48 protein-coding genes (2 of these 48 only partly in view) are annotated in these 57,671 nt (G+C 49.8%); 38 read left to right on the top strand and 10 right to left on the bottom strand.

Annotated features, from left to right (window positions below; all coding sequences use genetic code 11):
- The 5 genes from pknB to spoVM all read left to right on the top strand — a co-directional run.
- On the top strand, positions 1-1,718 hold the 3' portion of the coding sequence (gene pknB / locus ACFSUC_RS01080) for a Stk1 family PASTA domain-containing Ser/Thr kinase (protein ID WP_379927533.1). 478 nt of this gene lie to the left of the window's left edge; the window shows 1,718 of its 2,196 coding nt (coding positions 479-2,196); its start codon lies off the left edge, out of view; its stop codon occupies positions 1,716-1,718.
- A 64-nt stretch (positions 1,719-1,782) separates the two neighbouring features.
- Positions 1,783-2,682, top strand: coding sequence for a ribosome small subunit-dependent GTPase A (rsgA, locus tag ACFSUC_RS01075; RefSeq protein ID WP_379927532.1), 900 nt, complete (start codon positions 1,783-1,785; stop codon positions 2,680-2,682).
- 3 nt (positions 2,683-2,685) lie between these two features.
- A complete protein-coding gene (rpe, locus tag ACFSUC_RS01070) occupies positions 2,686-3,357 on the top strand; it encodes a ribulose-phosphate 3-epimerase (RefSeq protein WP_379927531.1) in 672 nt (223 codons plus the stop codon).
- On the top strand, positions 3,350-3,634 hold the full coding sequence (locus ACFSUC_RS01065) for a hypothetical protein (RefSeq protein ID WP_379927530.1): 285 nt from the start codon (positions 3,350-3,352) through the stop codon (positions 3,632-3,634). Before rpe ends, ACFSUC_RS01065 begins: the two co-directional genes overlap by 8 nt.
- Before the next feature lie 288 nt (positions 3,635-3,922).
- On the top strand, positions 3,923-4,006 hold the full coding sequence (spoVM, locus tag ACFSUC_RS01060) for a stage V sporulation protein SpoVM (protein WP_379927651.1): 84 nt from the start codon (positions 3,923-3,925) through the stop codon (positions 4,004-4,006).
- Between the two features lie 109 nt (positions 4,007-4,115).
- Here the strand turns inward: spoVM and rpmB are convergent, their stop codons facing one another.
- On the bottom strand, positions 4,116-4,304 hold the full coding sequence (gene rpmB, locus ACFSUC_RS01055; protein WP_379927529.1) for a 50S ribosomal protein L28: 189 nt from the start codon (positions 4,302-4,304) through the stop codon (positions 4,116-4,118).
- 239 nt (positions 4,305-4,543) lie between these two features.
- Here rpmB and ACFSUC_RS01050 point away from each other — a divergent pair, with 239 nt between their 5' ends.
- The 6 genes from ACFSUC_RS01050 (at position 4,544) to ACFSUC_RS01025 (ending at position 10,786) form a co-directional block, all read left to right on the top strand.
- On the top strand, positions 4,544-4,903 hold the full coding sequence (locus ACFSUC_RS01050; RefSeq protein ID WP_379927528.1) for an Asp23/Gls24 family envelope stress response protein: 360 nt from the start codon (positions 4,544-4,546) through the stop codon (positions 4,901-4,903).
- Between the two features lie 14 nt (positions 4,904-4,917).
- Positions 4,918-6,663 carry a DAK2 domain-containing protein gene (locus ACFSUC_RS01045; protein ID WP_379927527.1) on the top strand — a complete coding sequence of 582 codons (1,746 nt, stop codon included), beginning with the start codon at positions 4,918-4,920 and terminating at the stop codon, positions 6,661-6,663.
- 17 nt (positions 6,664-6,680) lie between these two features.
- Positions 6,681-7,556 (top strand): DegV family protein, encoded by an 876-nt coding sequence (locus ACFSUC_RS01040; RefSeq protein WP_379927526.1) that lies wholly within the window; start codon positions 6,681-6,683, stop codon positions 7,554-7,556.
- Complete coding sequence (recG, locus tag ACFSUC_RS01035) at positions 7,495-9,591, top strand: ATP-dependent DNA helicase RecG (RefSeq protein WP_379927525.1); 2,097 nt, start codon at positions 7,495-7,497, stop codon at positions 9,589-9,591. Before ACFSUC_RS01040 ends, recG begins: the two co-directional genes overlap by 62 nt.
- 63 nt (positions 9,592-9,654) lie before the next feature.
- A complete protein-coding gene (locus tag ACFSUC_RS01030) occupies positions 9,655-9,948 on the top strand; it encodes a stage VI sporulation protein F (RefSeq protein ID WP_379927524.1) in 294 nt (97 codons plus the stop codon).
- 163 nt (positions 9,949-10,111) lie between these two features.
- Positions 10,112-10,786: a GNAT family N-acetyltransferase gene (locus tag ACFSUC_RS01025; RefSeq protein ID WP_379927523.1), complete on the top strand. Its 675-nt coding sequence runs from the start codon at positions 10,112-10,114 to the stop codon at positions 10,784-10,786.
- Between the two features lie 22 nt (positions 10,787-10,808).
- On the opposite strand, the gene ACFSUC_RS01020 is transcribed toward ACFSUC_RS01025, so the two are convergent.
- Positions 10,809-11,024, bottom strand: a complete 216-nt coding sequence (locus ACFSUC_RS01020; RefSeq protein ID WP_379927522.1) for a helix-turn-helix domain-containing protein — start codon at positions 11,022-11,024, stop codon at positions 10,809-10,811.
- 107 nt (positions 11,025-11,131) lie between these two features.
- Between ACFSUC_RS01020 and ACFSUC_RS01015 the strand changes: the two genes are divergently transcribed.
- The 9 genes from ACFSUC_RS01015 (at position 11,132) to ilvD (ending at position 25,208) form a co-directional block, all read left to right on the top strand.
- Positions 11,132-11,380, top strand: coding sequence for a hypothetical protein (locus ACFSUC_RS01015; protein WP_379927521.1), 249 nt, complete (start codon positions 11,132-11,134; stop codon positions 11,378-11,380).
- Positions 11,381-11,739: 359 nt separating this feature from the next.
- On the top strand, positions 11,740-13,017 hold the full coding sequence (dcm, locus tag ACFSUC_RS01010) for a DNA (cytosine-5-)-methyltransferase (RefSeq protein WP_379927520.1): 1,278 nt from the start codon (positions 11,740-11,742) through the stop codon (positions 13,015-13,017).
- The gene (locus ACFSUC_RS01005) at positions 13,010-13,468 is read left to right on the top strand and encodes a very short patch repair endonuclease (RefSeq protein ID WP_379927519.1); all 459 of its coding nucleotides are present in this window, start codon (positions 13,010-13,012) and stop codon (positions 13,466-13,468) included. Before dcm ends, ACFSUC_RS01005 begins: the two co-directional genes overlap by 8 nt.
- A gap of 27 nt (positions 13,469-13,495) precedes the next feature.
- Complete coding sequence (locus ACFSUC_RS01000; RefSeq protein WP_379927518.1) at positions 13,496-14,719, top strand: type II restriction endonuclease; 1,224 nt, start codon at positions 13,496-13,498, stop codon at positions 14,717-14,719.
- A gap of 257 nt (positions 14,720-14,976) precedes the next feature.
- Complete coding sequence (locus ACFSUC_RS00995; protein WP_379927517.1) at positions 14,977-15,231, top strand: hypothetical protein; 255 nt, start codon at positions 14,977-14,979, stop codon at positions 15,229-15,231.
- A gap of 362 nt (positions 15,232-15,593) precedes the next feature.
- A complete protein-coding gene (locus ACFSUC_RS00990; protein WP_379927516.1) occupies positions 15,594-20,684 on the top strand; it encodes an AMP-binding protein in 5,091 nt (1,696 codons plus the stop codon).
- Between the two features lie 353 nt (positions 20,685-21,037).
- A complete protein-coding gene (locus ACFSUC_RS00985; RefSeq protein WP_379927515.1) occupies positions 21,038-21,712 on the top strand; it encodes a FadR/GntR family transcriptional regulator in 675 nt (224 codons plus the stop codon).
- A gap of 64 nt (positions 21,713-21,776) precedes the next feature.
- A complete protein-coding gene (locus ACFSUC_RS00980; RefSeq protein WP_379927514.1) occupies positions 21,777-23,483 on the top strand; it encodes a glycoside hydrolase family 13 protein in 1,707 nt (568 codons plus the stop codon).
- Between the two features lie 12 nt (positions 23,484-23,495).
- Positions 23,496-25,208 carry a dihydroxy-acid dehydratase gene (ilvD, locus tag ACFSUC_RS00975; RefSeq protein ID WP_379927513.1) on the top strand — a complete coding sequence of 571 codons (1,713 nt, stop codon included), beginning with the start codon at positions 23,496-23,498 and terminating at the stop codon, positions 25,206-25,208.
- Positions 25,209-25,320: 112 nt separating this feature from the next.
- On the opposite strand, the gene ACFSUC_RS00970 is transcribed toward ilvD, so the two are convergent.
- Positions 25,321-26,160 carry a DUF1259 domain-containing protein gene (locus ACFSUC_RS00970; RefSeq protein WP_379927512.1) on the bottom strand — a complete coding sequence of 280 codons (840 nt, stop codon included), beginning with the start codon at positions 26,158-26,160 and terminating at the stop codon, positions 25,321-25,323.
- A gap of 585 nt (positions 26,161-26,745) precedes the next feature.
- Between ACFSUC_RS00970 and ACFSUC_RS00965 the strand changes: the two genes are divergently transcribed.
- The 5 genes from ACFSUC_RS00965 to ACFSUC_RS00945 all read left to right on the top strand — a co-directional run bounded on the left by ACFSUC_RS00965 (position 26,746) and on the right by ACFSUC_RS00945 (position 39,449).
- Positions 26,746-27,708 (top strand): carbohydrate kinase family protein, encoded by a 963-nt coding sequence (locus ACFSUC_RS00965; RefSeq protein ID WP_379927511.1) that lies wholly within the window; start codon positions 26,746-26,748, stop codon positions 27,706-27,708.
- A 17-nt stretch (positions 27,709-27,725) separates the two neighbouring features.
- Entirely contained in the window at positions 27,726-29,195 is a 1,470-nt protein-coding gene (gene gtfA / locus ACFSUC_RS00960) for a sucrose phosphorylase (protein WP_379927510.1), read from the top strand.
- A 210-nt stretch (positions 29,196-29,405) separates the two neighbouring features.
- Positions 29,406-30,380, top strand: coding sequence for a LacI family DNA-binding transcriptional regulator (locus tag ACFSUC_RS00955; RefSeq protein ID WP_379927509.1), 975 nt, complete (start codon positions 29,406-29,408; stop codon positions 30,378-30,380).
- 237 nt (positions 30,381-30,617) lie between these two features.
- Positions 30,618-31,253, top strand: coding sequence for a nitroreductase family protein (locus ACFSUC_RS00950; protein WP_379927508.1), 636 nt, complete (start codon positions 30,618-30,620; stop codon positions 31,251-31,253).
- A 306-nt stretch (positions 31,254-31,559) separates the two neighbouring features.
- A complete protein-coding gene (locus ACFSUC_RS00945) occupies positions 31,560-39,449 on the top strand; it encodes an amino acid adenylation domain-containing protein (RefSeq protein WP_379927507.1) in 7,890 nt (2,629 codons plus the stop codon).
- A 134-nt stretch (positions 39,450-39,583) separates the two neighbouring features.
- Here ACFSUC_RS00945 and ACFSUC_RS00940 read toward each other — a convergent pair whose 3' ends face one another.
- The gene (locus ACFSUC_RS00940; protein ID WP_379927506.1) at positions 39,584-39,928 is read right to left on the bottom strand and encodes a VOC family protein; all 345 of its coding nucleotides are present in this window, start codon (positions 39,926-39,928) and stop codon (positions 39,584-39,586) included.
- 306 nt (positions 39,929-40,234) lie between these two features.
- On the opposite strand from ACFSUC_RS00940, the gene ACFSUC_RS00935 reads away from it, so the two are divergent.
- Positions 40,235-40,729, top strand: coding sequence for a hypothetical protein (locus tag ACFSUC_RS00935; RefSeq protein WP_379927505.1), 495 nt, complete (start codon positions 40,235-40,237; stop codon positions 40,727-40,729).
- Between the two features lie 172 nt (positions 40,730-40,901).
- Positions 40,902-41,258, top strand: coding sequence for a hypothetical protein (locus tag ACFSUC_RS00930; protein WP_379927504.1), 357 nt, complete (start codon positions 40,902-40,904; stop codon positions 41,256-41,258).
- A 152-nt stretch (positions 41,259-41,410) separates the two neighbouring features.
- On the opposite strand, the gene ACFSUC_RS00925 is transcribed toward ACFSUC_RS00930, so the two are convergent.
- From ACFSUC_RS00925 to ACFSUC_RS00910, 4 genes are all read right to left on the bottom strand, one after another.
- Positions 41,411-41,761, bottom strand: coding sequence for a YolD-like family protein (locus tag ACFSUC_RS00925; RefSeq protein ID WP_379927503.1), 351 nt, complete (start codon positions 41,759-41,761; stop codon positions 41,411-41,413).
- A complete protein-coding gene (locus tag ACFSUC_RS00920; protein ID WP_379927650.1) occupies positions 41,761-43,038 on the bottom strand; it encodes a DNA polymerase IV in 1,278 nt (425 codons plus the stop codon). The genes ACFSUC_RS00925 and ACFSUC_RS00920 overlap by 1 nt, the downstream gene beginning before the upstream one ends.
- Before the next feature lie 253 nt (positions 43,039-43,291).
- Complete coding sequence (locus ACFSUC_RS00915) at positions 43,292-44,341, bottom strand: sensor histidine kinase (RefSeq protein ID WP_379927502.1); 1,050 nt, start codon at positions 44,339-44,341, stop codon at positions 43,292-43,294.
- Positions 44,338-45,039 carry a response regulator transcription factor gene (locus ACFSUC_RS00910; RefSeq protein ID WP_379927501.1) on the bottom strand — a complete coding sequence of 234 codons (702 nt, stop codon included), beginning with the start codon at positions 45,037-45,039 and terminating at the stop codon, positions 44,338-44,340. Before ACFSUC_RS00910 ends, ACFSUC_RS00915 begins: the two co-directional genes overlap by 4 nt.
- A gap of 709 nt (positions 45,040-45,748) precedes the next feature.
- On the opposite strand from ACFSUC_RS00910, the gene abc-f reads away from it, so the two are divergent.
- The 4 genes from abc-f to coaD all read left to right on the top strand — a co-directional run bounded on the left by abc-f (position 45,749) and on the right by coaD (position 49,855).
- A complete protein-coding gene (gene abc-f / locus ACFSUC_RS00905) occupies positions 45,749-47,515 on the top strand; it encodes a ribosomal protection-like ABC-F family protein (RefSeq protein WP_379927500.1) in 1,767 nt (588 codons plus the stop codon).
- 115 nt (positions 47,516-47,630) lie between these two features.
- Positions 47,631-48,350: a thioesterase II family protein gene (locus ACFSUC_RS00900; RefSeq protein ID WP_379927499.1), complete on the top strand. Its 720-nt coding sequence runs from the start codon at positions 47,631-47,633 to the stop codon at positions 48,348-48,350.
- Between the two features lie 354 nt (positions 48,351-48,704).
- Positions 48,705-49,313, top strand: a complete 609-nt coding sequence (gene rsmD / locus ACFSUC_RS00895; protein ID WP_379927498.1) for a 16S rRNA (guanine(966)-N(2))-methyltransferase RsmD — start codon at positions 48,705-48,707, stop codon at positions 49,311-49,313.
- The gene (gene coaD / locus ACFSUC_RS00890) at positions 49,310-49,855 is read left to right on the top strand and encodes a pantetheine-phosphate adenylyltransferase (RefSeq protein WP_379927497.1); all 546 of its coding nucleotides are present in this window, start codon (positions 49,310-49,312) and stop codon (positions 49,853-49,855) included. The genes rsmD and coaD overlap by 4 nt, the downstream gene beginning before the upstream one ends.
- Here the strand turns inward: coaD and ACFSUC_RS00885 are convergent.
- Positions 49,852-51,117 (bottom strand): sporulation protein, encoded by a 1,266-nt coding sequence (locus tag ACFSUC_RS00885; protein ID WP_379927496.1) that lies wholly within the window; start codon positions 51,115-51,117, stop codon positions 49,852-49,854. The genes coaD and ACFSUC_RS00885 overlap by 4 nt on opposite strands.
- Before the next feature lie 93 nt (positions 51,118-51,210).
- On the opposite strand from ACFSUC_RS00885, the gene ACFSUC_RS00880 reads away from it, so the two are divergent.
- Positions 51,211-52,299 carry a SepM family pheromone-processing serine protease gene (locus ACFSUC_RS00880; protein WP_379927495.1) on the top strand — a complete coding sequence of 363 codons (1,089 nt, stop codon included), beginning with the start codon at positions 51,211-51,213 and terminating at the stop codon, positions 52,297-52,299.
- A gap of 36 nt (positions 52,300-52,335) precedes the next feature.
- On the opposite strand, the gene ACFSUC_RS00875 is transcribed toward ACFSUC_RS00880, so the two are convergent.
- Positions 52,336-53,607 (bottom strand): nucleotidyltransferase, encoded by a 1,272-nt coding sequence (locus ACFSUC_RS00875; protein WP_379927494.1) that lies wholly within the window; start codon positions 53,605-53,607, stop codon positions 52,336-52,338.
- Between the two features lie 153 nt (positions 53,608-53,760).
- On the opposite strand from ACFSUC_RS00875, the gene ACFSUC_RS00870 reads away from it, so the two are divergent.
- The 6 genes from ACFSUC_RS00870 to fabD form a co-directional block, all read left to right on the top strand.
- Positions 53,761-54,297, top strand: coding sequence for a YceD family protein (locus tag ACFSUC_RS00870; protein ID WP_379927493.1), 537 nt, complete (start codon positions 53,761-53,763; stop codon positions 54,295-54,297).
- 40 nt (positions 54,298-54,337) lie between these two features.
- Positions 54,338-54,508 carry a 50S ribosomal protein L32 gene (gene rpmF / locus ACFSUC_RS00865; RefSeq protein ID WP_379927492.1) on the top strand — a complete coding sequence of 57 codons (171 nt, stop codon included), beginning with the start codon at positions 54,338-54,340 and terminating at the stop codon, positions 54,506-54,508.
- 262 nt (positions 54,509-54,770) lie between these two features.
- On the top strand, positions 54,771-55,367 hold the full coding sequence (fapR, locus tag ACFSUC_RS00860) for a transcription factor FapR (protein WP_379927491.1): 597 nt from the start codon (positions 54,771-54,773) through the stop codon (positions 55,365-55,367).
- Entirely contained in the window at positions 55,364-56,353 is a 990-nt protein-coding gene (plsX, locus tag ACFSUC_RS00855; protein WP_379927490.1) for a phosphate acyltransferase PlsX, read from the top strand. The genes fapR and plsX overlap by 4 nt, the downstream gene beginning before the upstream one ends.
- Positions 56,354-56,363: 10 nt before the next feature.
- Positions 56,364-57,350 carry a beta-ketoacyl-ACP synthase III gene (locus tag ACFSUC_RS00850; RefSeq protein WP_379927489.1) on the top strand — a complete coding sequence of 329 codons (987 nt, stop codon included), beginning with the start codon at positions 56,364-56,366 and terminating at the stop codon, positions 57,348-57,350.
- A 32-nt stretch (positions 57,351-57,382) separates the two neighbouring features.
- Positions 57,383-57,671, top strand: the beginning of a protein-coding gene (gene fabD / locus ACFSUC_RS00845; RefSeq protein ID WP_379927488.1) for an ACP S-malonyltransferase. 659 nt of this gene lie beyond the right edge of the window; the window shows 289 of its 948 coding nt (coding positions 1-289); it begins with the start codon at positions 57,383-57,385; its stop codon lies beyond the right edge, outside the window.

The following is a 57,671-nucleotide window of genomic DNA, read 5'->3' as shown; positions in this document are numbered from 1 at the left end:
CTTCTGATCTGACGCAGACTGGCTCCGTGCTCGGTTCCGTCCATTATTTTTCTCCCGAACAGGCGAAGGGTGTTGCACAGGGGGAAAAATCGGATCTGTATTCGCTAGGTATTGTCCTCTACCAAATGCTGACTAATCAATTGCCATTTCTCGGGGAAAGTCCGATTAGTGTCGCCTTGAAGCATTTGCAGGAGCCATTTGAAGACCCGCGCAGCCTCAACCCGATGATCCCGCAAAGTGTGGAGAACATCATGCTGAAGGCGCTGCGCAAAACGCCAGAAGAGCGATATACGTCTGCCCGTGAAATGCTGGATGATCTCACCTCCTGCCTGCAGGGCGATCGCAGGAATGAACCCAAGCTCCTGTTCCATGATGTGCCGGATGAAGAACAAACCATCGTCATGCCGGCGATTCGCAACTGGTCTCCAGATTCGGAGAATGAAGGGGAGACGGTGATTGCTACGCCGGATTCTCCTCCTCGGCGGGGAAAATCCGCAGTTGCAGCGGAAACGGCTGCTGTCGGCAAGCAAGCTGGCGATGCTCAGTCTGCTGCGACCAAGAAGAAAGCCGCATGGGTAAAGCCTGTACTGATCTCTTTCCTTACCCTTATTTTGCTTGTGCTCATGTGGTTTGGCGTCAAGGCAGTTCGTAACATGTTTACCGTACCGGAGGTTGAGGTGCCTACTGTAATCGGGATGACACTGGAAGAGGCGAAGCTGGAGCTGGAGAAGAACGGCTTGCAGGCCGATCCGATTGAACAGCAGTATTCGGATCAGTATGCAGAAGGCATTGTCATGGATCAGACAGAACGGAACATTACCGTACGCGAAGACAGCCCGATTGGGTTGACGGTGAGCCAGGGTGAGAAGCTGGAGGCCATGGAGCCGTATATCGGCAAAAAGTGGGAGGATGTCTCGGAGGAAATTGAAGCACTCGTTTCCTCGGATCGACAAATTACGCTTGAACAGGCATACAGTGACGCCACACCGGGAACCATTATTGATCAAACCCCGCGAGCCGGGGAGCGATTCAAACCGGAAAATGTACAGATGAAATTTGTGCTTAGTCAGGGACCTGAAACGTTCCCGATGCCGGATCTGGTCGGCAAAAAGGTCAGTGAAGCAGAGAGCATCATTTACAAAAATGATCTTGAGCTAGATGAGGATGCGATTCAGTACGAACCGGATTTCCAGGTGCCCAAGGATATCGTCATCCGTCAGTTTCCGTATGAGGCAGGAGAGCGGGTGGCGCCGGGCAGTCGAATCGACAAGCTCATCGTCAGCTCTGGATTGCCGGACGATGCCCTGGAGCCGAAGCAGCGCGTGGAGATCGATCCTGTCGAGGATGGCGAGCTGACTACCGTCAGAATTGTCATCAGCGATGCGAGAGGCAATGATAATGAAGTCGTCAATGAAGACATTACGAAAACGGATGCCTTCAACGTACAGCCGGTGGTCACGGAAGCGAAAAATGCGACCATTACCGTTTATCGCGATGATGTCTTCTATGAGAGCTGGACGATCACGTACAAAGACGCGAAGAAGCAAGGAAATAAAACACGTACATTGAAGAAGGAACAGCCTGAACCACAGGAAGAGCCTTCTGCGCAGCAGGAACCACCAGTGAATGAACAGCCATCTGAAGACGAAGAGGATGAGGAAGGCGAGGAAGAGAGCAGCGGCAACTCCTTGTCCAACCTGCTGGATGCGCTGAATTAACCCTGATAGCTAAATCCCTGATATCGATCACCTTATAACTTAATTCCATTGGAGGAAAGAATGCATGCCAACCGGACGAATTGTGAAGGCACTAAGCGGTTACTATTATGTACAGCCTGATGATGAAACCCAAGAAGAATGGATTACATGCCGGGCGAGAGGACTTTTCAAGAAAAAGGGCCTCTCCCCGCTTGTGGGGGATCAGGTGACGTATGAGCTCAGCAATGAGACAGAAGGTACGGTGACCGAAATCAAGCTGCCTCGCAAGTCTGAACTGGTGCGCCCTCCAATGGCCAATGCGGAAGTGGCGGTTCTGGTCTTCTCTGTGACCGAGCCGTCTCTCAATCTGCAACTGCTGGATAAATTTCTGGTACATATCGAAAGTGCAGGTCTCGATGCACTGATTTGCCTGACCAAGTCGGACTTGGCCAATGAGGAAGAACAGGCCTGTTACGAGCAGGCTGAGCAGCTGTATCGACAGATCGGCTATGATGTCTATGTGACAAGCAGCAAAGAAGGTACAGGCGTGGCGGCGATTCACCAAGCGCTGGAGGGCAAGATTGGGGTATTTGCCGGGCAGTCAGGTGTAGGCAAATCTTCGCTCCTGAACTGTCTGCTTCCGGGGCTCAATCTGGAGACCAATGCGATCAGCCAGAAGCTGGGTCGAGGCAAGCACACTACTCGGCATGTGGAGCTCATTCCACTGCCCGGACAAGCGTGGATGGCGGATACGCCGGGGTTCAGCCAGCTGGACTTCATGCAGGTGGAAGCGGAGGAACTCAGTGGCTGCTTTCCAGAATTTCGTGCGCTCGCTGCGTCCTGCAAGTTCAGAGGCTGCCAGCACAACGGTGAACCAAAATGCCAAGTGATGAATGCGGTGGAGCAGGGAGAGGTAAGTCGAAGCCGTTATGATCACTATCTATATTTCTTGCAAGAAATCAAAGACAAAAAACGGAGGTACTGAGTCATGACAATCAAAATTGCACCTTCGATTCTGTCCGCAGATTTTGCGAAGCTGGGATCGGAGATACAGGAAGTAGAGAAAGGGGGAGCGGACTGGATTCACGTCGATGTCATGGATGGCCATTTTGTTCCCAATATTTCAATCGGGCCTCTCATCGTCGATGCGATTCGCCCGCATACGAAGCTCCCTCTGGACGTTCATCTCATGATTACCGATCCGGAACGATATGTACATGCCTTTGCCGGTGCGGGAGCAGACGTGATTACGGTTCATGCGGAAGCCTCCGTTCATCTGCACCGTACGATTTATCAAATTAAGGAACTGGGCAAGAAAGCGGGCGTTTCCATTAACCCGGCAACCCCTGCTGAGCTGATCGAACCGATCATCGAGGATGTAGACCTGGTGCTGGTCATGACTGTCAATCCTGGATTTGGTGGGCAGAGCTTCATCCCGTCCACATTGAACAAAATTCGCAAAATTCGTGGATGGCTGCAAGAAAGAGGACGCACGAATACCCATATTGAAGTGGACGGCGGGATTCAGGCTGAAACAGCCAGACTGGTGACCGAGGCAGGAGCAGATGTGCTCGTGGCAGGAAGCGCGGTCTTCAACCATACAGACCGTGCCAAGGCGATTCAGGACATCCGAGACGGGGCACAGGCCAAGTATGTCTAGAGTGTGGAGTATCCTGCTGTACAGTATGGCCATATCGGCCTTGCTGGCTGCATTCTCTCTGATTCCGTCCTTATTCAAATATGTCTGTTCCATTGGCGCACTGCTGCTCGGTTTCCGTTTCTTCTCCATTCATGACGAATGGCGGGATCGGATCTGGTTTTTTGGTGCTTTTATCATTGGTTTCCTGCTATGGGTAAGCCTGTATGCGGCCCTGGCAATTGTCTTCGACTGGCCGCTGCCGGAAGGGGCAAGAATCGATAGCGGATTGGCAGGTTAGCCGACTGTGAGCGGCGCTGGGCCCTGTGCTGGCCCTGGGCTGTGAGCTGCGGGGTTTTCTTGGTCAAACGGAGCGATCCTGGAAAAGGGCAGCAGGGAAAATGGAATGAGAAGAGCCCTGAATGCATATAGATGGTTACAAGAGATGAGTTCTTGTAACCTTTTTTTGTGCCTGCCAAATCCCTTGCCATTCTGAAATGAGGCAAGAGGAAGGGGACACATGTGGATGGTGTATCGAATATACTGTGATGTCCGCATCGCATGGAACTTATGCTTAGGAGGGGTAAAAATGAAGTTCTACACGATCAAGCTTCCCAAATTTCTCGGTGGCATTGTGAAGGCGATCCTGAATACCTTTAACAAAAGCAGCTGATGCAACCTTTGCCTTTCACACATAGCAATGGAAAAGCACCGCCCTGCCTCCAACACATAGCCAAGAGAAAAAAGCACCAGGGAAGGTGCTTTTTGTCTATGCGCGGAAATTAAACGCGCTGTACTTTTCCGGATTTCAGTGCACGTGTACTTACATATACACGTTTAGGCTTTCCATCTACGAGGATACGAACCTTTTGCACGTTGACTCCCCATGTACGTTTGGATTTGTTATTCGCATGGGAAACGTTGTTTCCTTTGCGAGGACTTTTACCCGTAACATAGCACTTGCGAGACATTTTCGTCCACCTCCTATTCCAACAGAACACAACTATGCATGTTTCTCTACAAGATCACAAACACTTAGACTATCATATCACAAGCCAATTTTATTCGTCAACGCTCTCGTTAACCGTCCTGTCCTTGGCTGTCCTTGTCGACAAGGATTCCAATGATTCGAGATTACGCTTTTCTTCTCAAATTGATTATAGTAAAATGATGTATAGTCATTTTAATCTCTAAAAGGAGATGATAAAGGATGCCGATCGAACTCGTCAATGAAAGTGGAAAAATCCATGTATCCGATGAAGTCGTTGCGATATTGGCTGGTTCTGCCGCCATGGATTGCTACGGTCTCGTGGGCATGGCATCACGCAAACAAATCAAAGACGGCATCGCAGAAATGTTGGGTCGAGAAAACCTGACTCGCGGTGTAGAGGTACGCAGAGACAACAATGGTTTACATATTGATCTGTATACAATTGTGATGTACGGCACGAAAATATCCGAGGTGGCCCACAACATTCAGTCCAAGGTGAAGTATGAGCTCGAAGGAGTCGTTGGACTGCATGTCGATTCGGTGAACATTATCGTACAAGGGGTTCGCGTATCTCGTTAGGAAGGAGAATTTTCTTGAGTAAGCGCTTTATAAACGGTATGGATTTTGCAAACATGGTCTACTCAGCAGCCGATGTGCTGAAATCGCAGGTTGAAACGGTCAATGGCCTGAATGTCTTCCCTGTGCCAGACGGTGATACCGGGACCAACATGAATATGACACTGACTTCCGGTGTAGAGATGCTTAGACGCAAACAATCCGAACATCTCGGTCAGAATGCGGAGGCTCTTTCCAAGGGCCTTCTCATGGGTGCGCGCGGAAATTCCGGTGTTATTCTCTCCCAGTTGTTCAGAGGCTTTGCCAAAGGGGCCGCTGGTCTGGAGCAAATGGATGTCCATCAATTCGCTGCAGCGCTTCAAAGCGGAGTGGACATGGCCTATCAGGCGGTGGTGAAACCGGTAGAAGGGACGATCCTGACGGTATCCCGTGAAGCAGCCAAGCATGCCCAGCAAGCAGCCAAGCGCAACGCTGAGATGGAAGCCTTTATGGCCGATGTATTGGACAAGGCAAAAGAAGCACTGGCCAATACACCGAACCAGCTTCCGGTGTTGAAGCAGGTAGGTGTGGTCGATTCCGGAGGTCAAGGACTCGTATTTGTTTACGAGGGCTTCCTGGCTGTCCTTCGAAATGGGGCTTCGGTGCCTCATCAGGCGGATTTCGGGCGAACCAACTATTCCCCGATTGCGGTTCAGATTGATGAGCCTGTTGTATCCCGGGCCGCTCAGGAGCTGCAGGAAAGTGCGCAGGCAAAGCTGGCGACAGAGGACATTGAATTCTTGTATGATATGGAATTTTTCATTGATATTGCAGAACGGAAAGTGCCGGGAACGACATTTGACGAGGAAGGATTCCGCACGGAGTTAGCGAAGGACGGGGATTCCATCCTGGTTATTGTGGATGATGAGCAGGTGAAGGTGCATGTTCATTCACGCAAGCCCGGAGACGTATTTAACCTGGCAATGAAGTACGGCGAATTAAATCGGTTTCATATTGAGAACATGCGGGAACAGCATCGCAAGATCATCGATGAGCCTGCGAAGGGTGCAGCGGATTCCGCAAGTCCGGAGGCCTTTGTTGCGGAAACGTCAGACGTGGAAAAGAAGCCATTTGGCCTGGTTGCCGTTGCGGTGGGAGAAGGCATTACCGAAATCTTCAACAGCATTGGCGTAGACTATGTGCTCTCGGGCGGTCAAACGATGAACCCAAGCACAGAAGATATTTTGCAGGCGATTGAGCAGGTCGAAGCAGAGCATGTATTCATCTTGCCGAACAATTCCAACATTATTTTGGCTGCCCAGCAGGCCAAGGAAGTGTGCGAGACGACGGAAATCTCTGTGATTCCGACTAAAACGATTCCACAAGGCATGGCGGCTGCCATTGCGTTTCAGGAATCCGAATCAGCGGAAGTCAACGAGGACCTGATGATTCGGGCCACCAAACTGGTTCGTTCCGGTCAGATTACGCAATCGATTCGCGATACGACCATTGATGAAGTAGAGATTCACGAAGGGGATTATCTGGCCATCGTAGACGGCAAGATCACGGCTGCGAAGGCGGATCTCATGGAAGCCATCCAGCAGCTCGTCGCCAAGATGTTCGAGGAAGGCGACGAAGTGATGACCATTTTAACGGGCGCACAGGCAGACGAAGAGGCAACTTCCCAAATCATCGCCCATATCGAAACCGAGTACCCGGATGTAGAATTGGATGTACTGGAAGGTGGACAGCCACTGTATCCATATCTGTTTTCGGTTGAATAAGAGATGGAGGTGAGGGCATGAGTGTACGTATTGTGACAGACAGTACAGCTGATGTGCCGAAGAAGGTAAGGGAAGAATTAAGCATTCAGATGGTTCCACTGAAGGTTCATTTCAGTGAGGAAACGTACTTGGACGCGGTCACGATTCAGTCCGAAGAATTTTATGAGAAGCTGATTCAAGCGGCCAAGCTGCCTACAACCTCCCAACCGTCACCGATTGACTTCATGGAGACGTACAAGGCGATTTTGGCAGAGAGTGAAGAGACGCAAATCGTATCCATTCATCTCTCTTCTGCATTCAGCGGCACTTATCAATCTGCCGTATTGGCCCGCAACATGATGGATGAGCTGGCTGACCGGATTACCATCATCGATTCGAAATCGGCCTCTTACGGGTTCGGCATCCTGGTTGTGGCGGCGGCCAAAGCGGCCGAGAAGGGCATGCAAAAGGATGAGCTGATCCAATTTGTTGAAGAAATGAGACAGAACCGTCATCTGTACTTCATGGTAGATACCCTGGATTACCTGCAGAAGGGCGGACGTATTGGAAAGGCGGCAGCTGTCTTCGGTTCCCTGCTCAACATCAAGCCGATTCTCTCGATTGATGAAGAGGGGGAAGTCTGCTCGGTCGACAAGGTGCGCGGACAGAAAAAAGCCATCGGCCGCATCATGGAGATGATTAAGCAGGATCTCGGAAGTGATGAAGAAATCTCGGTGTTCTTGGCCGTCACCAATGAAATGGCCAATGCCGAGGCCATTGAGAAACAGTTCCAGGCAAACTTTAAGGTTCATGCCATATCCTATACGCATATCGGCCCTGTGATCGGTACCCATGTCGGTCCAGGAACCGTCGGCATTTTCGTTGTACCGTGCAGATATGCTGAATATTTATGACATTCCGGTTCAGCAAGTACAAGGAGTTGGTCCGCAAAAAGCGGAAGAACTGCAATCGTTAGGTATCCACAGCGTCGGGGATTTATTCGATTATTATCCATATCGATATGAAGACTATCGCATTCGTGATCTGGCTCAGGTGAAGAACGGGGAACGCATTACCGTGCAGGGGCGTGTATGCTCAGAAGCGCTCATTCAGCGTTTTGGCAAGAAAGCGCGCATTTCCTGCAAGGTGATGGTGGAAGAACTCGTCATTAAAGCAGTCTGGTTCAATCAGCTGTATATTAAGGATCGTCTGAAGCCAGGGACGGATGTTGTACTGACGGGAAAATGGGATCAGCACAGGCTGCAAATAACGGTATCGGTCTATGAGTTCTCCAGCGGAGCACATAGTCCCCGTACCGGAACCTTGCAGCCTGTTTATACGTTAAGCGGATCAATCTCACAGAAGTGGCTGCGAAAAATCATGGGACAAGCATTAAAGCAATACAGCAGCCATATTGCTGAAATTCTACCGGATCAAATCATTCGAAAAAGGAGCCTGATGGCACGCGCCCAAGGCATTCAGCTCATTCATGTGCCAGAGGATCATAAGGAAGGACAGGCTGCCCGCACACGGATTGCTTATGAGGAGCTGTTTTTGTTCCAGCTGAAACTGCAAGCTTTTCGTCAGTTGAATCGGGCACGGGCAGACGGGGTAGCCCACAAAATAGAAGCAGAGACGATTCGGCAGTTCGCGGAGACGTTACCCTTCACCCTGACAGAAAGTCAGAAGAAAGTGGTCAATGAAATCGTCAAGGATTTGCGCGCACCTTATTCCATGAATCGACTCGTGCAAGGAGATGTAGGCTCTGGTAAAACGGTCGTGGCGGCCATCGCGCTCTATGCGGTGGTGAAGTCAGGTCATCAGGGGGCCTTCATGGCACCGACGGAAATTCTGGCAGAGCAGCATGCCCGGACGTTGAAGCGGTGGTTCGAACCACTTGGGATCGAAGTCGCGTTGCTGTCCGGAGGTATGGCGGAACGAAAACGACGAGATTTGCTGGCCTCGCTCCAGTCCGGACTGACGGATATCGTAGTCGGGACGCATGCCCTCATTCAGGAGGATGTCTATTTCCGAAGCCTGAGTTTGGTGGTGACGGATGAACAGCATCGATTTGGTGTGAACCAGCGTGCGGTTCTTCGCAGGAAAGGGATGATGCCCGATGTGCTCTCCATGACGGCGACACCCATCCCGCGGACACTGGCGATCACGGCCTTCGGTGATCTGGATGTATCCACCATTCGCGAACGCCCGAAAGGACGCAAGCCCATTCAGACGTTCTGGGTGAAGGACGACATGCTGGATCGGGTATTGGAGTTCATCGAGAAGGAGCTGGCGCAGGGCAGACAGGCTTATGTCATTACGCCACTCATCGAGGAATCAGACAAGCTGGATGTCCAAAATGCGGTCGAACTGTATGAGCTGCTCAGTGCGCACTTTGACCAGTACAAGGTGGGACTGCTTCATGGTCGTTTGCCTTCCGATGAGAAAGATGCCACCATGCGGAAATTTTCGGAACGGGAGATCGAATTGCTCGTTTCCACCACGGTCATTGAGGTTGGGGTCGATGTACCCAATGCGACACTGATGATCGTGTACAATGCGGATCGCTTCGGCCTCTCACAGCTTCACCAGTTAAGGGGAAGAGTCGGAAGGGGCGCCCACCAATCTTACTGTATTCTGATCGCGAGTCCCCGTACGGAACAAGGCGTGGAACGAATGACCGTCATGACCGAAACCGAGGATGGATTCGAGATTGCGAGGCGTGATCTGGAACTGCGCGGGCCTGGAGACTTTTTCGGGACGAAGCAGAGCGGACTGCCGGAATTCAAGGTTGCCGATCTTACTCATGACTTCGAGCTGCTCGAATGGGCGCGGGATGATACGGCAGAACTTGTGGCCAAATCAGAATTCTGGACGGGTGTGGCGTATGCTTCTTTGCGCGACTTCCTGTACCGGGAGCAGATCTTTAACGGAGAAATCATCGATTGACGGTTCAATATCAGACACTTCCATCATAGGATAAGGCATGACGATGATGGAGGTGTCTTTTCTATGCCGCCGGTATATGAGAGATATGGAATCAGCAAGGAACTCGTGAGCAAGGCCAAGGCCAAGATGAAGAATCCGGTCGTGAAGAAGAAGGTGACCACGATTGTGGACGGGGTCACGAAACAGGAATTGCAGAGTCCAGCCAAAGTAAAAGCGATGCTGTCTCGCATCAGTCAGGCCATGTGCATGAAGCTGACCTCTCAGGAGCAGCAAGCCATTGTGAAATTTATCATCGATCAAAAAATCGATCCCAACAATACCTTTCATTTGTTGAAGCTGTGGGGAATGTTTCGCTGAATACTCCATCTCCCAACGGACATCCCGTTTCATCAGACGCAAAAACGGGTAAGGATAGGGTGAATCATTCACAGGCGGAATGCATACGCTACAAACACATCCCCCGTCATACGTGATACCGACGAATACCCCGAACCAGAAGGAATGGTGGGAAGAAACGGGATTGAAACGGGAAAGAAAGGGAAGAGAGGAGGCGATGATCATCGAATCCAGTACCATAGCGGTTCATTCCTCGAAAGAAAAGAACGCGAGTCCGTATCCATGGAAAGAGCTGGATGGTCCGTTGCGTTTTAGCCTTACCTTTGAAGCGAAGGACGGATCAACGGTTGTCTTGCGTCCGGCTCAGGAGCAGGATGCTACAGGTATCATCGAAGCCGCCAAAGTCATCGTGGCGGCAGGCCGATATATTGAGAAAGAAGACCTTCGCAGTCTGGATGAAGAAATCGAGCTCATTCGTTATAATCAGGAAAAGGATAACCTGTACATTGTCGCGGAAGTGGATGGCGAGATTGCGGGAATTGCCAGAGTGATGCGCGGCGAACTCAGCTTGACGAGCCATGTCGGTTTCCTGAGAATCTGGCTAGGTGAGAAAGCGCAAGGCAAAGGAATCGGCAAGCGCATGATGGCTTATGTCCTCGAATGGGGACGCCGAGCGCCGAACTTGCGCAAGATTACACTTCATGTATATGCGGGCAATGAAGTCGCTCATAAACTGTACCAGCGAATGGGATTTGTAGACGAAGGCGTACAGAAGGATCATGCGATCATTGATGGAGCCTATCAAGATGAATACATTATGGCATATTTCTATGAGGCTAGACCTCCTGCTGTGGATTGATCATGCAGGAGGCTTTTTTATTTTAGTTATCTTCAAGATCAATGATTTCACGAATATCTCTTATGTCCAGTGCATCAGCAATTTTTTCTATATGATCAAAGGAAATACGCTGTCTTTTGTTTTGTGATAGTTCACTCAGTGCAGCATGCCTGATATCGGTCATTCTGGACAGTTCTCTTATGGAAAGCCCTCTTTCTTTGATGACACCTTTTAATTTTACAATCACTTTCCTACCCATTATAAAACCTCCCGTATATGATAGATTGACTATACGCTTATACGTACCATATACTTATGGAAAAAGTGGTACGCATATACGTACCGATTGGAGGTTTTTGAGGATATATGTGTCATTCACTAATTAAAGAAAAGAAATTGAAACATGAACAGATCAAAATGTATGAATGTTGTATTAGCGCTATCTTAAAATATTATGAGGAACATGCAGAGACTCCGATCATTTTGGCAGAAGAGATGTTGATTGAGATACAGGGATTCATGAACGAATGCTATATCGATTTGGTATTGATTCGCCTGGAAGAAGCGGATCGGCAGTTACATACTTCAGGGGATTATGAGGAGATGGGATCATGAGGAGATGGGATCATGAGGAGTGGAAATCAGGTGAACACAGGTTCATGGGATGAGTGAATGAGGAATTCCTGATATAATCAAGGAAAATGGTTCGTTTGACTGTAAAGAGGTAGAGGGTATCGGTCACTCAGGCACTTTCGGTATATTTTTTGTAGAACAGATACACTAAATTTATTACTTTGGAGAAACCCATTTCTCACTTGAGGTTTACTATTATTGATTATGATCTGCTGCAAGTATTCACATTTACTCAAGAATATGAATGAAATAAAAATTGATTGCGAAAGAATGTTCGCATATGGTATTCTTATGTCAAAAGCATTCCCCCTGGGAATGCTTTTGACAGGGAGGAAGTAAAAATGAAGACCTTTAAAAATACTGATTTTGCTTTTATAAGAGAGAAAACAGGATATTCCGTTAAAGAATTAGCCCAGCTGTTTGGTAAAAGTGAACGTACCATTTATCGGTGGGAAAATGGAGAAACTATGCCTGAAGAGCCTCTGTTAAGAGAATTGAGGAGTATATATAATGTTCGTTCCGGAAAACGTGATGATAATGAATATAATTTCAAATTTATTGATCTTTTTGCAGGAATAGGAGGATTGCGTAAAGCATTTGAATCAATAGGTGGTAAATGCGTATTTACCAGTGAATGGGATTTGGCGTGCAGAAAGACTTATCAGGCTAACTATAAATGCGATCATCCGGTCAATGGGGATATACGTGAGGTCGATCTGGAAGAAATGCCTCATTATGATGTACTTGTTGCAGGTTTCCCCTGCCAGCCTTTTTCCATAGCAGGAGTATCCAAAAAAAAATCTCTTGGTCGACCACACGGTTTTCACGATGTAACACAGGGGACGCTTTTTTTTGACGTTGCCCAAATGATTGAACGGCACAGGCCCAAAGCATTTTTGCTTGAGAATGTGAAAAATCTGGTAAGTCATGATAAGGGAAACACCTTTAAAGTGATTCTGTCTACACTGAGAGAAGAACTTGGTTATCATGTTGATTTCAGAGTAATTGATGCAAAACCTTTTGTGCCTCAACATAGGGAACGTATTTTTATTGTAGGCTTTAGATCAGATGTTGGTTTTTCTTTTAAAGATCTGAATCTTCCATTGAATGGACCCAAATTGAGAACCATTCTCCATTCAGAAACTGGTTCAGAAGAAGCTGAACTACCATATACAGAGGGCCCGGAAGCAAAAGTGGCAAATAAATATACTTTAAGTGACAGGCTGTGGACATATTTGCAAAATTACGCAGAGAAACATCGAGCTAAAGGTAATGGATTTGGATTCGGTTTGTTTGGACCTGATGATGTAGCTCGTACTCTGTCAGCACGATACTACAAAGATGGTTCAGAAATTCTCATCAAACAAAAAGATAAAAATCCTCGAAGATTAACTCCTCGTGAGTGTGCCAGATTGATGGGTTTTGATAAACCAGGCAAGAAATTCGATATACCTGTTTCGGATACACAGGCATACAAGCAATTTGGAAATTCCGTAGCAGTACCAGTAGTGGAGGCTGTTGCATCTCATATGCTGCCTTATATTTTCAAAGCAATGAGACTGGTTGAGGAAGATAAGCAGCTGGAATTGCTTTTTGAGAAGGCTGAAGTATATGGTTGATATTGTATCACCTGAAACCAGAAGCCGTATGATGTCTGGTATCAAGAGTAAAGATACTCAGCCTGAAATGATTCTTAGACGAGGGCTTCACAAATTGGGATTCAGATATCGGCTTCATGAACGTGGTTTACCAAGCAAACCTGATATGATATTCCGAAAGTACAATGCTGTAATTTTCGCACATGGTTGTTTTTGGCATGGGCATTCCTGCCATCTTTTCAAATGGCCATCTTCAAATGAGGATTTTTGGCGGGCAAAGATTAACCGTAATATAGACATGGACAGGCGCAATATTTCTCAGCTTCAGGAAATGGGCTGGAGAACCGGGATTGTATGGGAATGTACACTAAAAGGAAAGTACCGGATTGATAGCGAAGAAGTTATAGAATTATGTGCCCAGTGGCTTCAAACAAGGGATATGACATCTATAGAGATTGGTGGGCAATGTTGAAATCCATCATGAGTGAAGGTGTTATACATGCAAAAAGGATTTTTGTCTCAATATTTTGAAAAGGTTGCTATAAAACGACTCACTGCAGTAGAGGTTAATACTGCTATTTCTAACCAGCATGAGCTTAATGGTAGCAAGTCACTTAAAACTTTATTTGGAAATGAACGAGTTTCATATCAGTCCAAATTTCTGTGGCTTGCAGGTGAAAGTGAAGGTATTTCTTGCGAAGGTCATTTGACGTGGTATGATGCTCGTGAAGCTCATCCTACCAGGTCTGAATACAGGCTATACTTTAAAAGTAATGAAATCATGGATCAGGCAAGAGAATCTGACATGTTAATTATTGCCAAAAGACAAAATGGTGAATTCTATATAATCATTGTTCCATACGGGAGCACTTTAGAAAATCAGTTACTATGGTTGTTTGGTATTGAGCAGGTCGGTTACAGTTTTAATCTTCAAGCTATTGAAAACGGACATAACCCGGAAGTGAATTTTGCGGTTCGTTATATACTTGAAGAATTGGACATTGAAATCGAAGAAACAGATAGTGGTTATCTGGATGAAATTCTTGAGCCTTTTTTTTCTACCGGATTTCCTAACACTTCTGTATTCTCCCAGTTGGCAAGACAAACTATGAGGGAAGTTTCTTCACGTGATGAACCAGATGAGACATTGTTAAAATGGATTGAGCATGAAGAAAAATTATTTAAACGTCTGGAACATCATATAGTGTCTCAGAGACTGCAAGCAGGATTTTGTACTGATGGTGATACTGATGTAGAGGGTTTTATCAAGTTTTCTCTTAGTGTTCAAAATAGAAGAAAATCCAGGATTGGTTATGCTCTTGAACATCACTTGGAAGAGATTTTCAAGGTTCACGAACTTAGATATTCACGTACTGCAGTGACAGAAAATAAATCAAAGCCTGACTTTTTATTCCCGGATATCAAAAGTTACAAGGATATGACATATCCTGAATCCAGGTTAACGATGTTAGGAGTAAAATCAACTTGTAAAGACAGATGGCGTCAGGTTCTTTCAGAGGCAAATCGCATAAATAAAAAGCATCTTTTTACACTTGAACCTGGTATAAGTGAGAATCAGACTGATGAAATGCAGGCTAAACATTTGCAACTGGTATTACCCAAACGTTTACACGAGACATATAAATCGACTCAACAAAGCTGGTTAATGGATTTGAAAACATTTATTCAATTGGCCAATAAACGTCAAAAGCTAATGTTCTAACAATTTTAGAGTGAGAGGTTGAATGAATATTCTCTCTTGTCACTATGCTGATATTTTGATTCTATTTATCAATAGCATAACGAGATCTTTGAAGTACACCTGAAATTCATTTTCTATAACGCTGGGGAAAGTGCGATTTGGACTTATTCAGGCTTCGAACGAGACAGCCTGGATTCGAAATCAACTTACCTATTTAATTTCTCATACCTCCGCATTTGTATACCATATAGAAAGACACAAAAAGGAGGGGTAGCCGTATGCTGTTGATCTGGATATTCATATTTGTCATCGGGATGTCGTTGTTATATGCCAATCGAGAAAAACAGGAAGAAATGTTGGCGCTAAAGTTAATTGGGTACTATTTATTAGGCAGTTTTCATGTGAATTTAGATGGACTTATTCTTCCAGTTGGTTTTCTGATTAGTTTGTTGCTTCGTCCGAGGGATAATCGTGCCATAAAAATGGGCGCTGCCATATTCGGACTGATCCTCATGATACTTGGATTTCTGTAAGCTGATTCGTTCACTCGGGCTTGTCACCGCATTTCAGTTCATAGAAATGCGGTTTTTCTTTGTGATTCCTTTCATTGTCTGCTTGTTTCATGATCTGCTCTAAAAAAATGAATGCGCTTACCCTTTTTCCAAAAAAGTTTGTGGTATACTAGTATTACCATGGGAAATAAAGGGCGGTACCCGTATCTGAAATGCCCGTGGATCATTGTACGGCAACGTGCAAACGTTTGACTACGATTCTGAAAAGGAGGTGAGACATGGATCATTTGTGATCGATGTCCAAAGTAACAGCAGGTACGATTCGATTTAACAGAAGGGGTTGACAGACAGACTAGAAATAAAGACAGGGGGATTAAAAAAAGATGGCAATGAAACAAGATGACCGTCAAATTGGAGCGTGGCAGGATGTCAGGGATTACTGGGTGAAGCGATTGGAGCAAGGGCAAGGGGATAAGGTGAGTTGGCCGGTTACATACGGGGCTCGATCCGGATTTACAAAAATGGCCTTTGAAGTACCTTTCTCAGCCGACTTGGCTCGTTCTCTGCGCAAAATATGTCGAGAAAATGATGCGTCTATGTTCGTTTTTTTATTCGCGGTTTATCAAGTGCTGCTGCATAAGTATACGGACGAAGGCAACTTGACGATCACCGTGCCCGTGTTGCCTCTGGAACAATCAGCGGAGAGGAAGCAAACGAGTGAAGTCATACCGGTCGCGATGCAGATTCAGCCAGACCATACATTCAGGGAATGGTTGAGAGAAGTACAGCAGCAGTTAAAGGAAGACTGGATGCATGCGGATGTGAGTTTGCAGGAAATCGCGGGTCAGCTTGGCTGGCGAGATGAGACAGAGTTGCTCGGTCGAACGTTGTTTGGCATGACCAATGTGCATGGGGAAGAGCGGATGACGAACTTGCTGCAACGCACCTGTTTTGATGTGATGTTTCAGGTGAAGCGCGATGGTGAATCTATCGCGATGGAAGTCGTATGCAATGGTCAGCAATACGATAGCGCTGCGATACAAACATATGTGGACAGTTACTTGCTGCTACTGAGCCATGTGTTAGAGCAGGCAGAGCAAGGGAAACATCTGGCGATCGCAGAGCTTCCATATACAGATCAGGAGAAATGGACAGACTGGATGAGGCAATTCAATGATACACAAGCGGATTATGATCAATCTGCCTGTATGCAGGATCGATTTGAGCAGCATGCGCAGCAATATCCACAGGATGTGGCGATTCGGTATGCGGATGGCGCGATCACGTATCAGCAATTGGACGAAAAGGCCAACCAGTGGGCTCACCTGCTTAGACAGTCCGGCATGCGAACGGGAGATCATGTCGGTATCATAATAGAGCGAACGCCTCATATGCTGGTGGCTGTATTGGCGGTCTTGAAGGCAGGGGGAGCCTATGTGCCCATGGAACAATCTTTTCCAAAGGATCGGATTCGAACGATGGTGGAAGAGATGCAGATTGCCTGGGTGATGACCACGTCTACTGCGGAACAGAGCTTTCAGTCGCTGATCTATGAATGCGCATGTATCCGTGGCTCGTTCTACATGGATGTGATGCAAGTGAGGCCTCCGAGAGAGTCAGCGAATGATGACGCGGTGCAGCAATTGTTCGATCATGTCGCGGATCAGGCAACGGATGAGATACGTGCAGGCGGATTCGTAAGCAGCTATACCGGAGAGCCCTTCACGGAAGCGGAGGTCAAGCAGTATCAGACGCATGTGATGAAGCTGATTGAGCCGTATCTGCATGCGGAAGCTCAAGTGCTGGAGATTGGCTGCGGGTCAGGCTGGATCACCTATCCCATGGCGGCAAAAGCAGGCAAGGTATGGGCAATGGACCCTTCTGCAGCGACACTTGAACGCAATCAGCGTATGCTCGCTGAAACGATTGATCAAGGTAGGGAACAAGGTCTGGTCGACAAGATTGCATGGATACAAGGATTTGCCCATGATCTGCCCGAGATGGAGAAGCAGAGTCTGGATGTCATTGTGATCGCGAGTACGGTTCAGTTCTTCCCAGGCTTGCACTATCTGACGGAAGTGCTGGATCGATTGCAGGAGTTGTTGAAACCGGGTGGGCATATCGTGTTAGCGGATCTGCTCGATGCCCAGCAAAAAGAAGATTATTTCCATTCCTTGCGAACTTACGCTCAGCATCATGCAGATGCCCATCGTGTGAAGCAAGCGACGGATGAAGTGCTGTATGTGCATGAACGGGCACTGCGTGATCTTTGCGCTCGGCACCACTCACTGGAAATGACACATTGCCACTACCGGGATGAAGCCTTTCCAAATGAGTTGCAATACCGTTTCGATGTGCGGTTGACAAAAGTACCTTCTAAAAAAACTGAATATTCAGAAAATAAAGTTTATTTGTACACGGGTCAACATGCAGATGCCATGCCGAACCGGATACCAGACATAGACAAAAAGGCCGATCAGACAGCGTATGTCATATTCACTTCCGGATCAACCGGCAAACCCAAAGGGGTTGTGGTGTCTCATCGTCCTGTCCTCAATTTGCTTGAATGGGCTGAGAAGACCTTTCATTTCGGACGGGAAGATACCGGCTTGTTTGTGACCTCTCTATGCTTCGATCTGTCCGTCTTCGATATATTTGGCATGCTGTCCTATGGGGGCACGATCTGGTTGGTGCCAGAGGAGGAGGTGCGTAGTCCGGAAAGGTTGCTGAACAGGATGTTCGAAGCGAAGGTGACCTTCTGGAACTCCGCCCCGGCCGCCTTGCAGCAGCTCGTCCCCTTTATGGATGAACAGAAGGAAGAGAGACAGGCAGCAGGGGAGCATGTGCACTTGCGCCTCGTGTATTTGAGCGGGGATTGGATACCGCTTACGCTCCCGGATCGAGTCCGGGAAACATTCTCCCGCGCAGAGGTCGTGGCGCTTGGCGGGGCGACAGAGGCCACCGTATGGTCGAACTATTATCTCGTGCAGGAGATGAACCCTAGTTGGAACAGTATTCCGTATGGCTACCCGATTCAAAATACACGCTATTATGTGCTTAATTCACGGATGGAGCTGTGTCCGCCGGGCATTCCAGGCGAATTGTACATTGGCGGCGCTTGCCTGGCGACCGGCTATACGGATGCAATGTTAACCGCCAGTCGCTTTATCCCTGATCCATATGCGAATTCATTTGACGGGGAAGCGGTCATGTACCGGACAGGCGATTTGGCGAGGTGGTGCGAGGAAGGCTATATTGAATTCCTGGGACGTATCGACCATCAAGTGAAGATTCGTGGATACCGGGTGGAGCTCGGAGAGATTCAGTCGCAGCTGCTTCAGCATGAGGCCATGACATGGGCACTGGTCATCGATCGCACAGACAGCAGCGGGGAGAAGAGCTTATGTGCGTATTACATGAGTGCTTCAGAGCTGGAAACTTCGCCACTTCGTGCTTTTCTGGCGGAAACGCTGCCTGCCTATATGATCCCTGCTCATTTTGTCAGGCTGGAGCAGGTGCCCGTTACACCCAATGGCAAGCTGGATCGCAAGGCACTGCCTCAGCCTGGACAAGGGGGACAAGCTGCTGATGGTGTGGTGGCGCCACAGTCGCAGCTGGAGCAGCTCATGGCGCGTGTCTGGTGTGAGGTGCTGGATCAGGAACAAATCAGTACAGAGGCTTCTTTCTTCGATCTCGGTGGACACTCGTTCACGGCGATGACGCTCGTCAATCGACTTGCAGATATCGATGTGAAGATCAAGCTGTCCGAGCTGTACGAATACCCGACGATTCATGCATTGTCCGCGTATATTCAGACGGAATACGGGTGGGAGCACGCAGCAGCTCATGAGCAGGCGACCATTCAGAAGCAACAAGCTACACATACCCGCGTTATTTCAGAGATCAGGCAGAATGAAGATACCTATTCATGGGATGAGGTGAATTGCTTCTACAAACCGTTTGCCATTGCTATGCAGGGATTTGAGGAAGAATATTTTGACCAGTTCCTGTTTTACAGCAGTATGTATACGACCTTCGCCCCAGACGGATGGTGCCGAGACTTCTTCGAAATCAGTGAGAAGTCGATGCAGTCCTTCTTCGACTGTTACGACAAAGTGCTGGAGCCGAAATTCCAGGTCGGTATTCGGGAGCAGCAGTATGAGAGCATGGAAGAGATGCATGCGTGTATCATCAGCAGCATCAACCAGCGTGCGCCTGTCATTGTACCGGTTGATTTGTTCCATTTGTATTACTACAACAATTACGGCAAAACCCATCACGTACATCATCTTTTGATCAAAGGTTATGATGAATCAACAGGCATCTACTATATGCTGGACAATATGCAAGTCGATGAAGGATCAAGACCTGTTTACCGAGATTTCATGGTACGCAAGGAAGATTTGTACGAGATGAATCAATCGTATTTCTCACATTTTTATCCGCATCTTGAACAGTCCTATTTCTGGGTGGTCGGCAAGGAGGGCGAAAGGGCGCCCCATCGCAAGGAGCAGGCTTTACTGGATGTGGCCCAGTGGTATGAGCGGGTTGAGCAGGACCCTTCTGCGATTGTCTTCATGGAAGAAGAGGTGCTTAGAGAGATTCGGGCAACGGGCGATGTGCAGCGTTGCTGGAGAGCCGCACAGCTGCATCATTTCAAGCGAGTCTTCTACGATATCCTGCTGAAATGGCTGCGAGAGGCGAACGCCAACAATCTGGCTGATGTGGCCGGACTGGAACAGCAGATTCATCAGCTACAGACACGCTGGAGTGAGATGAAGCTGCGTCTGATGGATGAAATCTCACAGCCTGCACCGAATTTGACCAAGGTGGAACAGGAAATGACACAGGTCATCGATCTGGAACGTGCGTTCAGGCTGCGCTATCTGGATGTGATCAGTGCCCTGCAAGTGAAGGAACAGACGTCGCAGAGCAAGGAAGAGGGGGCGGAACATGGCTGGATCATCCACAATGTGAAAGGGGCAGATATTCAAGCGGATCTTGATCAGGCAGAGATTGTCCTTCCTGCCCATCAGAAATTCGATACGTGGATTCAGCAAAATCATGCACCGCAGCTGCTGGTCAAGCCGAAAGCGGACGAGGATTTCGTCTTTGAATGTGAAGTGAAGTTTGAGACCGCGGGGAAAGGGTTTCATCTCGGCACCATTTTGTATCTGAGCAATGGGATGAAGTTTCTGTTCGGCTATTTTCATGATCAGGAAATGACCGTCATTTGTCCGGAATATCCGGGTCAGTTCGAATTGTCTCGAGATGCCTTCCAAAGCCGGCATTTTCATCTGCGACTGCAAAAAACGTTAAACACCTGTTCATTCCAATACAAACAGTCTTCAGCTGAACAATGGGAGACCTCCTGTGTGCTTGAACTGACCGATCAGGTGGAGAGCTATGGACTCATGGTGAAGACGTTCGAACCGATTGCCATGAAGACGGCGTTTCTAGATATCGTTCGGTGATAGAGATAGAAGGCGGTAAAGGCAAAAGAGGATCACGGCAGATCATATCGAAGGATGAGCTATATCGCTATTGAAAGAGAAGTGCAGGCCGATGGGTGGAAATGGTTTCAGTTCCTGTCCATTGGCCTTTTTCTATTTATCTCAGAGATTTATTTGTGATCTTGTCATACAACTTCGTGTGACTTTTCACGGTTCCGAAGGTGGTTTTTGTCGATTTCATGGCATTGTTGACAACAGAATCAGGTGATTCTATAATGCAAGTAAATCACTTGTCATACAAGTTGAGAAACATATAAGATGAATAAAGGAAGACATGCAAGTGGAAGATGGAAGCTGACAGGAAGTGATGCAGATTGGACAGTGAAAATGCGAGTTCCAAAGTGTACAAGATGATTGAAGGCAAGATTTTGACACGGGAGTGGCTGCCCGGAACCAAGATTACTTCTGAGAACAATATGGCAACGGAATTGAATGTAAGCAGGGTTTCGGTTCGGGAAGCGATCGAAAAACTGGTCGGTCTCGGAGTGCTTGTGAAAAAAAGAGGGGAAGGAACCTATATCAATGAATTAGCCCCTTCCAATTATCTGAATAATCTGTTGCCTATGATTATGCTCGACACGGACGGTTTGATCGACATCATTGAATTCCGGATGATGGTGGAAGAAGGCATGGCCAGACAATTCGCCGAGAAGGCCACGGATGAAGAACTGGCTGTGTTGAAACAATGCTTTCATAAAATGAAAGACCAGCCAAATAACCCGAAAGCTTTCTATGAAGCGGATTTTGAATTCCACATGACGATTGCACAGGGGTCGAAGAATCCATTGATTATGAAGGTGATGAAGCTGATGACCGAGCTGTTGATTCACCACCAAAAGGTCGTCCACGACATGCTGGGGCCGGAAGGCGGGGTCAGAGATCATCAGCGTTTAATCGAAGCATTTGAAGAGAAGGATGGAGACATGGCAGCGTTGCTGATGAGAAAACATTTAGCGAGAACATTACAGGAAATCAGGGAAAAACTTTGAGACATATTTGAGATTTGAAACAGTAGTGAATAATCGATTTCCCCAACTTTCAGGAGGTGCGCTCATGGAGCAGCAGTGGTGGCATAAATCTGTGATTTATCAAGTGTATCCGAAAAGTTTTTATGATGCAGACGGTGACGGCAATGGCGACATTAGAGGGATCATCGAGAAACTGGATTATTTGCAAGAGCTGGGTGTGGATATCATCTGGATGTGTCCCATTAATCAATCCCCGATGGATGACAACGGCTATGACATTTCCGATTATTATGAAATCGCCCCGGAATTCGGCACGATCCAGGAATTTGAGACTTTGATTGAAGAAGCGCAGAAACGAAACATTCAGATCATGATGGATCTGGTCATCAACCATACGAGTGACGAGCATCCCTGGTTTGTGGAGTCGAGAAAGTCCGCCGACAACCCATATAGTGACTATTACATCTGGCGGGACCCAAAAGAAGGTGAAACCGGCCCAAAAGAGCCGAATAACTGGGCGTCCTATTTCAGCGGCTCAGCCTGGGAATTCGATTCGAATCGACAGCAATATTACCTGCACTTGTATTCGAAGAAACAGCCGGATCTGAACTGGGAACACCCGAAGGTTAGAAAAGAAATGCAGGATGTCATCCGTTTTTGGATCGAGAAGGGTGTAAAGGGCTTCCGCATGGATGTCATTAATAAATTGTCCAAGGATCAGCGGTTCCCGGATGTGCCGAACGTACCGGAAGGGGAGTATGCGCTAGGCAGACCTTATTATTTGGATGGGCCTCGCATTCACGAATTTCTGAGAGAAGTGGCGGCGGTCTATGAGGGCAAGGAGATTGTGACCGTCGGTGAGACGAGCGGAGTGACGGTAGAGAATGCCAGGCTGTATACGAATCCAGCAAGAAAAGAGCTGGATATGGTCTTTCAGTTCGACCATATGGCGGTAGATGCAGGGCCTTATCCGGTTGGGAAATGGGAGGTCAAGCCGGTCGATTTCCTCGCGCTCAAGCGCATTATGTCGCACTGGCAGGACGGATTGTATGGAATCGGCTGGAACAGTCTGTACTGGTCAAATCATGATCAGCCAAGGGCAGTATCCCGGTTCGGGGATGATCGCGAGCCGTATCGTGAATTAAGTGCCAAGATGCTCGGAACCTGCTTGCATTTCATGCAGGGGACGCCTTATGTGTATCAGGGTGAAGAGATCGGGATGACCAATGTGCAATTTGAATCCCTGGATGAGTATCAGGATATTGAACTATTGAACATGTACAAGGAAAGAAGGGCCAAAGGCGTATCACACGATGAACTGATGCGCGCGATCTGGGCAAAAGGAAGGGACAACGCTCGGACTCCGATGCAGTGGGATGATACCGGGCATGGCGGGTTTTCTAAGGCGGAGCAAACCTGGCTCAAGGTGAATCCCAATTACAAGGCGATTAATGTAAAAGCGCAGTTGGAAGATCCAGAATCCGTTTTTCATTACTACAAATCGCTGATTCAATTGCGAAAAGACAGTCCCGTATCCGATGTGATGGTTTATGGAAAGTATCAGCTGCTGCTCGCCGAGCATGAGGGTGTGTATGCGTATACGCGAACGTTTGAAACCGATACGCTGCTCGTGCTGTGTAATTTCCAGGATGACACCTATTCCCTTGCGCTCGATGAAGTCCATACGCTGCAGGGTGCAGCCCCGATCATCGGGAATTATTCAGCTCCACAACTTGAAGGAGAAACGATCGTTTTGAGACCGTATGAGGCACTTGTACTTCAACTAACATGAGGAGGAATACGGATGTTAATCAGTCAAGCGATTCGAAAGCAGGCACCAGAACTGGATTCTCTGCAATTGGGAACAGGATGGAAAAAAGAGGACTTGTCCAAAATGCAAATTGCCATCGAGAGTACGTACGGGGACAGTCATCCTGGCAGTGTTCATCTCCATACGATCGTAAAAGAAGTGGAACATCATATCAATGGCCCTGAGGCAAAAGCGGCCAAATATTACGTCACGGATATTTGTGACGGCAAGGCACAAGGCCATGATGGCATGAACTACTCGCTGCCATCCAGAGAGTATATCTGCAATATGGTGGAAACGCACATCAGAGCCACTCCCTTTGATGGCGTGGTATTCATCGCCAGTTGTGACAAAGGCATTCCCGCCTTTCTGAAAGCGATCGCCCGTCTAAATACGCCTTCCCTGCTCATTCCGGGCGGGGTGATGGAGGCGGGACCCAATATGCTCACACTGGAGCAAATCGGCATGTACAGTGCGATGGAGCAGCGCGGAGAGATTACGACCGAAGAGCTGGAGTCTTACAAGCATCAGGCCTGTCCGACATGTGGCGCGTGTTCCTTTATGGGCACGGCCTCGACGATGCAAGTCATGGCTGAAGCGTTAGGCCTTGCCTTACCCGGTACGGCCCTGATACCGGCTACAGACGCCGTGTATTTGAAAATCAGTCAACAAGCCGGTGAACAGATCGTGGAAGCTGTCAAGCAAGATCTGACCCCGAAGAAAATATTGACGAAGCAGGCATTCGAAAATGCCATCGCGGTACATGCTGCGATCGGAGGTTCCACCAACGCGGTGCTGCACTTGATGACGATTGCCCATGAGCTGGGCATAGACTTGCAGGCGGAAGATTTTGACCGTATTCATGAAAAAGTGCCCTTTATTCTCAACGTTCAACCAAGCGGGCATTACCCTGCGAGCTATATTTGGCAAGCAGGCGGGGTGCCTGCCATCATGGAAGAAATCAAGGATTATTTGCATTTGGATGCCATGACCGTGACCGGAGCCACGCTAGGGGAAAACCTGCAAGCCATGAACAGGCGGCAAGATATAGACATTGACAGAAATCTGGAACATAAGATCAAGAAGCAGGAAATTATCAGATCTGCTCGTCACCCGATTCACGAGAAGGGCTCGCTATCTATTCTGAAAGGCAATCTTGCACCAGATGGGGCGGTGATCAAGCATTCAGCCATTCACCCCGACATGTGGCAAGTCACGCTGCGTGCACGAGTATTTGACAGAGAGGAAGATGCCCTCCAGGCGGTTATTACGAAGGAAATCATCCCTGGAGATGCCGTGATCATCCGGTATGAAGGGCCTAAAGGCAGCGGGATGCCGGAGATGTTCTATACGACGGAGGCTCTGGCTTCTGATGAAGAGCTGTCCTCGACCGTGGCGCTCATTACAGACGGCCGATTTTCAGGCGCAACACGAGGGCCTGCCATTGGTCACGTTTCTCCTGAAGCAGCCGAAGGCGGTCCGATCGCACTGGTTGAAGATGGAGATTTGATTGCCATTGATATTGCGAAGAAGCGCATGGAGATTGTGGGTATCGCGAACCAGTCATTGCCTGATCAAGAGATTCGCAACATCCTCGAAGCGCGCAAACGAGCATGGAAGCCCGTTCCCGCCAAGTATACAACGGGTGCCATGGGGATTTATACAAAACTGGCCGTATCTGCCATGAAGGGCGGCTATATGGCGTAACATCCATGTCTGATGATATAGACCTGATCAAACACCTCGTTCACGAAGCGATTCTTTCATTCAGAAAGAGACGTTGTGCGAGGTGTTTTTGTTCTTGAACGATAATCCATGTTTATCCATGTAAACCTTGTATGATACGGGCGGACTTACGGGCAAACCGAATAGGGTCGTCGATCGTTTGGTAAGTAATATAGTAAGAACGGGGAGTCGAGAATAGAAAATTGGCAGAGACATTGCCCAGTTGCAATTGTTCCTTTCGAATTCGCGAGACGACGGTTTGGATTTCATGCTGAAACACCCATAACCTTGCGAGGCAAAGGGATTTTCCGTAGCTACGCGGCTTTCCATGGATAGTAGGTGTAATGGCATATTCAAAATTATTAAAACTGTTGTTTCGTCTTCCAAGGATGAAGGAAGGTCTGGTGCGCTGGATACGGGGGATGCAGCTTCCGTTCACCTGAAACGCCTGGGCGTTGCTACGAATCGTAGTCGCAATCTGTTTGCATACCTGATTCCCGGTCTGAAATCGAACAGGAGTTGTGCGGATTCGCGTTTCGGTCAGCACTTGGCGAATGATACGGGCAAAGCGTAAGGGCTTGGTCAAAGCCTGTATATTTATCGAAACGACCCGCGGCCTGCTGCTCAAAAAAAGCTGGGGCGTAGAGGCAATCTGAATGTCCGGATAACGGGTCAAACTTCGTATCACTCGCTGAAGCTCCTGCTGTCGTACATTGATTTGTCCAATACATAAGGCCTTTCCCTGGCGGTCAAGAGGAAACTGAAAGGAAAAACCGAGTCCTTTCGCAATTAACAAATCGGCGCTCACGCCCTGAATACGGAGTGGAAAAGAACGAAGTGCTGCCGTTTCACATGCCCCTGCAAGCGGCTCGACAGCTCCAATGCCAATGATTTGTGTAAATGTCTTGCATAGTTGATCGGGTGCTGTCCCCATCCATGATCCCTCCAGGTACATGTGGATACCGTAACACGGATGCACATGTGATGTCCTCCATTGCTCGAACGAGTTGTGATTATGGTATGATTTACTAGATGTAGAAAGTGTGTACATATTCGGGATAGCCAATCCCATTTGTCTGAACAACTGTTCAGCTCTCTGATGAGGAGGTTATCGCCTTGGGGTTCAGATTCATACTGGAAATTTTCGTTCAGCAGCTTTACCAATGGGCAGGCATCGAAATATCGCAAAAATCGACTTCAATTCAAAGGGTGGTATGCTTCACCTTATTCCCGTAAACTGATGTCTTCCACACGCTTGATACTTGGCCGATTCATTTTGTGTGTAAATCATCTGATTGAAAGGTATTCTTTTCAACAAACCATGGAAAACTCAAATAGAATCTGTTCATGAAGCACTGGTATTTATAAAGCTATTTTGCGAAATTGCAGACGTTCAATAGATACCTATATACTTCTTATGTCAAACGATTGACATGTCAATCGTTTGACATATATAATCAACCTATATTCAATCAGCATTTCGATACAGGACAGCGCACAGGAGATGGAGGAAAAGACGATGTATCGTTTGGACAATCGCATTGCATTTCAGGACAAACCCCTTGATCTGTTAACCGTCGGGGAACTGTTGATCGATCTGATCTCAGCCGATTATGAGGATAATTTTGAATCTAGTCTATATCAAAAATGCTTTGGGGGCTCACCCTCTAATATTGCCATGAATGTGAAGAAACTCGGTATTCAGTCGATGGTGGCTTCCGCTGTCGGGGAGGATGGACTGGGCACGTTTCTCATTCAACATTTGCAGGAGGCAGGCATCGATACAAGCTGCGTACAACAGGTGGATCATGCGACCAGTATGGTGCTCGTCACCAAGAGTCAGGATTCCCCTGTTCCGATTTTTTATCGGGGAGCGGACTATTATCTCGCGTTCACACCATCCTTGTCCGCAGCCATTGCGAATGCGAAGATTGTTCATTTTTCGTGCTGGCCGATATCCATGCAGCCTGCTCGTCACACGATCGAACAGATGCTGGAAGCCGCACGGCAACAGCAGGCACTGGTTTGCTTTGATCCGAATTATCATCCGATGATCTGGCAGCGCGGTGAAAATGGGATCGAGTATGTCAAGTCGATGATTGGCAAAGCGGACATCGTAAAGCCTTCCGAAGATGACGCGGAGCGCTTGTTTGGGCCAGACACACCGGAAAATCAGGTTCGAAAGTTTCTGGCGTTAGGTGCAAAGCTGGTGATTATGACGCTGGGCAGAGAAGGCGCTCTCGTCTCAAATGGTCAGGAAACAGAAAGGTTTGAAACCTTGGCCACAGAGGTAGTGGATACGACTGGAGCCGGGGATGCTTTCTGGTCAGGGTTCTATACCGGGATCACGACAGGGCAGACGATTCGCGAAGCCTTGCAGCTGGGATTTGCCGTAAGTGCCTACAAGCTGAAATATACAGGAGCGGTCGTAGACTTGCCCCATTACCAAACGATTCAACACCTCTATCACATCAATCCATAACAGGGAGGAAACACAACATGGCCGTTAAAAATCAGGTGCAGCTAATTACGTACCCAGATTCCTTGGGTGGTAATCTGAAAGCGCTGCAAGACGTACTCAATACCCATTTCACAGATATTTTCAAAGGCGGCGTCCATATTCTGCCGCCATTCCCTTCCTCCGGTGACCGCGGATTTGCACCCTTGACCTATCTGGAAATTGAGCCTGAATTCGGAACGTGGGAAGATATGAAGGCCATCGGGGAGAAATTTGATGTCCTGGTAGATCTGATGGTTAATCATATTTCCAGACAGTCTGCCTACTTTCAGGACTTTTTGAAAAACGGTCGGGACTCAGCCTATGCGGATTATTTCATAACACTGGATAAAATCTGGGAGGATGGCAAGCCGGTTCAGGCGGATATAGACCAAATGTTTTTGCGCAGACCATTGCCGTATTCTACTTTTCACATTGCGAACAGTGGCGAGGAAGAAAAGGTATGGACGACCTTCGGCAAGACGGACCCGTCTGAGCAAATCGATCTCGATATCCACTCCGAGAAAGTAAAGGAATTGTTCACGCAATTTTTCCAAAACTTCAAAGATCACCATGTGAAGATTGTAAGATTGGATGCGGTTGGCTACGTAATAAAAAAGCTTGGCACAAGTTGTTTTTTCGTTGAACCGGACATCTACACATTCCTGGATTGGATCATGGAACTGGCCACCAGTATGGATATCGAGCTGCTGCCGGAAGTGCATGCGCATCATACGATTCAATATAAGCTGGCAGAGCGGGGGTTCTGGATCTATGACTTCATCTTGCCGTATCGCATATTGGACACGATGATCAATCAATCGAGCGCAGCGTTGACTCAATATTTGAAGCATCGTCCTTCCAATCAGTTTACGATGCTGGATTGCCATGACGGTATCCCGGTCAAGCCGGATCTGGATGATCTTATTGATACAAAGGAAGCGAGAAAGCTAGTGGATGTGTGTATGGAGAGGGGATCGAATCTGAGCCTGATCATGTCAGATGAACATAAAGCACCCGATGGATTCGATGTGCACCAAATTCGATGCTCATTCTACTCGGTGCTGAATCGGGATGACGATGCCTACCTGGCTGCAAGGGCAATTCAATTCTTCACCCCAGGTGTGCCACAAGTGTATTATGTCGGTTTGCTGGCTGGAGAAAATGATGTGGAGAAGGTACAGGAAACGGGAGAGGGACGAGAAATCAATCGCCACAATTATACGATGGAGGAGATTGAGGAATCTCTCGGCAAAGAGGTGGTTCAGCGTCTACTCAAGCTCATCCGCTTCCGTAATGAGTACGACGCCTTTAACGGCACCTTCACCGTCCTGGATGGGCCAGATAACGAAGTGCGTTTATCCTGGCAAAAGGATCAGGCGCGCTGTGAATTAAGCGTCACTTTGCAAACCGGACGTGCGGTGATCGATTATGTCGATGAGCAAGGGGAATGGGTTCGCTACAACCTGTAGGACAGGCAATAGTATGGTGGACATCCTCGAGAAGGATAACATGAGTCGTACAGTCAGCCAGGTGATCGATTCACCTGGCTTTTTATTGCTCCTGATGAAGCGTGATGATATGATAAGCTTCAAACTTGACTGAACAGGATGAATCATGATTATATCCGCTTCATAAGTGCGAAAACCAGCCGATGAAGTCAGCAAAGAACGAGGTGTACGATGGCAACCATTCATGATGTAGCAAAAAAGGCAGGTCTGTCTGTCACGACGATTTCTCGTGTATTAAACAATCGCGGATATATTAGCGAGCAGACGAGGCAGAAAGTGTATCAGGTGATGGAGGAACTGAATTACCACCCCAATGAAATTGCCAGATCCCTGCTTCGCAAACGATCCCATGTGATCGGCCTGATTGTTCCGAGTGTCTCACACCCTTTTTTCGGTGAGTTTGCCAGTGCCGTAGAGCATGATGCGTATCAGCAGGGATTCAAGCTGTTGCTTTGCAATTCACAGCTCGATCCTGTGAAGGAGAAAGAATATGTAGAGATGATGAGACGACACCGGGTAGATGGCATGATTGTGGGCAGTCATACGCTGGACGTGGACGCTTACAAGGACATCCAGTATCCGATCATCACGATAGATCGCGAAGTAGCCGAACATCCCTTTGTCGCGTCAGATAATGAAAGAGGGGGAGAACTGGCGGCCCAGCTGCTGATCGATCGTGGGTGCAAAAAGATCGGACATATTTGCGGCAATCTGCACCTCCATATGTTGTCCAACCATCGTACAACCGGCTTTCAGCGTGTGTGTGAGCAGCATGATACGGAGTATGTCGTCTTTCAAACGGATTTGGATGCTTTTGATCAGAGTAGCTATGCCAGTATCATTGCGGATATGTTTACCCAGCATCCTGATTTAGACGGGGTGTTTGCAACCAGTGACATGATGGCTGGACTTGTAGTCAAATGGTGTATGCAGTCTGGCATCTCCGTACCGGATCAGCTCCGGGTTGTCGGTTATGACGATGTCGGTCATGCTTCCTGGATGAGTCCTGGATTGTCTACCATCCGACAACCGATTCAGGAGATGGGAGAACAGGCCGTACGGACGCTGATCAGGCAAATGAATGGAGAATCGGTGGAACAGAAGAACATCTTGCCCGTCGAACTGGTGGAACGAGAGAGTACCTAAGCGTACCTGAGAGTACCTGACAACTGGAACCTGCATGTTTGGCTGTGTTTCAGCACACACTAGCGTGTGTAAGGTTAGGGTTAATTAGGGTTAAAGTGGTTGCTTAAAACTACCGCTTGGAATGAGCACTTACTTTTTGTATAATACATGTAGGGTACATTTTGTACCTTGGTTACGTCTAGTAATCATACCAAATTAGAAGAACGTGGGAGAAACCACTGGAAAGGAAGAGGTAAGATGACACAAGCACAGACAGGCATGAGCTTGGAAGAAGCGATTCACAGTCGTCATTCCGTTCGCAAATACGAGAAAGGTCATGTTATTCCGCAGGAGGTACTGGACGAGATTCTGACATTGGGAGCGGCAGCGCCGTCTTCCTGGAACTTGCAACATTGGCGTTTCCTCGTAGTGACGAAGCAGGAGATCAAGGATCGTTTGCTCCCGATTGCTTTTAATCAGCAGCAAGTGGCAGACAGTTCCGCGACGATCATTATCCTCGGTGACCTGGAAGCGAACAAATCCGCAGAAGCGGTCTTCGGCCCAGCAGTTGAAGCGGGCTACATGTCCCAGGAAGCGTATGACACATTGCTGGGCAACATTAACGGTGCCTACGCAGGAGATCCGCAAATTCCAATGGATGAGGCGAACCGCAATGGTTCCCTGGCAGCGATGCAACTGATGCTTGCTGCAAAATCCAAAGGGTATGACACTTGCCCAATGGGCGGATTTGATCGTGTTCAGATCATGAAGGAACTGAATATCCCGGATCGCTATACGCCGGTGATGATGCTGACTTTGGGCAAGGCCGCTGAGCCTGCACATGCCACTGGCCGTTTCCCGCTCGATCAAATCGTGATCAAGGAAACTTTTTAATGATCATCATTCGAGATAAATGATCCACCTTGTATGAAGGGAGCCCGGTTGTGGCTCCCTTTTTATGTTTCCAACAATTTGTCAATGCCATTAATCTTTTTGTAAAGCAAATTTTTTCGACATAATCTATCAATATATTACAACCGACCTGTGATAATCTAAATATATCTATATGTGTTCCATGAATGCTAAGTCCCTAGCTAAAGAGGGCTTAAAGGAAGGTGATTTTTCAGACAATTTTAAATTGTCGAACAGCATCATACGCATGCTGAATGGAATCAATTATAGACAGGAGGCATCCATCTCATGGATCGAAATGTGCTGACCATGGAAATTGTTCAGGAATCTCAATCGTATTGGCATTCCAGAATTACACACGAAGAGAAAGCAAGCTTGCCGGCAGCATATCGGAGACAAAGTGGTTTTGATAGACAGGAGTTACGAGTCGAACTCCCTCCAACGCTTGCAAGCTCACTGATGAGGGTGTGCAAAGGAAAAGACGCTTCCTTGTTCGTCTATGCTTTTGCAGCTTATCAGCTACTCTTATACAAATATACGGATCAGGAGCAGGTAACCGTTTCGGTTCCCGTGCTGTCAGTCAATGAATCGGTCTCGGGGTCATTCAGCTCTGTATTGCCAGTCTCCATGAAGCTGTCCGGGAGCGATTCCTTCAAAAGCTGGCTGGGAACCGTAGGCAGGCAGTTAAAGGAAGACTGGAAGCACCCATTTGCAAATTGGGAAGAGATTGCGAAGTCGCTGGGATTTGGACATGTGGACGAACTCATGGGGAGTACGTTGTTTGGCATGTCCAGCTTACATGGCGAGGATCGGATGAAAAAGCTGCTGGACGCGGAGTCCTATGATCTAAGCTGTGACCTGCTCAGGGAAGAAGGGGGCCTAACTCTCGTCATTCAATATAATGGCAAGCGCTTTGACTTGCCTACGATTCGCGGGTATATGGACAGCTATCTGCTCCTGCTCACACAGGCGGCGGCCGATTTGGAACAGGGCAAAGACACGTCGCTGGCCGGGATGAACTATATCGACCAGATGGCGCTTGATGCATGGTTGGAGGAACAAAATGCCACAGTTGCCCCTTATGACCGACAGGCGCTCATGCAGGACAGATTTGAAAAACAGGCCCTGACGCAGCCAGAGCAAATCGCCATTCGTTATCGAGGGGGAGAGATTTCATACCGTGAGCTGAATGAGCGGGCCAATCGATGGGCGCATTTGCTGCAGGAATCGGGATTGCAAGCCGGTGATCATGTTGGAATATTGCTCGATCGGACACCGGAGATGCTGGTGAGCGTGCTGGCCGTGCTGAAAGCTGGCGGGGCTTACGTTCCGATGGAGCCAACCTTCCCGAAAAATCGGATCGAAACGATCATTCAGGACGTGCAAGTTGCATGGATCATGACGAAGTCGTGTCTGGAGTCCCCTTTTCAATCCATCTATTATACGTGCGACAGCTTGAAAGGCGTCTGCTACATGGATGTAGAAACGGAGCTTCCGGGTGCTGAAACGATGGACCAGACCGCTGTCAGGCAGCTATGGGATCATTTGGCGGAACGGGCTTCCGACCGGGTCAGTGCGGGTGGTTTTCAGAGCAGTTATACGGGTGAACCTTTTACCGAATCCGAGGTCGATCAGTATCAGTCTTATGTGATGAAGAAGATCTCTCCTTACATACATCATCAGGCATCCGTGCTGGAGATCGGCTGTGGCTCGGGGCTGATTACGTTCCCTCTCGCGGAACAAGCGGCAAAGGTATGGGCGATGGATCCGTCTGAGCGGACGCTGCAACGCAATCGGGAACAGGAAGTGTTGATCAAAGAGACCCATTCAGGACAAATGGGAACGATTGAATGGGTGCAGGGGTTCGCACACGAATTGCCGGATTTGCCACCAGCCAGTCTGGATCTGATCGTGATTGCAAGTACCGTGCAGTTTTTCCCGGGTATGCATTATTTCCAGCATTTGCTGGACAAGCTGCAAACGCTGCTCAAACCGGATGGTCATATCGTACTGGCCGATTTGCTGGATCTTCAGCAAAAGCAAGACTACGCATCCTCTCTGCAGGCATTTGCCCGCGCCAATCCGGAACAGGCCAGAATCAAGCAGAATCTGGATGAGGAGCTGTATATACATGAACAGCAGCTGCAAGACCTGTGTTTGCAATGTGGTTCATTGCGCGTGGAAGCCAGCTACGTTCGAGGAGATGCTTTCTCCAATGAATTGAAATACCGCTTCGATGTGATCCTGAAGAAAAGTCAAGAGCTGCCTAGTGGACAGTCGCCGAAACTTCGTCTGTTTACCGAGTGGCATGCTGCTGCGAAGTCAACCCGTTCGCCAGCTTGTCCATCTGTTGCCGAAGATACCGCTTATGTCATCTTCACATCCGGTTCTACCGGCAAGCCCAAAGGGGTCGTGGTTCGGCATCGTCCGGTGACCAATCTGCTGGAATGGGCAGAGAAGACGTTTCAGTTCGATCAGGCGGATTGCGGTCTCTTTATGACTTCACTCTGCTTTGACCTCTCTGTCTTCGATATATTTGGCTTGCTCTCTTACGGGGGCTCGCTCTATCTGGCTCAGGAGGATGAGATTCGCAATCCGGAACAGTTGCTGCGGATTATCGCTTCAGAGCCGGTTACGTTCTGGAATTCAGCGCCGGCTGCGCTTCAACAGCTCGTTCCGTTCATCGAAGAACAGCAGGCGCATATGCAACAGGCGCACCAGCATACTCGGCTTCGGCTCGTATTCCTGAGTGGAGACTGGATTCCGCTCACTCTGCCAGCAGTGATGACATCCGCCTTCCCGAACGTTCAGTTTGTCGCACTTGGCGGGGCAACGGAAGCGACAGTATGGTCGAACTATTATGTGGTGGATCAGGTTCAACCTGAATGGGTTAGTATCCCGTATGGCAAGCCGATTCAGAACGCGCGATACTACATTTTAAACTCCCGTATGGAACCATGTCCGCCGGGCATACCGGGAGAATTGTATATTGGCGGGGAGTGTCTGGCGAGCGGTTATACCGACCCATTGCTGAGCGCACAGCGATTTGTTTTCGATCCGTTTGCACAGAAAACGGTTTCGTTGTCAACTGATTCATCTGGATCATCTGATGCTTCTATGCAGAGAAAAGCTGTCCAGCCTGTTATGTATCGTACGGGTGATTTGGCCAGATGGCGCGCAGACGGAAATATTGAATTTCTGGGGCGGATTGACCATCAGGTGAAGATTCGCGGTTATCGCGTCGAACTGGGGGAGATTCAGGCTCAGTTGATGCAACATGCAGCCATTCAGTGGGCGCTTGTGACAGATCGGGAGGATGCGAGCGGACACAAGGTACTGTGTGCGTATTATATCAAGGAAACGTCCCGTCTGGATGGACAGGAGCTGCGGACATACCTTAGCGAACAGTTGCCTTCCTATATGGTGCCAGCCTATTATGTTGAGCTGGACAAGGTGCCTGTGACACCAAACGGCAAGCTGGATCGAAAGGCCTTGCCGGACCCGCTGGCAGATCGCTCCGCTTCCAGTCATTATCTGGCGCCTCGCAATGAGCGGGAGCAGCAATTAAGCGTACTCTGGCAAGAGGTGCTGAAGCTGGAAGAGATCGGCGTACAGGATGATTTCTTCGAACTGGGCGGTCATTCCTTGACAGCGACGACGCTTGTCTCCCGGATTAACCAGGCATTTGGCGTCCGATTGACACTGCGCACATTTTTTCAGCTCGCTACCATTGAAGATGTGGCAAGGTGGATAGAGGAACAGGCCGAGCAGGTGCAGGTGGTACAGATTCCACGTGCACCGGAGCAGGACCATTACCCGTTAACTTCGGCCCAGCGCCGATTGTATGTACTCTATGAACTGGATCGCAATTCCGTCGGCTATCATATGCCGCTTATGCTGCGTATGGTGGGGAAACCGGATATTGGGCGTTTGCGCCTTGCGTTTCAACAGCTGATGGATCGTCATGCGGCACTTCGCACTTCTTTCAACATGATCGACGGACATCCCGTGCAGCAGGTTCACAGTCAGGTATCGTTTGACATCGAGCAGATTGCTCAGACGGAAGAGGACCCTGAAAGCGTATTGCGTTCCTTCATTCGTCCGTTCAACTTCCAGCAGGCACCGTTAATGCGAGTGGGAATACGTATCGAATCAGAAGAGGAAGCGTTGCTTCTGCTCGATATGCACCATATTATCTCGGACGGGGTCTCGGTTCAGTTGCTCGTTCGTGAACTGCTGGCCTTGTACGAAGGCACAGCGTTGCCTGAGCCAGGTTTGCAGTATACAGATGTCGCGGTATGGCAGCAACAATCAGAGTGGCAGGAAAGCATGCGCGGACATGAGGACTACTGGCTGAACCGTTTTGCCGGAGAGCTGCCTGTCTTGCAGCTGCCTACCGACATGACGCGACCTGTCATGCAGCAATATGAAGGAGCCCATTTGCGCCGTGAGCTGAATCCGGAGCTGACCAACAGGCTCCACCAGCTTGCGCAAGAGACCGGGACGACGATGTTCATGCTGTTGCTTGCGGGTTACGCAGTGTTATTGTCGAAGTATACAGGTCAGTCGGATGTCGTGATCGGCTCGCCGATTGCGGGACGTGCTTATCCGGGGACGGACTCGGTGGTGGGGATGTTTGTCAATACCTTGGCCCTGCGTGTGAACCCGGAAGGAGATAAATCGCCACAGGCTTTTCTGAGCGAGGTGCGACAGCTGGCTCTGGAAGCTTATGAACATCAGGACTACCCATTTGAAACCCTTGTGGACAAGCTTAGTTTGGAGCGGGATCTCAGTCGAAACCCGTTATTTGATGCCATGTTTACGATGCATAATGTGGAGCGGGCTTCATTTGATAGTGAGGTATTGAATGTGCAGCCACTGGATTCCAGCTATGCGGTTGCCAAAGTGGATCTGCATTTCATTGCTGAAGAAACGGAAACGGGACTGCATGTGACGGCAGAATACGCCCAGTCGTTGTTTACGGTTCAGACGATGGAACGGATGATGCATCATTTTGAACGGGTGCTGGAACATATGGTGGGCAGACCGCAGGAGGCGCTTTCCACCTTGCAGCTGTTGCAAGACGAGGAGGCGCAGCAGGTGTTGCACCACTTCAATGATACGGTGAAGTCTTACCCGCTTCACCTGCGTATTCATGAACTGTTTGAGGCACAGGTGGCTCTCACACCGGAAGAGCCGGCGATCACTTCGCAGGATCAAGTCTGGACGTATCGTGAGCTTCAGCAGCGAATGGAGCAGCTCTCGAACTGGATGCTGGGGCACGGATTGGAAGCCGAGCAGAGAGTGGGCCTGATCTTGACCCGTTCGTCGGAACTGGTGGCGGGGATGCTGGCGGTCCTGAAGGCCGGAGGCGCTTATGTACCGGTCGATCCGGCTTTTCCTGAGGAACGCATTGCCTATATGCTGGAGCACAGTGAGGCGCAGATGGTTCTGACCGATGATCCCGAAGCCGTCCCGGCCCAATTTGCAGGACGCATCTTGAATGTGAACATGAACAGGGATGCCGAGGAAGAGCATGCGTGGCTGGCCTTGTCCGAAGCAGGTCGTGCCCGCATGGAAGCAGCAGCCGGACGTGCCACCGCTCTAGGGGAAACAGATTCACGTGCTGATCAGTTAGCATATGTGATCTATACCTCCGGATCGACAGGGCAGCCGAAAGGGGTCATGATCGAGCATGCAGCGGTAGTGAACTTTATTCACGCCATGCGAGATGAGATTGATTTTGTACCGGGTCAGCGTATCGCAGCTTTAACGACGGTCTCCTTTGATATTTTCGTCCTGGAAACCTTGCTTGCGTTAAGCAGCGGACTGCATGTCGTCCTGTTCTCGGAGGCCGAGCAGCAAGACCCTGAATTACTGCGTGCCCGTCTCGTTCAGCAACAAATCGAAGTATTGCAGGCCACACCGAGCCGACTCCAGTTTATGTTGGGAGAGGGATACGAGGACAGGCTTGCGGTAGAAGCGAACCATCCGGACGAAGCGTCATCGAGAGGGAATAGGGATCTGTCCGGCTTGCAAACGATTCTGATCGGTGGCGAAGCACTGCCGGAGCGGCTGCATGCACAACTGAGAGAGACAGTACCTGCACAGACGGCTCTCTACAATGTGTATGGACCGACGGAAACGACGGTCTGGTCTACCGTCAAGAAGCTTGGTGCGGAAGAAAAGATGACAATCGGTCGTCCGATCGGCAATACCCAAATTTATATTATGGATGAGCACTTGCAGCCTCAACCCGTCGGAGTTGCGGGAGAGCTATGTATTTCCGGTGACGGACTGGCCAGGGGTTATGTCGGTCAGCCCGACTTGACAGCAGAGCGTTTTGTGATACATCCGTTCCAGGAGGGCCAGCGGCTATATCGCACCGGTGACAGGGCAAGGTGGCTTGCAAGTGGCGAACTGGAACATATGGGCCGAATGGATGATCAGGTGAAGCTGCGCGGCTACCGGATTGAGCTGGGAGAAATTCAAAGCAAGCTGATGCAGCATAAGGCGCTGAAATGGGTGCATGTGATGGCGAGAAAGGATGCCGCGGGAGAGCTGTATCTGTGCGCATACTATGTGCGCGAACCGGACGGCGCAGTCGTAACAAATCGGGAGCTTCGCAATGCGGCCTCTGAGGTGCTGCCATCGTACATGGTGCCTTCGGCGTTTGTGGAAATCGCATCCATTCCAATCACAGTCAATGGCAAAGTGGATCGCAGGGCATTGCCAGAGCCGGATCGAACTGAATCCAGGGCATATATTGCGCCCCAAACGCCGATGGAAGAGAAACTGGCGGACATATGGCGTGAAGTGCTCGGTGTCGCGCGTGTGGGTAGAGAGGATCACTTTTTCGAACTGGGCGGTGACTCCCTGAAGGTCGTGCGGACGGTATCGCTCGCGACAGAGCAGGAAATGGATCTGGCCTATCGCGACCTCGTTCAGCATCCGACCTTTGCCTCCCTGTCTGCTTACAAGGGCTGGGATCAGATGCTGTCAGAGGAAGAGTTGGAGGAACAGCGCTTGCGGGAAGCCCGCCGCTATAATCTGACCTTTCAGCCAAGTGAAGATTTGCCTTATTATTTCCCGTGTTACCTCGGGGCCCTTCGTCAAAAGCTGAACTATGAAACGAACAGTACCATTCCGTACAGCTATTTGCCGATTATCGAGGGTACAGGTTTGCTCGGGTATGCGTTTCCCGCCGGAGAAAGTGACCAGCGCATGAAATTTGTCAACTATCCGTACGGAGAACTGCTGGGTATGAAGAAGATCCACGAGTTTTTCCGGATGCGGGCGCAGATGCTCACTTTTGAGACCGTAGAGGAAGAGATTGCGTATTGCAGGGACATGCTCCAGGCAGGTAAGGTTCCAGCATTGTTCAGCACGACGTATTTTCTGAAATATACGCAGGATTATAAGTCAGATCCGGACAAATGGCTGGCATATCTGGACGCGATGGATGAGAAGCGAAAAGACTCTGGCGATCATTCCGAGACGACTGGACATATTTACTTGCTTGTCGATGAACGGGAAAAGGACATGATGGTCTATGACAGCAACTTCAATTACTTCGGCGGTATCGACAAGGAAGATTTCAAATTGTCGATGATCGGACTGCCCGCTATTTCATTTGTTGCGGGCCATCCTGCTCTCCATTACACGCCTTCTATGACCGTACTGGATATCGGGTGGGAGGATTTCCAAACCTTCTCCAATGCCGAGCTCGGTTTGGATTTGCTCCGTTCGTACAAACAGATGTATGTGGAGTCTGCACACTTGAAGCAGAAGCTGGGTGAGTTGGATTGTGAAGTTTCGCTTGGACTGGGGGCCATCCTTTCCTTCAAGGACACCATTTCCATGTTCAGACACGAGCCCGCACATCATGCCACCCTGGTGCGGCACATGGAGATTATGGCGAATGACTGGAAATACAAGTTTCATTTCCTGTCCGACTTCTTCCATCATGTGGCGCAGGAAGTGCCAACTCTGGCGCTTGACCGTCTCCGTACGGCGACCGATGAAGCAATCGAGCGCATGACGGTGATGAGGGACGCCCTGCAGTCGGCCGCAGACACCCGCTTGTTATTGGAAAAATACGGCGATCAGTGGATCGAGCAATTGCAGCATAGTTACGATCGTTTGACAGAGGCATTTACGGAACTGGACATCGATTGAGCAAGGTTTGTGAGGACCGTATCAAGCGGATACCAGGAATGAGCATTGAGGGAGTAAATGTGAAGGTGAGGGGTCGAGTGAGAAGCAGAAGCTTCTTGCTCGACCTTTTCTATTTGCCCAGGGGTAAGGTCTGCTTACGCTTTGGATTGGAGGGTAACGGGCATGCCGTTAGGTGCCGTGAGGTAGTAGATGATTTCTCCATGCTGGGTTACCGGTCCATGAGGGCTCAGACCGTTTTGTCTGGCATGCTCAGCAAAGGCGTTTGCATCGTCTACAATCAACTGGAGCATGGCCCCTGCGGGCATTTGATCACTTTTTTGCCAAAATTCCATCCAGGAATCACCGGCTTTGTAGATGGAGCCCTGAAAAAGCTCCTGTTGATCCCATGCGTTGCCAAGTCCCAGCTGCTTTTCAAAGAACGCCGCCATCTTTTCTTGTTCTTCCACAACGTCCACGTAACGAATGCCAATCAATTTCATGTCCGATTCTCCTTTTGAACGGTTTCCCGTCGTTTGTTATTTGATCTTTTCGCATATCCTGCACTCATTTTCTTTGATCTCATTTTTTTGTCTCATTCTTTTGATCTCATTCTTTTGTCTCATTCTTTTTACTCATTCTCATTATCTTATTTTTGCGTCTCCTCTTTCTCTCTATAGGATTCGACATCTGCGCGTCAGAGTCCTGGACAGGCAGAAAAAGGGGAAACAATGGGCATCCACCCATGCGGGACAGGCGCCTATTCCATATACTGATTGTGTAATTCGATACGAGAAGGGAGTTTCTTCATGAATACGCCGTATGATCCATATGATCTTCATGTCAATACGTATGATGACGGTCGCCAGCAACCGATTCCCGGTTTTCCGCAATTTCCTGGATGGCCTGGTGGCGGTCAGCAGATTCCCGGCTTTCCCGGCGGTCCTTTTGGGCCAGGGGGTCCTCAAAATGGCGGTCAGCCCGGAGGGATTCCAGGTGGCCCGACACAGCCCGGCGGTCCAGGCTCCATTCCACGGCCTCCTCAGCAACTGCTTACTACTTATCAGCAAATGTCGCAAAATCCTGCACAAGCACAAAGCTTTGTTCAGCAGCAACAGCAGCAGGGGGCGCTCTATGCGGTTGGGTGTGAGGGCAGGTGGACGATTATTGTCACGAGAACGTACAATGTGTTCCTGATGTATGTGGTGCGGGCCAACGCCTATGGTCGTACGCAAGGATATATTTATCCGAGCTATACGTTCGCTTCGTTCCCGACCTCTGCCATTGCCGCTTATTACTGCTAGCGTATCTCTTCCTCACACTGCCGGATGTCTCGTCTCCAGTTGCCTCGTTCTCCAGTCGAATGGTTAGCTGATGATGCGCAACGGCCGCATGTATGCACGGTGTCTCCGCTAGGGTTGCCTCGGCAGGATATGGTATGATAACGGGATAGAACGAGAGGCAGGAGGAGACGCCATGAAAGAAACGTTGCTGGTGAAGCATGCGATTGGGGGCAGGACTTTTTTGGATTCCGATCGGGATGGCTTCCCGTATGAGCTGAGGCAGGAAGGGGATCGCTGGCATTTATCAATCCGAATTGGGGATTCCACGCAGATTGAGGACGCGCAGGTAGAGGAACTGCTCGTCTGGAAAAGTGAGCTGAATGTTTTTTTGTTTCAGGAAGACTCGGATCAGCCCGTCCAAAAACGCTGGTTTTATGTGGAGAAAGACGCGGTACATTATGATGCCGAGCAGCAGATACTGGTCATTGAAGCTGCTTCTTCCATTTCGTATACGCCTGATACGTTCGGGCCGTCTTCATCCTCCGTGTAAGCTGCCAGGTACAGGCCGCTTTGCACGGATGCATATGCTTGAAGTAGGGACAGTCAAATGAAGGTGAAGGGAACGTTCTTGAACAGAGCGTCCCCTTTTTTTTTGTTGTCTTCTGGTTTATCTCTTGGTTCATTTCTTGCTTCGTCTTCTGTCTAGCGGTCGAGGTTCACGATCTGCTTGAATGGCACCCAGTGTACGTCTTCGTCATCCTGCACCAGTTTCAACTGCTTCAAGGAAGGATCGAGGGCAGTGATGCGACCGGAAAGGACGCGCGGCTGAAAGGGATCGTACACGGTCAGGGTGATTCGCTCCTGCTGCTGATAAGCTTCGGAGAGATGCGCAGCAAGCTCCTGCTGGTGCTCGGTGGTGAACAGCGGTCTCGGCTGCGGATCACGCTCTCTGCGGTATTGCATAAATTGTTCCTTGTGCTCGGGTAGCATCATTCGGCTGGATTCCCACAGCAGATTGGCTCCTTTGGTCAATTTGTTGACGTTCTTTTTCATTATTTATAATGACCTCCGATCTTGTGGGCGCGTTCCCAGGCCTGACCTGCTTGTGTAGCGGATACGGATCTGACGATGGCGGCCGATCCGTACTTGTCCTTGATCCAGTCCAGTGTCTGATCCAGACTTCGTTCCTTTTCCCGATCCCGAAACAGATCCATCTGATACAGCGCATCGGACTGCAACTGTGAGAGCGTAACGCTGACGCTGCGTACAGGCTGACCGTCCCAATGTTGCTTAAATAAGGCGCAAGCTGCCTGATAGACGTCTTTTCCGTGACAGGTCATATCGGACAGTGTCATTTGACGATAAAATCCGGTTGGCCGTTCGAAGTCGATGCCGCGGCAGCCCACAGAAACGGTCTGTCCAATGAGGCCCTTGCTTCTGGCCCGGCGGCACACTTCCTCGCTCAGTTCAAGTAAAATAACCTGGATCGTCTCGAGGGAATCGTAGTCCCGGGGGAGGGTCATCTGATGACCGACCGCTTTTTGCTGCTGATGGTGGGTGTCTGGCGAGACGGGAGAATAGTCGATGCCATTGGCGGTGAGCCAGATGACTTCTCCGTTGATACCCCAGCGCTGCTTCAGCCGGTGAAGCGGGAACCGGGCCAGTTCACCAATGCTGTGAATGCCGAGACGCTGCAAATGACGGCGCATGCGGCTGCCAATCCCGAACATGCAGCCCACGGGGAGCTTCCACAGGGAGTCCGCAATCTGTTCCTGGGACAGGGTATGGATGCCGTTCTCATTTTTCTTGGCAAAGTTGTCACAGGCCATTTTGGCCAGCACTTTGTTGGGGCCGATGCCGACACGGGCATAGACGCCGGTTTCGGTCTGAATCATTTGCTGGAGTTGCCGCGCGATGTTCTCTGGTTCTCCGAACAGCTTCTGGCTGCCTGTCACATCCATGAACTGCTCATCAATGGAGTAGGGCTCGACGAGATCACTGAAGCGTTCCATAATCTCTGAAATTTGCAGCGAAACTTCGATATAGCGCTGCATGTGAGGGCGAACTACGATCAGCTTGGGGCATTTGCCCATGGCTTCACCCAGCCGCTCAGCTGTCGTAATGCCATATGTTTTGGCAATGGGACAGGCTGCGAGTACGATTCCGGATCTTCGTGCGGGATCTCCTGCGACCACGACAGGCTGATTCCGGTACTCGGGATAGGCCGCTTTCTCTACACTGGCGTAAAAGCTCTGCATGTCGACGAGAAAGATGACACGGCTGCTTGTTTGTTTGGGCAATTCTAGGGATGTTGATGGGCGTGTATGCAAGCCTAACAAGGCAACCACCTCCGGTATAATAAGAACACACGTTCTAGTCTATGTTTATTATAGGGGGAATATACGTTCGATTTCAACCGGAAAGAAAAGTAAAGAAAGAGAATGTACGGTGGATTCACGCGCTAGGTGCATGGCCTGTACAAAAAAGCCAGCGAGTGCCACGCTGGCGTTGAAGAGTTGCCTGATCCTCCCTGATCCTCCTGAGCGATCTGAGTGGGCTTATGTTCATGTGTTTACGATGGATCTACGATGGATCGGGATCACAGGCTATGGGGAGGGTGAGAATGAAACGGCTGCCTTCACCGAGCTGGCTTTCTACCCGAATCGTTCCTCCGTGTCTCTCCATAATGGATTTGCTGATCGCCAGTCCCAGTCCTGCTCCGCCACTGTGACGGTTGCGGGACTTGTCAATTCGGTAAAATCGCTCAAAGATAGGATCAAGCTCTTCCGGTGCCATCCCGGCGCCTTCATCGATAAAGGTACAGGTCACAAAGCCGTTCTCCGCGCCCGCTGTAATACGAATAGCAGCACCAGGCGGGGAATAGGAGATGGCATTTTGCAGCAAGTTGCCCAGCACCCGCTTGATCTCGAAGGGCATCACGGATACAGGAGGGAGCGGGTCTGGCAGCTCAGTGGAGACAGAGAGCTGTTTTTCCTCCAGAAATAGCGACTGGCTTTCCAATGTTTCCACGAGCAAGGCATCGAGTGGATAGGGCTCAGGTTGAAACGGATAGCGGCCTGCATCAAGCCGCGAGAGCTGAAACAAGTCCTCGATCAGCTTGCTCAGGCGAAGCGTTTCCCGATGAATCGTCCGCAAATATTGCTGGGAGGTCTCTTCATCTTCGATCACCCGATCCTGCAAGGCTTCCACATAAGACTGGATCGAGCTGAGGGGAGTGCGCAAATCATGAGAAACGTTGGCGATCAGCTCTTTGCGTGACGTTTCCGAGCTTTGCAGCGTGAGAATGCTGTCTTCGAGCTGGTGCTTCATCTCATTGAATTGCAACGCGAGCTGCTTGAATTCAGAAGGGCCTACGACGGGCACTTCTCCTTCGAAATCTCCCTCGCTCATGTTGCTGCTGGCCTCGCTGATGCTGTGGACGGAATGTACGATGGGACGAATAATGAGCGTATGCACGACGATAGAGATCAGGGCGGCGACAAGGGTGACGGACATCAGCAGTATGACTTCTGACCAGGTGAGCAGCATGAAATGATAAATCACAAACAGACTGATCAGTACAGAAGCGAGGCTGACGATATTGGACAGGAACAAATAGGTGCGCAGCTTCATCCCGATGCGCCGCCCTGAAATTTATATCCAATGCCCCAGACCGTCTTGATCCACGCAGGATGGGACGAATCGGTCTCGATCTTCTCCCGCAGGCGGCGAATATGTACGGTTACGGTCGTGGTGTCCCCGAAATAATCCATATCCCATACCTGGTTCAAGATTTGCGGACGAGAGAATACCTGGCCGGGATGGGAGGCGAGCAGGGTCAGTACATCGAATTCCTTGAGCGTCAGCTCTACGGGTCGGTTGTGAAGAAGAACCGTGCGCTGCTTGAGATCGATACGTAGGCCATCGGAGACAATAAGCTCGCCAGACCGCACAGGAGAAGGAAGGGCCTGGGAAAATCGGCGCAACACAGACTTGACACGGAGTACGAGCTCGCGCGGACTGAATGGCTTGGTCATATAGTCATCGGCGCCAAGTGTGAGTCCCTTGACCCGATCGGCTTCTTCTCCGCGAGCGGTCAGCATAATAATCGGCAAATCCTGTACGTGACGTACTTCTTTGCATACTTCCCAGCCATTTTTGCGCGGCAGCATCAGATCCAGGATCATCAGGTCTGGTGCTTGGGATTTCCATAGTTGCAAGGCCTCGATGCCGTCATGTGCGCAGATCGTACGGTAGCCTTCCCTCTGCAAGTAACGGGCACACACGTCCGTAATGTTGCTTTCATCATCTACAATCAGAATGGTTGTCAAATGTCTTCACCCGCCTTGATTTCGATTCACTTCCTTCTATTGTATCCGATATATGTTACAAAAAGCTTAAAACTCTAAGGAACTCCAAGGAACGCGAGGGATATTCTAAGGAACTTAAGGAACTCTAAGGAATCCTTAGGGAACTGAAAAAGGCGTTCGGTGTAACCTTTAGGGGTGCATCCACAATCCCCAGGGCTCCCTAGTCTCAGACAATGCATGATGTCTTTTAACAGCACCTGCCATGGGATCTACAGCGCTGCAAGCCAGTCAGAAAGCAGCTTGACGTGCAGGAAGAGAATGGCATATGATAAAGGAGAAAGAAATACAAATGAACGGAGGCTTGCTCTCAGGATGATTAATTAGTCACCACATTGAAACGAAACGAAATCATCGAACTAGACATCAAATGAATAAGCGGATAAGAAAAGCTTATTTGATGGGCGCTCTGCTGACGGTGGAGACGATGACGGGATACGTGTGTGTGAACTTCATCCTGCGAAAGCAAGCAAACAAGGTCAGATTCGTCAAGAAACAGGAAAGATGAGATCTCGAGCAGAGATTCAGCATCTGTCTGTTGCCTTGTCATTTTTTTCTGATCCATCGCAGCTCATTTTGAATCACTACTCACTACCCACTGTTCATCCTCTCATTATTCGTCTAAGCCGCAGGTGCCTGTGGCTTTTTTTATTGGCACCAGGGAGGAAACGATATGTACGCGATTCAAGGACAATCCTTGCAGATTGACATAGAGGGAATGGAATGCTTGAAGCAGGTTCAGATAGAAGTGAAGGAAGGGGAGAAGGTCGCGCTGATTGGCCGAAATGGAGTAGGGAAGACGACCCTTCTTCAGGTGCTGCTCGGCAGGAGAGCAGCGGAGGAAGGATACGTGCACCGCGCTGTCCCGCTTGAGGAATGGGGAAGTGTGGAGCAGCACTGGACCGCCATGGAACAGCAGACGGTGCTGGATGCTGTGAAAAACGCCCGACCAGAACTCAAACTTTTGCAGCAGCAGCTGAATGATTGGCAGAACGGGATGGACGGCTACATTGACAGACAACAGCAGTACATGGAGCTGGGCGGCTATGACTGGGAGCTAGCGGTAGAGAAAGCGCTGGTCCAGGTTGGACTGACTTCCGATCATTGGAACCGGAAGCTGGCACAGCTCAGTGGAGGGCAAAAAACGAAGGTACAGCTGGCAACCCTTCTGGTTCGGAAGCCGAAGGTGATGATCATGGATGAGCCGACCAACCATCTGGATCAGGAGACGGTGGAATGGCTGCAGGACTGGATGAAACGATATGAAGGGACTATACTCTACGTCTCCCATGATCGTGCGCTGATCGAGGCCACGGCTGATGCCGTTATTGAACTGACACGGGAGGGCACCAACCGGACAGAGGGAGGTTATACGAAATATCTAGCGCAGAAGGAAGCAGCCAGAAAGAGACAGGCCGCTCTATACAAGCAGCAGCAGGGGGAAAGACAGCAACTGCTGGATAGTATCCGCCGTTATCAGCAATGGTTTCAGAGCGCGGAGGCCAATGCCGGCCGCAATTCGGAGGTCCGAATCACCAAGTCGTATTATGCCGCCAAGGCCAAGAAAAATGTCGCCCGTTTCCATGCGAAACAAAAGGAACTGGAGCGGCTGGAGCATAAAAGAGTAGAGAAGCCGCAGGAGCATGCCGAGATTCAAGTGCGCTGGAAGGATGAGGAACTGAAGAGCAAGGCGTTGATCCGAATGGAGGACATGAGCTTTGCATATCCCCAGGCCGAACCGGATGCACCACGATTGCTGCAAGGCGTTCATCTGACCATCACCCCGCAGGATCGGCTTGCGATTACCGGTCCCAACGGCAGTGGAAAAAGCACGTTGCTCAAGCTGATGACCGGAGAGCTGAGCCCGACAACAGGAAAAGTCATTCGTCATCCGCGCTGTCAGATCGGTTATTTCTCACAGGAACTGGAGCGGCTTGATCCAGAGGAAACCCTGCTGGACAGCTTGCTCAAACTGCCGAATATGACCCAAACGGAAGCCAGAACCATTCTAGGCTGCTTTCTCTTCCCACGCGATGCTGTCTACAAGCAGATCGGCGACCTGAGCATGGGAGAGAAGTGCCGGGCCGCTTTTCTGAGGCTGTATTACAGTGGGGCCCATTTGCTCGTGCTCGACGAGCCAACGAATTATCTGGATATGGAGACGAGGGAACGCATGGAGACCGCATTTTCCTCCTTCCCTGGCGCCGTCGTATTCGTGACGCATGACCGATACATGCGAGATAAGCTGGGCAAGCGCAGGGTGCAGATTGAGAACGGTCAGGTCTTGCTGCGCTCTCTTGATCCCGAGGATGACAAGTCTGAATCAGATTACACCGAGGTTCTTCAGCAACTGGAGGAGCTGTCCGTGATGGGGCAGACGGGTAAGGAAGACATTTGTATAGAGACGCTTGTCAAAAATGAGCAAAAAGGCAGGAAATGAGCAGGTGAATCCAGAAACCATATAGTAGACAGCAAGGAACGGCATCACGAACAGACTGCACAGATTTGAAAACAACAAATGAAAAAGAACGAGACACGGGGAAAAGAGGGACAGAATGAAGAAAATCAAGCTATTGTGCATTCCATATGCAGGAGCATCAAGCGTCATTTATCATCGCTGGCGGACGCAATTTGCCGCTCCCATTGAGATGAAGGCGCTGGAACTGAGAGGACGAGGCTATCGGATGGAAGAGTCGTTGCTGCATTCGATGGATGAGGCTGTCCATGATTTGTATGAGGTCGTCAAAGAAGAAGCGCAGTCTGGTGAGATTGCCTTGTTTGGACATAGCATGGGCGGCTATATGTCGTATCTGATTGCCCTTCGCATGGAGCAGGAAAAGCTTCCGCTCAGACATTTGTTTTTGTCAGGTATGCGAGCGCCTCAGGTACAGCGAGACCAGTCGACGCACACGCTGGAGGAAGAAGCCTTTATAGCCCGTATTCTGGACATGGGCGGAACGCCGAAGGAAGTATTCGCAGATCCGGAACTGAAGGCGATGTTCCTTCCCTTGCTTCGCGCCGATTATCATGTAGTAGACAGCTTCGATCATCATGCCGATCACCCGCAGCTGCAGACTCCGCTGACGATCTTCAACGGCAGTGACGATGAGGCGAAGACGCTGAATACAGAGATTTGGCAAGCGGTCGCAGAGCAGTATGAAATGGTGACATATGAGGGAGATCATTTCTTCCTGAACGAGAAAAAGGATGACATGATTGCCTATATCACCCGCAAGCTACAGACGGGTGCGCCTCAGCGTATGCTGTTTACCTAACATACAGGGACGACACGATGAGGGGATAGAGCAACCAGCATTCGCATCCAGTCCATAAAAAAAGCCGCAGCCTTTTGGCCGCAGCATCGAATGTACCGGTACCTGCCATTACAGCAGGTACCTTTTTCATGGGAGAGGAGAAACCGGATGAAGAGCTTATGGGGAAACGTAAGTCTTCTCCGCGGTTGTCGACGACACCTCTCGGCGCCGCTATCTACAGTATGGACCGATTGAGGAAGTTTATACCTCGTGCTCAAAAAAAATCAGGAGGCGCTTCCGTCATTTGCTTCATCTTCCGAATATGATACGATGAGATGATAATAGCAATGGATTCTACATAAGCAGGTGAAGTCAGTGAGAGTCATATCAGGCACGGCAAGAGGGAAGGCACTGAAGGCGGTGCCCGGTCAATCGACACGCCCAACGACGGACAAGGTCAAGGAAGCGATCTTCAGTATGATCGGCCCTTATTTCGAGGGAGGGATTGTTCTTGATTTGTTTGCCGGTACCGGGGGCTTGGGAATTGAAGCGTTGAGCCGGGGTATGGATCAGGCCATCTTCGTAGATATGGAGAAGAAGAGCGTGGAGACGATCCATGACAATCTGAAGCATACCCGACTGTTTGAGCATGCCGAAGTATATCGCAATGAAGCAGGCAGAGCGATAAAAGCGCTATCAAAAAGAGAGCTGGCCTTTGATCTGATTTTTTTGGACCCGCCCTACAAGCTCAAGAAAATGGATGAATGGCTCATCAAGATGGAAGAAATGGGACTGCTGCATGAACAGACGGTGGTGGTCATTGAGCATGATGCCAATCATCATTACGGGGAGCAGATCGGAGACGGTCTGATCCAGAAGAAACGGGCAGAATATGGGGAAATCGCCGTATCCATCTATACGATGCGAGAGGGGCACGCGCCTGCAGCGAATCCAATCGAACATTCAGGGGAGGAACACATATGAACCAGCAGACAGACCATCAACCCATCGTGCAGGACGCAACGGCATCCAAAGGCCGGATTGCAGTATATCCGGGAAGCTTTGACCCCGTCACCCTCGGTCATCTGGATATGATCCGCCGGGCAGCCGAACAGTTTGACCATGTGGTGGTAGCCGTGCTAAACAATCAGAGCAAACACCCATTATTTACGGTCGAGGAACGGACGGAACTGCTGCGGCAGGTGACGGCGGACTTGCCCAATATTGAGGTGGATCATTTTCATGATTTGCTGGTCAATTACATGCACAAGAAAAAGGCCCGCATTATTATCCGTGGCCTGCGCGCCATTTCTGATTTTGAATATGAGCTGCAATTGGCGACCACCAATTACAAGCTCAATCCGAATATTGAAACCTTCTTTATGATGACCCACCCGCAATACTCGTACTTGAGTTCCAGCATGGTAAAGGAAATCGCCCGATTCAGAGGACCGGTCACCGATCTGGTGCCAAGTGTGGTCGAACAGGCACTGAAGGAAAAGTATGTGGACGAAGCGATGATTTAACCCTGTCGCGAGCGAGAAAGGCGATGACAGAGCCAGCCGATGACAGCCAGCAGTACACAGCTGCTTGCGAGCATACTGACCTGCCATCCCCATAGCTCCCATAGCTGGATGTGAAAGCTGCCCGCTTCTGCAGGAGGGGGGACAGGCCGATCAGAGAGAACGAGAGCGGTAGAAGAACGGTTGACGAAGGCGATCAAAGACGTATAAGGCTTCCACAGCAGCAGGCCAAGGCCGAGAGCCAGCAGGGCTTGCAGCAATTTGAAAAAGAAGAAAAAACGATAGGGCAGACCCGTACCCTGAATGAAGCTGTGTACCTGCGCGTGAAAGGCCAGTCCGCCCCACGCCCAGATGGCGGAGACAAGTGCAAGCTGCCACGCAATAGGCAGGCTGGACGTGACCAGGGAAGCACTGGCCAGATGAGGCTCCAGTGTCCCGGCAAGAATGAGATGAAAACCCGATTGCAGCCATTCGATCTGCTGAACTGACAGCAGGGGAGCCATCCAGGACAGGGAAACCTGTTCCGCTGCTGCAACGATGACGGAGAACAGCATGATGGTGCCGCCGATCATAAACAGCGCCTGAACCGATCGGGTGACAGAATCACCGAGCAAGCGGCCCAGGCTGCGTCCGTCGTCCCTGCGAGCGCACTCCGCTGCATGCAGCATCTGACTCAGCAGAGAAGTGGAACCATTTCCCTTTTCCGGAGCGGACAGAGTGCCGTTTGAAGGAGCGGTGGGACGTGTATAGGAAAAGAGGAGCATGCCCAGGAAGGCCAGGCACTGGATGAGCCACAAGTACCAGCCAAGATGAGGCTGGTTCAGCAGGCCGGTCGCCACGATGCCAAACAGGACGATCGGACTCGCCACATAACTGTAGGCCAGCAGCCGCTTGCCTTCCTCGTGCCCGATCCACCCTTGTTGCTTCAATTCCGCGGTAATCTTGGCTCCGGCCGGATATCCGAGCGACCAGCCAAACGCCATCGCCCAGCCGCTTGTGCCGGACAGACCGAGCAATCGCTTCGTAAGGGGAGAGATGAGTGTTCCCCACGCATGAAACACACCTAGCGCCCCGGCCACTTCTGCCAAAATAAAAAAAGGCAGCAAGGCAGGCATAATAAGCTTCCACCACAGGTTCAGGCCGGACAGGGAAGCCTCGAATGAACGTTCAGGAAAAATGACAATGCTACACACCACAGCCAGCATAGACAGCGAGATCAGGAGCGTGGCGATATGGCTTTTATAGGCTACAGGTATAGAAGACATGGCAGTTGATCACCTCAATCCGGACGTACTTCATATGTACGCGAAAGGCTGTCCATTTATGATGGTGGAATACCATGATAAGGGGGAAGACGATTGCATTCACAACGGAATATGAAACGATTCGGGACGTATGTTATCATCCTGCTCATCGTGATTTACTTGTTCGCATTTATTCAGACGCCTTACGTCATCCTCCAGCCAGGCAGCGTCACGAATGTTGGACAATTGATCCAGGTGGAAGAAGATGAAGCAGCGGATACAGGGAGTTTGAACATGGTGACAGTCTCCCTGGATACAACGGTCAGTATGCTGCAACTGGCCTATGCCTACTTTCATCCGTATCTCGAGCTAAGTGACAAGTCGCGTATCTTTCGAACCGGAGAATCGAAGGAACAATATTTTGAGCGGCAAAGCTATAAAATGTCCAAATCACACAGCGACGCTATAATCGCGGCGTATGAGCAGGCTGGCATCGCGTATGAGTTGGTCACGGAAGAGATTCGAGTGGATGCCGTCATTGAGGGATTCCCTGCGGAAGGGATTCTTCAGGCGGGAGATCGTATTACGGCGCTGGATGGCATTCAGATGAATACCGATGAACAATTGATGGAAGTGATGGGCGGTAAACAGGAAGGGGATCAGGTCGAAGTGACGTACCTGCGTGGGGACGAGGAACAGTCCGCTACGGTTTCCCTTTCGTCCTATCCGGAAGAGGTGCCGGAAGAGGAAAGAGGCATATTGGGGATCAAGCTGTCTTATATTCAGGATGTAAAGCCAAAAGATCCCCGGCATGAAGTCCAGATAGAAGTGGAAGGCGTTGGAGGCCCTTCGGCCGGCATGATGTTTGCGCTGGAAATCTATAACCAACTGACAGCAGGAGACCTGTCCAAAGGCTACCAGATAGTCGGGACGGGCGAGATCAGTGTGGACGGCACCGTGAAAGTGATTGGCGGCATTGAGCACAAAGTGCTGGCTGCTCACCGGGCAGAAGCCGACATCTTCTTTACCCCGACGGATTACTACCCGCCGGAAGGCAGCGGCTATGATCCGGTACTGAATCATCAGGATGCGCTGGAGCGTGCAGAGGATATCGGTACCGAGATGGATATTGTACCGGTAGCGACCCTCCAGGAGGCTATTGAGTATCTGGAGAGTCTTCCACCCAAACAACAGGCCTCCTGATATAATCGCTGACCGATTCAGTAAGATGTGCCACTGTTATTCCTGCAGAGGTGGGGCAAAATAGTCGCGATAGCCTGTCTTCGCCGACTGGGATTCCGGGTAGGCGTGGGCGTAGACGGCGGAGGCCCGAATATCCATCTCCAGCATCGCATTCGACTCGCGTCCGCCTTGCAGGATCACAGGTACACGTGCGGTTTTTTTCATTTCTTTCAGCATGTCCCGGCCTTGTCTGGAAAAACCCAGAATACGCAGGTAGGGGACGCCTTGGGCAAGTAAAGGCGGCGCAAGCGCGTGCTTGTGATGCTGAAGCAAAATACGGAGCAGCATCCGCTGGATTTTCGTCCATGTGTACCGTCGCGTCTTCAGCTTTTCCACAAAGCCCTGCACCGTGTTTCCTTCATAGGACGGAAGCTGTTGCTTGATACGATGCTCCAGCCCTTCGCTGACCTCTTGGAACGTCGAAAGGGCTTCGACCGGCAAGGCGTGAAGCAGATGCATAAGCGGCGAATAAAATCGCTCCCACTCCATCAGCCCGCGTCCTTCTCTCACTTCGCGCTGTAAAATGTCCCATACGAAGGCAGGAAAATAAGCGCGTGCATCAGACCAATTCCCTTGCTGGAGCAGCTTGCGAATAGCCGTGGCACTGGCAATACGGGTGTCGGTGATGGTTTGCTGATGGTAATCCGCTTTCTGCCGTTGAATGGTATAAGGCTGGATGGGACTGGACAGTCGCTGCAGCGCGATTAGATAATGAAGTCCCAGGCTATTGTTCGGCTGGGCCATCCATGCCGCATTTGCAGCGGTCTCGGCAGCTCCTAATGCTGGATCATCCACAGAGGTGAGCGTCTGCTCGGTGAAACAATCGGCTGCGGCTGCGGCGTAGGCGGCCGGATAGGCTATGCCTGCTTTTAGTTGTTGCTGAAGGCGGTGTTGAAAGTGTTCGGGTTCGTTAGCGAGCAGAGAAGCCATCTGTTGCAACGAATCGAGGGAACCATGCTCACTCCCAAAGCAGATCGCGTCAGTGATCCCCGTCGCTTCGAGCGCGGAGACGGCTCCATAGGCAAACCATTCAGCAGGCTGAACCGCAAAAGCGACCGGAAGCTCAATGACAAGGTCAACGCCCATTTTCAGAGCCATCTCGGTGCGTGCCCACTTGCTGACCAACGCTGGCTCACCTCGCTGCAAAAAGTGACCGCTCATCACCGCAATCACTCGCTCGGCTCCGGTTACGTGTTTGGACTGCTGAAAATGGTAGACATGACCGTGATGCAAGGGATTGTATTCAACAATTAAACCGACGGTACGCACGATATGGCATCATCCTTCGCAGATAAGTATTCACATGGGATCTTCTTGCACATTTGATCTTCCTTTTTACTTATGATATCATGCTTCAATTGTTGTTGACAAAAGCCAGCGAATACCGATATAATAAACTTTGTTTGTTTGGGGTGATGCAACATGCCGATCATAGTAAATATGAAAGAATTAGCTGCAAAGCAAACCCCGCTTGAACTGAAAAAATCCCTGCCGCTTCAGCATCTTGCAGAGAAGGACAAGGATATAGTGAAAGCGGAGCCGTTACATATCGATCTGGAAGTGACGGCAAAATCAGGCACCATAACCGTGAAAGGTCCTTGTCATGCACAAGTTGATTTTATATGTGCGCGTACGCTGGTTCAATTTACGGATGAAATTCGCTTCGATTATGAGCAGCAATTTACTACGTATCAAACACAGGTAATGGATGACGAAGAAATGGTATTCATTTCTGAGGACAGTTTTGATCTCGTTCCTTATCTTGAGGAAGCCTTCATGCTCTCCCTGCCTTTTATTCCCGTCTGCAAGGACGTACAGGATAAAGAAGCAGAGCGTTTGCTGGAGAAATACGTCAAAGAAACGGATGAGAACGAAGCGGATACGACAGCAAATTCAGCTCCATCCATTGACCCTCGGCTTGCAGGGCTTAAGAAGTTTTTCGACAACGATAATGACTAAGTTGGATGGAACCAGATTATTTCGGTAAGGAGGTGGGATCATGGCAGTACCACAAAGAAGAACTTCCAAAACTCGCCGCGACATGCGCCGCACGCATTTCAAGCTTGAAGTACCAGGAATGGTGAAATGTGACCATTGCGGAGAAGCAAAAATGGCACACCGTGTCTGCAAATCCTGTGGACAATACAAAGGAAGACAAATCGTGCAATAAACAAAAAACAGCGCTTCGTCGAATTCGATGGAGCGCTATTTTTTTATGGAATTCGGAAAAGATGTATATTTTCACTTCACAATTCGTACGCTTTTTTATATACTACATTTAGTACCTGGTATTAAAGGTTAGTCACAGACCGTCCTATATCCGTTTATCGAGCGAGATGGAGGTCTGGATATCGATAGAGAGTTACCGCAGCACTGAATAAGCAAGTTTGCAGCATTGCAGCAGGAAAACAACAGGAAAGGAAGGCTCGAATATGGAGCGGTTGCCGAAGCGAAAGCGTCAAGAGCTGCTGGGACAAAAAATTAAACAGCATCCCTTCATTACGGATGAAGAGCTGATGAAAGATTTTGGTGTCAGCATTCAGACCATTCGACTGGATCGTATGGAACTTGGGATTCCTGAGCTTCGGGAACGGTTAAAGCTCATGGCGGAGCTTTCCTATGACGAAGTCAAGTCGCTGCCAATGGATGAGGTCATCGGTGAAGTCGTAGATTTGCAGTTGGACAAAAGCGGTATTTCCATATTCGAAATCAAGAAGGAGCATGTATTCTCCAGAACGAAAATTGCCCGGGGTCATCATCTGTTTGCACAGGCCAATTCGCTGGCGGTTGCGGTGATCAACGACGAGGTCGCACTGACAGCCACGGCGGATATTCGTTTCCTTCGTCCCGTAAAGCTCGGAGAAAAGTGCATCGCCAAAGGCTATGTTCGCTCTGTGAGCAGCGGGGAAAAAGGGAAAGCGAAGGTGGAAGTGTTCACCTATGTCGCAGATGAGCTGGTGTTTCAGGGGAATTTTACGGTCTTCCGTTCTGCAGGTCACATGGCTCAGGAAAGGAGCATGGAGCAATGAGGATCGCAGTTGATGCAATGGGAGGGGATCAAGCCCCTCGTTCGGTAGTGGAAGGCGCGGTGCTTGCTGCGCAGGAATACCCCCAGGCCGAAATTATGCTGGTGGGACATGAGGCGCAGATCAAACAGGAAAGTCCCGCTACGCTCCCGGGCAATATCCGGATCGTACACGCAGAAGACAAAATTTCTTCCGATGATGAGCCGGTTAGAGCGGTTCGCCGCAAAAAACAGTCCTCCATGGTTGTAGCTGGACAGCTGGTGAAGAATGGGGAAGCGGATGCGATGATTTCCGCAGGCAATACGGGTGCACTGATGGCAACCGGTCTGCTCGTCATTGGCCGTTTGCCTGGGATTGAGCGTCCGGCGCTCGCCCCGATGCTGCCGACCATGGACGGCAAAGGTGTACTGGCTCTGGATTTGGGCGCGAATATGGATGCCACAGCGGAGCAACTGCTTCAATACGCCGTGATGGGCAGTATTTACCGTTCCAAAGTCAATGGCATGGACAAGCCGCGTGTGGGCCTGTTGAATGTGGGAACGGAAGAAGCGAAAGGCAATGAAGTGGTGAAGCAGGCATATGCACTTATGCAGGAAGCACCGATTCACTTTGTCGGCAACGTCGAGTCCAGGGATATCTTTCAGCGCAACTGTGATATTCTGGTATGTGACGGTTTTGTAGGGAATATTTTATTGAAAACGATGGAAGGAACGGCGGGAACCATCTTCGGCGTGCTAAAAGAGGAGTTTACCCGTTCATTCATGTCCAAGCTTGCGGCCGCCGTCCTGAAACCGGGACTGGTGCGGTTCAAAAAGAAGCTGGACTATACAGAGCATGGAGCAGCGCCGCTGCTCGGTGTGAACGGACTGGTTCTGAAAAGTCACGGTTCATCCGATGCCAATGCGATTAAAAACGGCATCCGTCAGGGCCTGCATGTGCTCGAGCAAAATGTAGTCGGTTCCATCCAAGAGGAAATCAGCAGGAAGTGAGAGGATAGACATGGACATCAAATCGGTAGGCATCTGGGGTGCAGGCAAATACGTGCCTGAGAAAATATTAACGAATGAAGAACTGGAAAAAATGGTGGATACCAATGATGAATGGATCACCAGTCGCACTGGAATGAAGGAGCGCAGAATTGCAGCAGATCATGAAGCGACTTCTGATCTGGCGTATCAGGCAGCCAAACAGGCGATAGAGCGGGCTGGCATTCAAGCGGAGGACCTGGATCTGATCGTCGTGGCTACGATTACGCCCGATATGAATTTCCCTTCAACCGCATGTCTGCTGCAGGATCGGCTCGGGGCGAAGAAAGCAGCCGCCTATGATATAGCGGCCGCATGCTCCGGTTTCATTTATGCGCTGGCTAATGCGAGCAATTTCATCGCCATGGGCATTTACAAGCATGTCCTGGTGGTGGGTGCGGAGACCTTGTCCAAAATCACAGATTATACCGATCGCAATACCTGCATCTTGTTCGGTGACGGTGCAGGGGCGGTCGTACTGGGCGAGGTTGCGGCAGATCGCGGTTTCAAGTCGTTCGAGCTCGGGTCGGACGGTTCTGGCGGAGAACTGCTCAAAGTTAGTGCGGGCGGTTCCAGAATGCCAGCTTCCACTGCGACCATCGAAGAGAAGAAGCACTACATCTATATGGAAGGTCGGGAGGTCTTCAAGTTCGCGGTTCGCATTATGGGTTCTGCGGCGGAACGGGTGCTTGAGAAAGCGGGCATGTCCAAGGAGGATGTGGATCTGCTTGTGCCTCATCAGGCCAATATTCGGATCATTCAGGCCGCTATTGAGCGACTGAATCTTCCAAAGGAAAAAAGCGTCGTCAATATCCAAAAATACGGCAATACTTCGGCCGCTTCCATTCCACTGGCGCTGGCTGAAGCTTATGAGGAAGGCAGAGTGAAGGAAGGGGATTGTCTCGTACTGGTCGGATTCGGTGGCGGATTGACCTGGGCCTCTTCTGTACTCGTTTGGTAAGACATCCAAGTTGAACAGGAAGGGGTATGAGCATGGGCAAGACAGCATGGGTATTCCCGGGACAGGGAGCTCAGAAGGTAGGTATGGGACACGATTTTTATGAGCAGTATACGGCATCGCGCACGATTTTTGATGAGGCCGACGCACAGCTGGGCTTCTCCCTCACGGATCTGATTTTCCAGGGGCCGGAGGAGGAACTGAAGAAAACGGCGCATACACAACCGGCATTGCTGACGACCAGTATCGCCATTCTCCAGGCTTTCAAGGAGCTGGGTTTGCAAGCTGACTATACAGCTGGGCATTCATTGGGTGAATATTGTG

This window comes from Marinicrinis sediminis (assembly GCF_042685085.1).
In the GTDB taxonomy this organism is placed as follows: Bacteria; Bacillota; Bacilli; order Paenibacillales; family KCTC-33676; genus Marinicrinis; species Marinicrinis sediminis.
This window is presented reverse-complemented; position numbering and strand designations above follow the sequence as displayed.

Coding starts and splice junctions, on each gene's coding strand:
- spoVM (WP_379927651.1), top strand. CDS start 3,923: ATGAAGTTCTACACGATCAAGCTTCCCAAATTTCTCGGTGGCATTGTG.
- ACFSUC_RS00870 (WP_379927493.1), top strand. CDS start 53,761: ATGCCGATCATAGTAAATATGAAAGAATTAGCTGCAAAGCAAACCCCG.
- recG (WP_379927525.1), top strand. CDS start 7,495: ATGTCGGTCCAGGAACCGTCGGCATTTTCGTTGTACCGTGCAGATATG.
- ilvD (WP_379927513.1), top strand. CDS start 23,496: ATGTTAATCAGTCAAGCGATTCGAAAGCAGGCACCAGAACTGGATTCT.
- coaD (WP_379927497.1), top strand. CDS start 49,310: ATGAACCAGCAGACAGACCATCAACCCATCGTGCAGGACGCAACGGCA.
- rpe (WP_379927531.1), top strand. CDS start 2,686: ATGACAATCAAAATTGCACCTTCGATTCTGTCCGCAGATTTTGCGAAG.
- ACFSUC_RS01050 (WP_379927528.1), top strand. CDS start 4,544: ATGCCGATCGAACTCGTCAATGAAAGTGGAAAAATCCATGTATCCGAT.
- rpmF (WP_379927492.1), top strand. CDS start 54,338: ATGGCAGTACCACAAAGAAGAACTTCCAAAACTCGCCGCGACATGCGC.
- dcm (WP_379927520.1), top strand. CDS start 11,740: ATGAAGACCTTTAAAAATACTGATTTTGCTTTTATAAGAGAGAAAACA.
- rpmB (WP_379927529.1), bottom strand. CDS start 4,304: ATGTCTCGCAAGTGCTATGTTACGGGTAAAAGTCCTCGCAAAGGAAAC.
- ACFSUC_RS01000 (WP_379927518.1), top strand. CDS start 13,496: ATGCAAAAAGGATTTTTGTCTCAATATTTTGAAAAGGTTGCTATAAAA.
- ACFSUC_RS00970 (WP_379927512.1), bottom strand. CDS start 26,160: ATGGGGACAGCACCCGATCAACTATGCAAGACATTTACACAAATCATT.
- ACFSUC_RS00945 (WP_379927507.1), top strand. CDS start 31,560: ATGGATCGAAATGTGCTGACCATGGAAATTGTTCAGGAATCTCAATCG.
- ACFSUC_RS00995 (WP_379927517.1), top strand. CDS start 14,977: ATGCTGTTGATCTGGATATTCATATTTGTCATCGGGATGTCGTTGTTA.
- ACFSUC_RS00950 (WP_379927508.1), top strand. CDS start 30,618: ATGACACAAGCACAGACAGGCATGAGCTTGGAAGAAGCGATTCACAGT.
- ACFSUC_RS00965 (WP_379927511.1), top strand. CDS start 26,746: ATGTATCGTTTGGACAATCGCATTGCATTTCAGGACAAACCCCTTGAT.
- ACFSUC_RS00850 (WP_379927489.1), top strand. CDS start 56,364: ATGGACATCAAATCGGTAGGCATCTGGGGTGCAGGCAAATACGTGCCT.
- ACFSUC_RS00955 (WP_379927509.1), top strand. CDS start 29,406: ATGGCAACCATTCATGATGTAGCAAAAAAGGCAGGTCTGTCTGTCACG.
- ACFSUC_RS00885 (WP_379927496.1), bottom strand. CDS start 51,117: ATGTCTTCTATACCTGTAGCCTATAAAAGCCATATCGCCACGCTCCTG.
- abc-f (WP_379927500.1), top strand. CDS start 45,749: ATGTACGCGATTCAAGGACAATCCTTGCAGATTGACATAGAGGGAATG.
- ACFSUC_RS00940 (WP_379927506.1), bottom strand. CDS start 39,928: ATGAAATTGATTGGCATTCGTTACGTGGACGTTGTGGAAGAACAAGAA.
- fapR (WP_379927491.1), top strand. CDS start 54,771: ATGGAGCGGTTGCCGAAGCGAAAGCGTCAAGAGCTGCTGGGACAAAAA.
- ACFSUC_RS00925 (WP_379927503.1), bottom strand. CDS start 41,761: ATGAAAAAGAACGTCAACAAATTGACCAAAGGAGCCAATCTGCTGTGG.
- plsX (WP_379927490.1), top strand. CDS start 55,364: ATGAGGATCGCAGTTGATGCAATGGGAGGGGATCAAGCCCCTCGTTCG.
- ACFSUC_RS01065 (WP_379927530.1), top strand. CDS start 3,350: ATGTCTAGAGTGTGGAGTATCCTGCTGTACAGTATGGCCATATCGGCC.
- ACFSUC_RS00930 (WP_379927504.1), top strand. CDS start 40,902: ATGAAAGAAACGTTGCTGGTGAAGCATGCGATTGGGGGCAGGACTTTT.
- ACFSUC_RS00915 (WP_379927502.1), bottom strand. CDS start 44,341: ATGAAGCTGCGCACCTATTTGTTCCTGTCCAATATCGTCAGCCTCGCT.
- ACFSUC_RS00900 (WP_379927499.1), top strand. CDS start 47,631: ATGAAGAAAATCAAGCTATTGTGCATTCCATATGCAGGAGCATCAAGC.
- ACFSUC_RS00980 (WP_379927514.1), top strand. CDS start 21,777: ATGGAGCAGCAGTGGTGGCATAAATCTGTGATTTATCAAGTGTATCCG.
- ACFSUC_RS00935 (WP_379927505.1), top strand. CDS start 40,235: ATGAATACGCCGTATGATCCATATGATCTTCATGTCAATACGTATGAT.
- ACFSUC_RS01040 (WP_379927526.1), top strand. CDS start 6,681: ATGAGTGTACGTATTGTGACAGACAGTACAGCTGATGTGCCGAAGAAG.
- ACFSUC_RS01030 (WP_379927524.1), top strand. CDS start 9,655: ATGCCGCCGGTATATGAGAGATATGGAATCAGCAAGGAACTCGTGAGC.
- ACFSUC_RS00990 (WP_379927516.1), top strand. CDS start 15,594: ATGGCAATGAAACAAGATGACCGTCAAATTGGAGCGTGGCAGGATGTC.
- ACFSUC_RS01005 (WP_379927519.1), top strand. CDS start 13,010: ATGGTTGATATTGTATCACCTGAAACCAGAAGCCGTATGATGTCTGGT.
- ACFSUC_RS01020 (WP_379927522.1), bottom strand. CDS start 11,024: ATGGGTAGGAAAGTGATTGTAAAATTAAAAGGTGTCATCAAAGAAAGA.
- rsgA (WP_379927532.1), top strand. CDS start 1,783: ATGCCAACCGGACGAATTGTGAAGGCACTAAGCGGTTACTATTATGTA.
- gtfA (WP_379927510.1), top strand. CDS start 27,726: ATGGCCGTTAAAAATCAGGTGCAGCTAATTACGTACCCAGATTCCTTG.
- ACFSUC_RS01015 (WP_379927521.1), top strand. CDS start 11,132: ATGTGTCATTCACTAATTAAAGAAAAGAAATTGAAACATGAACAGATC.